The 55993-nt window shown below is 56.9% G+C and carries 59 protein-coding genes (2 of these 59 cut by a window edge); 34 read left to right on the top strand and 25 right to left on the bottom strand.

The genetic code is table 11. The features are described from left to right. The 6 genes from CWR52_RS01385 to CWR52_RS01360 all read right to left on the bottom strand — a co-directional run. Positions 1–788, bottom strand: the 5' portion of a protein-coding gene (locus CWR52_RS01385; RefSeq protein WP_104948598.1) for a cytochrome ubiquinol oxidase subunit I. Its footprint begins 616 nt before the window's first position; the window shows 788 of its 1404 coding nt (coding positions 1–788); it begins with the start codon at positions 786–788; its stop codon lies off the left edge, out of view. A gap of 67 nt (positions 789–855) precedes the next feature. Beyond that, complete coding sequence (locus CWR52_RS01380) at positions 856–1728, bottom strand: manganese catalase family protein (RefSeq protein WP_008502274.1); 873 nt, start codon at positions 1726–1728, stop codon at positions 856–858. 17 nt (positions 1729–1745) lie between these two features. Then, a complete protein-coding gene (locus CWR52_RS01375; RefSeq protein WP_104948597.1) occupies positions 1746–2252 on the bottom strand; it encodes a ferritin-like domain-containing protein in 507 nt (168 codons plus the stop codon). A gap of 25 nt (positions 2253–2277) precedes the next feature. Continuing rightward, positions 2278–2481, bottom strand: coding sequence for a hypothetical protein (locus tag CWR52_RS01370; RefSeq protein ID WP_043951627.1), 204 nt, complete (start codon positions 2479–2481; stop codon positions 2278–2280). A gap of 23 nt (positions 2482–2504) precedes the next feature. Next, the gene (locus CWR52_RS01365; RefSeq protein WP_023311678.1) at positions 2505–2999 is read right to left on the bottom strand and encodes a ferritin-like domain-containing protein; all 495 of its coding nucleotides are present in this window, start codon (positions 2997–2999) and stop codon (positions 2505–2507) included. Positions 3000–3093: 94 nt separating this feature from the next. Continuing rightward, the gene (locus CWR52_RS01360) at positions 3094–3279 is read right to left on the bottom strand and encodes a general stress protein (RefSeq protein WP_004150795.1); all 186 of its coding nucleotides are present in this window, start codon (positions 3277–3279) and stop codon (positions 3094–3096) included. Positions 3280–3808: 529 nt separating this feature from the next. On the opposite strand from CWR52_RS01360, the gene hglS reads away from it, so the two are divergent. Both hglS and CWR52_RS01350 read left to right on the top strand, forming a co-directional pair. After that, positions 3809–5152, top strand: a complete 1344-nt coding sequence (gene hglS, locus CWR52_RS01355) for a 2-oxoadipate dioxygenase/decarboxylase HglS (RefSeq protein WP_104948596.1) — start codon at positions 3809–3811, stop codon at positions 5150–5152. A 43-nt stretch (positions 5153–5195) separates the two neighbouring features. Next, positions 5196–6701, top strand: a complete 1506-nt coding sequence (locus CWR52_RS01350; RefSeq protein WP_104948595.1) for a carboxylesterase/lipase family protein — start codon at positions 5196–5198, stop codon at positions 6699–6701. Here the strand turns inward: CWR52_RS01350 and CWR52_RS01345 are convergent. Beyond that, on the bottom strand, positions 6688–7530 hold the full coding sequence (locus tag CWR52_RS01345) for a LysR family transcriptional regulator (RefSeq protein WP_104948594.1): 843 nt from the start codon (positions 7528–7530) through the stop codon (positions 6688–6690). The genes CWR52_RS01350 and CWR52_RS01345 overlap by 14 nt on opposite strands. Positions 7531–7644: 114 nt before the next feature. Between CWR52_RS01345 and CWR52_RS01340 the strand changes: the two genes are divergently transcribed. From CWR52_RS01340 to rimL, 4 genes are all read left to right on the top strand, one after another. Next, a complete protein-coding gene (locus CWR52_RS01340; RefSeq protein ID WP_104948593.1) occupies positions 7645–8814 on the top strand; it encodes a pyridoxal phosphate-dependent aminotransferase in 1170 nt (389 codons plus the stop codon). A 22-nt stretch (positions 8815–8836) separates the two neighbouring features. Further along, a complete protein-coding gene (locus CWR52_RS01335) occupies positions 8837–9610 on the top strand; it encodes a transporter substrate-binding domain-containing protein (RefSeq protein WP_104948592.1) in 774 nt (257 codons plus the stop codon). 242 nt (positions 9611–9852) lie between these two features. Beyond that, the gene (locus CWR52_RS01330) at positions 9853–11508 is read left to right on the top strand and encodes a glucan biosynthesis protein D (RefSeq protein WP_090416997.1); all 1656 of its coding nucleotides are present in this window, start codon (positions 9853–9855) and stop codon (positions 11506–11508) included. A gap of 93 nt (positions 11509–11601) precedes the next feature. After that, positions 11602–12141, top strand: a complete 540-nt coding sequence (rimL, locus tag CWR52_RS01325) for a 50S ribosomal protein L7/L12-serine acetyltransferase (protein WP_104948591.1) — start codon at positions 11602–11604, stop codon at positions 12139–12141. On the opposite strand, the gene ydcK is transcribed toward rimL, so the two are convergent. Further along, positions 12136–13116: a YdcK family protein gene (gene ydcK, locus CWR52_RS01320; RefSeq protein ID WP_104948590.1), complete on the bottom strand. Its 981-nt coding sequence runs from the start codon at positions 13114–13116 to the stop codon at positions 12136–12138. The genes rimL and ydcK overlap by 6 nt on opposite strands. Before the next feature lie 135 nt (positions 13117–13251). On the opposite strand from ydcK, the gene tehB reads away from it, so the two are divergent. Beyond that, positions 13252–13845: a tellurite resistance methyltransferase TehB gene (tehB, locus tag CWR52_RS01315; protein ID WP_104948589.1), complete on the top strand. Its 594-nt coding sequence runs from the start codon at positions 13252–13254 to the stop codon at positions 13843–13845. Here tehB and pepT read toward each other — a convergent pair. Continuing rightward, complete coding sequence (gene pepT / locus CWR52_RS01310) at positions 13842–15071, bottom strand: peptidase T (protein ID WP_104948588.1); 1230 nt, start codon at positions 15069–15071, stop codon at positions 13842–13844. The two genes, tehB and pepT, sit on opposite strands and share 4 nt — an antisense overlap. Positions 15072–15182: 111 nt before the next feature. On the opposite strand from pepT, the gene CWR52_RS01305 reads away from it, so the two are divergent. Further along, complete coding sequence (locus CWR52_RS01305; RefSeq protein WP_104948587.1) at positions 15183–16778, top strand: ABC transporter substrate-binding protein; 1596 nt, start codon at positions 15183–15185, stop codon at positions 16776–16778. A 135-nt stretch (positions 16779–16913) separates the two neighbouring features. After that, positions 16914–17588, top strand: a complete 675-nt coding sequence (locus CWR52_RS01300) for a DUF3313 domain-containing protein (protein WP_008502258.1) — start codon at positions 16914–16916, stop codon at positions 17586–17588. A 34-nt stretch (positions 17589–17622) separates the two neighbouring features. Here the strand turns inward: CWR52_RS01300 and CWR52_RS01295 are convergent, their stop codons facing one another. After that, positions 17623–18519, bottom strand: coding sequence for a DMT family transporter (locus tag CWR52_RS01295; protein ID WP_008502257.1), 897 nt, complete (start codon positions 18517–18519; stop codon positions 17623–17625). A gap of 172 nt (positions 18520–18691) precedes the next feature. Here CWR52_RS01295 and CWR52_RS01290 point away from each other — a divergent pair, with 172 nt between their 5' ends. Further along, entirely contained in the window at positions 18692–19564 is an 873-nt protein-coding gene (locus CWR52_RS01290) for a helix-turn-helix transcriptional regulator (RefSeq protein ID WP_045910521.1), read from the top strand. Here CWR52_RS01290 and CWR52_RS01285 read toward each other — a convergent pair. Beyond that, entirely contained in the window at positions 19544–20710 is a 1167-nt protein-coding gene (locus CWR52_RS01285) for a benzoate/H(+) symporter BenE family transporter (RefSeq protein ID WP_104948586.1), read from the bottom strand. The genes CWR52_RS01290 and CWR52_RS01285 overlap by 21 nt on opposite strands. Before the next feature lie 92 nt (positions 20711–20802). On the opposite strand from CWR52_RS01285, the gene CWR52_RS01280 reads away from it, so the two are divergent. Both CWR52_RS01280 and CWR52_RS01275 read left to right on the top strand, forming a co-directional pair. Then, positions 20803–21330, top strand: coding sequence for a helix-turn-helix domain-containing protein (locus CWR52_RS01280; protein ID WP_104948585.1), 528 nt, complete (start codon positions 20803–20805; stop codon positions 21328–21330). A gap of 80 nt (positions 21331–21410) precedes the next feature. Next, entirely contained in the window at positions 21411–23375 is a 1965-nt protein-coding gene (locus tag CWR52_RS01275) for a peptidase U32 family protein (protein ID WP_023618976.1), read from the top strand. Here CWR52_RS01275 and CWR52_RS01270 read toward each other — a convergent pair whose 3' ends face one another. Continuing rightward, the gene (locus CWR52_RS01270) at positions 23376–23606 is read right to left on the bottom strand and encodes a DUF2554 family protein (RefSeq protein WP_045910627.1); all 231 of its coding nucleotides are present in this window, start codon (positions 23604–23606) and stop codon (positions 23376–23378) included. It abuts the gene before it with no gap. Positions 23607–23849: 243 nt separating this feature from the next. Between CWR52_RS01270 and CWR52_RS01265 the strand changes: the two genes are divergently transcribed. Beyond that, the gene (locus tag CWR52_RS01265) at positions 23850–24212 is read left to right on the top strand and encodes a hypothetical protein (RefSeq protein WP_104948584.1); all 363 of its coding nucleotides are present in this window, start codon (positions 23850–23852) and stop codon (positions 24210–24212) included. Between the two features lie 155 nt (positions 24213–24367). Here CWR52_RS01265 and ftrA read toward each other — a convergent pair whose 3' ends face one another. Next, positions 24368–25375: a transcriptional regulator FtrA gene (ftrA, locus tag CWR52_RS01260; protein ID WP_104948583.1), complete on the bottom strand. Its 1008-nt coding sequence runs from the start codon at positions 25373–25375 to the stop codon at positions 24368–24370. Between the two features lie 73 nt (positions 25376–25448). Between ftrA and CWR52_RS01255 the strand changes: the two genes are divergently transcribed. From CWR52_RS01255 to zinT, 8 genes are all read left to right on the top strand, one after another. Beyond that, positions 25449–25862: a rhodanese-like domain-containing protein gene (locus CWR52_RS01255; RefSeq protein WP_008502248.1), complete on the top strand. Its 414-nt coding sequence runs from the start codon at positions 25449–25451 to the stop codon at positions 25860–25862. A 156-nt stretch (positions 25863–26018) separates the two neighbouring features. Then, entirely contained in the window at positions 26019–27122 is a 1104-nt protein-coding gene (locus CWR52_RS01250; protein WP_104948582.1) for a cobalamin-independent methionine synthase II family protein, read from the top strand. A 203-nt stretch (positions 27123–27325) separates the two neighbouring features. Next, a complete protein-coding gene (gene urtA / locus CWR52_RS01245; protein ID WP_023618714.1) occupies positions 27326–28597 on the top strand; it encodes an urea ABC transporter substrate-binding protein in 1272 nt (423 codons plus the stop codon). Positions 28598–28621: 24 nt separating this feature from the next. Then, positions 28622–30196 (top strand): urea ABC transporter permease subunit UrtB, encoded by a 1575-nt coding sequence (urtB, locus tag CWR52_RS01240; RefSeq protein WP_104948581.1) that lies wholly within the window; start codon positions 28622–28624, stop codon positions 30194–30196. Continuing rightward, a complete protein-coding gene (urtC, locus tag CWR52_RS01235; RefSeq protein ID WP_104948580.1) occupies positions 30196–31269 on the top strand; it encodes an urea ABC transporter permease subunit UrtC in 1074 nt (357 codons plus the stop codon). Before urtB ends, urtC begins: the two co-directional genes overlap by 1 nt. Beyond that, on the top strand, positions 31269–32066 hold the full coding sequence (urtD, locus tag CWR52_RS01230) for an urea ABC transporter ATP-binding protein UrtD (RefSeq protein ID WP_104948579.1): 798 nt from the start codon (positions 31269–31271) through the stop codon (positions 32064–32066). Before urtC ends, urtD begins: the two co-directional genes overlap by 1 nt. 9 nt (positions 32067–32075) lie before the next feature. After that, positions 32076–32774, top strand: a complete 699-nt coding sequence (gene urtE / locus CWR52_RS01225) for an urea ABC transporter ATP-binding subunit UrtE (RefSeq protein ID WP_104948578.1) — start codon at positions 32076–32078, stop codon at positions 32772–32774. Between the two features lie 52 nt (positions 32775–32826). Next, a complete protein-coding gene (gene zinT, locus CWR52_RS01220) occupies positions 32827–33468 on the top strand; it encodes a metal-binding protein ZinT (protein WP_104948577.1) in 642 nt (213 codons plus the stop codon). 43 nt (positions 33469–33511) lie between these two features. Here the strand turns inward: zinT and ydeE are convergent, their stop codons facing one another. Further along, positions 33512–34729 (bottom strand): efflux MFS transporter YdeE, encoded by a 1218-nt coding sequence (gene ydeE / locus CWR52_RS01215; RefSeq protein ID WP_104948576.1) that lies wholly within the window; start codon positions 34727–34729, stop codon positions 33512–33514. A gap of 194 nt (positions 34730–34923) precedes the next feature. Between ydeE and eamA the strand changes: the two genes are divergently transcribed. Beyond that, on the top strand, positions 34924–35829 hold the full coding sequence (eamA, locus tag CWR52_RS01210; RefSeq protein ID WP_021242508.1) for an O-acetylserine/cysteine exporter: 906 nt from the start codon (positions 34924–34926) through the stop codon (positions 35827–35829). A 32-nt stretch (positions 35830–35861) separates the two neighbouring features. Here the strand turns inward: eamA and marB are convergent, their stop codons facing one another. The 3 genes from marB to marR are packed head-to-tail and all read right to left on the bottom strand — an operon-like array spanning position 35862 to position 36950. After that, on the bottom strand, positions 35862–36080 hold the full coding sequence (marB, locus tag CWR52_RS01205) for a multiple antibiotic resistance protein MarB (RefSeq protein ID WP_104948575.1): 219 nt from the start codon (positions 36078–36080) through the stop codon (positions 35862–35864). A gap of 33 nt (positions 36081–36113) precedes the next feature. Then, positions 36114–36494, bottom strand: coding sequence for an MDR efflux pump AcrAB transcriptional activator MarA (gene marA / locus CWR52_RS01200; protein ID WP_008502237.1), 381 nt, complete (start codon positions 36492–36494; stop codon positions 36114–36116). A 21-nt stretch (positions 36495–36515) separates the two neighbouring features. Next, positions 36516–36950, bottom strand: a complete 435-nt coding sequence (gene marR / locus CWR52_RS01195) for a multiple antibiotic resistance transcriptional regulator MarR (RefSeq protein ID WP_008502236.1) — start codon at positions 36948–36950, stop codon at positions 36516–36518. A gap of 255 nt (positions 36951–37205) precedes the next feature. On the opposite strand from marR, the gene CWR52_RS01190 reads away from it, so the two are divergent. Then, positions 37206–37871 carry a MarC family NAAT transporter gene (locus tag CWR52_RS01190; protein WP_032651801.1) on the top strand — a complete coding sequence of 222 codons (666 nt, stop codon included), beginning with the start codon at positions 37206–37208 and terminating at the stop codon, positions 37869–37871. Between the two features lie 93 nt (positions 37872–37964). Here CWR52_RS01190 and CWR52_RS01180 read toward each other — a convergent pair whose 3' ends face one another. Beyond that, a complete protein-coding gene (locus CWR52_RS01180; RefSeq protein ID WP_104948574.1) occupies positions 37965–39161 on the bottom strand; it encodes a sugar transporter in 1197 nt (398 codons plus the stop codon). A 177-nt stretch (positions 39162–39338) separates the two neighbouring features. Here CWR52_RS01180 and CWR52_RS01175 point away from each other — a divergent pair, with 177 nt between their 5' ends. Together CWR52_RS01175 and CWR52_RS01170 are read left to right on the top strand one after the other, a co-directional pair. After that, a complete protein-coding gene (locus CWR52_RS01175; protein WP_104948573.1) occupies positions 39339–40127 on the top strand; it encodes a PhzF family phenazine biosynthesis protein in 789 nt (262 codons plus the stop codon). A 27-nt stretch (positions 40128–40154) separates the two neighbouring features. Next, positions 40155–40946, top strand: coding sequence for a PhzF family phenazine biosynthesis protein (locus CWR52_RS01170; RefSeq protein WP_104948572.1), 792 nt, complete (start codon positions 40155–40157; stop codon positions 40944–40946). Here the strand turns inward: CWR52_RS01170 and CWR52_RS01165 are convergent. The 6 genes from CWR52_RS01165 to CWR52_RS01140 form a co-directional block, all read right to left on the bottom strand. Beyond that, entirely contained in the window at positions 40943–41620 is a 678-nt protein-coding gene (locus tag CWR52_RS01165) for an SDR family NAD(P)-dependent oxidoreductase (protein WP_104948571.1), read from the bottom strand. The two genes, CWR52_RS01170 and CWR52_RS01165, sit on opposite strands and share 4 nt — an antisense overlap. Before the next feature lies 1 nt (position 41621). Continuing rightward, on the bottom strand, positions 41622–42092 hold the full coding sequence (locus CWR52_RS01160) for a YhcH/YjgK/YiaL family protein (protein ID WP_104948570.1): 471 nt from the start codon (positions 42090–42092) through the stop codon (positions 41622–41624). Further along, entirely contained in the window at positions 42089–43252 is a 1164-nt protein-coding gene (locus tag CWR52_RS01155; protein WP_104948569.1) for a sialidase family protein, read from the bottom strand. Before CWR52_RS01155 ends, CWR52_RS01160 begins: the two co-directional genes overlap by 4 nt. Position 43253: 1 nt before the next feature. After that, on the bottom strand, positions 43254–44666 hold the full coding sequence (locus CWR52_RS01150) for a sodium:solute symporter family protein (RefSeq protein ID WP_032640176.1): 1413 nt from the start codon (positions 44664–44666) through the stop codon (positions 43254–43256). 76 nt (positions 44667–44742) lie between these two features. Further along, complete coding sequence (locus CWR52_RS01145; protein WP_104948568.1) at positions 44743–45627, bottom strand: dihydrodipicolinate synthase family protein; 885 nt, start codon at positions 45625–45627, stop codon at positions 44743–44745. A gap of 17 nt (positions 45628–45644) precedes the next feature. Beyond that, complete coding sequence (locus tag CWR52_RS01140; protein ID WP_104948567.1) at positions 45645–46787, bottom strand: iron-containing alcohol dehydrogenase; 1143 nt, start codon at positions 46785–46787, stop codon at positions 45645–45647. Between the two features lie 173 nt (positions 46788–46960). Here CWR52_RS01140 and dtnK point away from each other — a divergent pair, with 173 nt between their 5' ends. The 4 genes from dtnK (at position 46961) to CWR52_RS01120 (ending at position 50483) form a co-directional block, all read left to right on the top strand. Then, entirely contained in the window at positions 46961–48178 is a 1218-nt protein-coding gene (gene dtnK, locus CWR52_RS01135; RefSeq protein WP_104948566.1) for a D-threonate kinase, read from the top strand. Beyond that, positions 48171–49157 (top strand): D-threonate 4-phosphate dehydrogenase, encoded by a 987-nt coding sequence (locus CWR52_RS01130; RefSeq protein ID WP_104948565.1) that lies wholly within the window; start codon positions 48171–48173, stop codon positions 49155–49157. Before dtnK ends, CWR52_RS01130 begins: the two co-directional genes overlap by 8 nt. A 1-nt stretch (position 49158) precedes the next feature. Next, complete coding sequence (locus CWR52_RS01125) at positions 49159–49920, top strand: DeoR/GlpR family DNA-binding transcription regulator (RefSeq protein ID WP_023311787.1); 762 nt, start codon at positions 49159–49161, stop codon at positions 49918–49920. Positions 49921–50000: 80 nt separating this feature from the next. Further along, positions 50001–50483: a GNAT family N-acetyltransferase gene (locus CWR52_RS01120; protein WP_104948564.1), complete on the top strand. Its 483-nt coding sequence runs from the start codon at positions 50001–50003 to the stop codon at positions 50481–50483. Here the strand turns inward: CWR52_RS01120 and ptrR are convergent. Then, entirely contained in the window at positions 50437–51315 is an 879-nt protein-coding gene (gene ptrR, locus CWR52_RS01115) for a putrescine utilization regulator PtrR (RefSeq protein WP_104948563.1), read from the bottom strand. The genes CWR52_RS01120 and ptrR overlap by 47 nt on opposite strands. A 98-nt stretch (positions 51316–51413) precedes the next feature. Between ptrR and sad the strand changes: the two genes are divergently transcribed. The 5 genes from sad to CWR52_RS01090 all read left to right on the top strand — a co-directional run. Continuing rightward, positions 51414–52802: a succinate-semialdehyde dehydrogenase gene (gene sad / locus CWR52_RS01110; RefSeq protein WP_104948562.1), complete on the top strand. Its 1389-nt coding sequence runs from the start codon at positions 51414–51416 to the stop codon at positions 52800–52802. 111 nt (positions 52803–52913) lie between these two features. Continuing rightward, positions 52914–54503, top strand: a complete 1590-nt coding sequence (locus CWR52_RS01105) for a methyl-accepting chemotaxis protein (RefSeq protein WP_104948561.1) — start codon at positions 52914–52916, stop codon at positions 54501–54503. Positions 54504–54589: 86 nt separating this feature from the next. Next, positions 54590–55492 (top strand): glutaminase B, encoded by a 903-nt coding sequence (glsB, locus tag CWR52_RS01100; RefSeq protein ID WP_414650407.1) that lies wholly within the window; start codon positions 54590–54592, stop codon positions 55490–55492. Beyond that, positions 55492–55848, top strand: coding sequence for a DUF4186 domain-containing protein (locus tag CWR52_RS01095; protein WP_069719235.1), 357 nt, complete (start codon positions 55492–55494; stop codon positions 55846–55848). Before glsB ends, CWR52_RS01095 begins: the two co-directional genes overlap by 1 nt. A gap of 113 nt (positions 55849–55961) precedes the next feature. Further along, positions 55962–55993, top strand: the start of a protein-coding gene (locus CWR52_RS01090; protein ID WP_104948559.1) for a sensor domain-containing diguanylate cyclase. Its footprint extends 1408 nt past the window's final position; only the first 32 of its 1440 coding nucleotides appear in the window; its start codon is at positions 55962–55964; the stop codon falls past the right edge of the window.

Raw genomic sequence — 55993 nt, 5'->3', positions numbered from 1 at the left:
TGATTTTCCCAGTGGCCCTCAATGGCGGCAATTTTTGCCGGCTGATGTTCAAGCGTGTTAAGGCCGTGCATATCGCCCACCACCGCCTGAATGGGCGCGACCAGCAGCGCCATCCACATCGCCATGGAAAACATGGTGCGAACGGCGGGCGTATCGTTACCGCGCAGCAGATGCCATGCGCCTGATGCCCCGACAAACAGCGCGCTGCTCAGAAACGCGGCGATAGCCATATGAATAAGACGGTAAGGGAAGGAGGGGTTAAAGACGATGGCCAGCCAGTCCTGCGGGATCACCTGGCCGTTCTCGATAGTAAAACCCTGTGGCGTGTGCATCCAGCTGTTGGAGGCGAGGATCCAGAAGGTCGACATCAGCGTGCCGAGCGCCACCATGCAGGTCGAAAAGAAGTGCAGCCCGGGGCCGACCTTATTCCAGCCGAACATCATAACGCCCAGGAATCCGGCCTCCAGGAAGAAGGCGGTTAACACTTCATAGGTCAGAAGCGGGCCGGTAATGCTGCCCGCGAACTGGGAGAACCCGCTCCAGTTGGTGCCAAACTGGTACGCCATCACCAGCCCGGAAACGACGCCCATGCCGAAGTTAACGGCAAATATCTTGAGCCAGAAGTGGTACAACGATCGCCAGACGTCGTTTTTGGTGCGCAGCCACATGCCCTCCAGCACCACAAGGTAGCTGGCGAGACCGATGGTGATCGCGGGAAACAGGATGTGGAACGAGACGGTAAAAGCGAACTGAATTCTGGCCAAATGAAACGCATCGAGTTCGAACATGGTCCGTACCTCTGAGACGATGGGGCACGCGAATTGCCGGGCAGTTCAGGCCTGCCCGGCAAACCGATTACGGTTTAGTCTTTCCGGCACCCAGCTCGGCACCGGTCAGCGGGTCGGAATGTGGATCGGATTTCGTGCGGGCAGACATCGCCTTGACCAGGGTTGCCTGCTCGGTTGTGAGCGTGACGCTGGCACTGCCATCGCCGCCATCCACCGCAGGCTGGGGGGACTCAACGTAATCGAAGTGTTTATCGCTGTTCCAGCTTCCGCGAACCTCTCCACCTTCAGACATATTGTAGTACTTGTTGGTGAATTCCTCGATTGGCGGCAGTTTTCCCGGCGGGAAATTATTACGGATGGACTGCAGCGCCTTCTCAAAGGAGAGCTGATGCGCCGCCTCACGCGTCATCAGAAACGCCAGCGCGTCCTTCACGCCGGGATCGTCAGTCACGTTGATCAGCCGTTCATAGATGATTTTCGCTCTGGCCTCGGCCGCCACGTTTGAGCGCAGGTCCGCCGTCGGCTCGCCGATGGTGTCGACGTAGGCCGCCGTCCAGGGCACGCCCGCCGAGTTGGTGAGCGGGGTTCCGCCGCCGTAGAGCAGGGAGGTGATGTGGCTGTCATTGCCGTTTTCGGTCATGGAGCGATACAGCTCGGCCTCATTTTCCACCCCTTCCGCCAGCGCGCCCTTGGCACCTTTATTCAGCATACCGACCAGGGTACCGATGATTTCGAGGTGGCTTAACTCCTCGGTCGCGATATCCATCAGCATATCCTTGCGGCCCGGATCGTCATCGCTCAACCCTTGCGTAAAGTAGCGGCAGGCGGCGGCCAGTTCACCCTGCGGTCCGCCAAATTGTTCCAGTAAAAGGTTGGCCAGGCCGGGATTCGGTTCGGCGACGCGAACCGTGTATTGCAGCTGTTTGACGTGTCGAAACATGCTCACTCTCCTGTGGATTATTTTTTCGCTTCGACACCCGATGCGTCTGAGCGCAGCAGGAACTGTTCCGTCGTTTGCGGGATATGGCGAATCAGCCAGTCGGCCATTCCGCGCTCTTCGGCGAGGATCGTCTCAATAGCGGGTATCGAAGCGGTGTCCCCGGCTTTTTTGGCCGCTGCCAGCAGGGAGGTATAGCAGGCGATTTCAAACTGTTCGAAAACATAGCCGCTGATCGAGCCCTTCACGATTTCGTCAGAAGGGAACATGCCGCCGATGGATTGCCCCAGCGCCGCCATTTTGCTCATCGAGTCTTTTAAGACCGAACGAGAAATATCATTACGGTCGAGGATTTCCTCCAGCAATGTGATTTGCCGTTTTGTCTCATTAATATGCTGTTCAATTCTGGCGCGAACATCAGGATAATTATCGATACGGCTGGCCATGGATTCCAGCATAGATTCGGCTTGCTTTTCCATCGCATGGGCATCGCGTAGCCAGTCATGGTAGTGTTCTACGTGATTCATCATTGTATCCTCATTAGGGGTTCGCTTATTTGTTCTCACTTTCAGCAGCCTGATCGGCACGTGCAGCACTGTAGCCAGATAAATGGCCGACAATATTGGCATAGATACTGATGATAATGACCCATAGCACGCTGTTCTTCCACCATATTACGGAAGGGATAGCGAGTATGAACCATATTATAGCTGCCGTTAAATGGCACCGTTTAATTGTCCTGGGACTGATGCTCATTTTATTTAACCTGTGTTATTGCGTCATTTCTGCGCTTTTTGGTTAATATTTCCAACGGCCAGGTCGGTGAGTTTAAGGTCGGTCTCTTTTTCTTCTTCCAGCGTTTCAGCAAGAAGTTTAACGGCTTTTTTATAGCCCAGTTGTTCTGCTAATGTGGCAAGGGTACCGTAGCTGGCTATTTCGTAATGCTCAACTTTTTGTGCAGCGGCAATTAATGCGGCGTCACGCACTTCATTTTTTTCCGTACTTTCGATAACTTCGTTGGCTTCTTCAATTAAGCCTTCCATCGCCACGCACTTCATGCGTTTGATCTTAATACCGTCTTCCTGCTCGACGATCTGGTCGATACGTTCAATCTGACCTTGCGTCTCTTCAAGGTGTGCGGTAAAGGCGGCGCTCAGCTTCTCGCTGGAGGCGGCGCGGGCAAGTTTGCTTAACGCTCGGGTAAGCTGCTTTTCTGCGCTGTAGGTATCCGACAGAAGATGAATAAATACATCCTCTACACTTTTCATATTCATAATTATTACGCTCCGGTAAAATAAAGAAAGGGTACTGCGAGCTTTTCAGCCCGCAGCATGCTCTCTGGTTTTATTAAAAGAGTACTAAATAAGATCAGGAGTTATCAGATTTACGGCCTCCGCCGTGACTGTTCTGTCCCCCTTTCTTACCCGCTTCAGATGCGCGTTGCGGATCGTTTTTAAAATTACCACCGCTGTGCTGGCCACCTTTACGTCCAGCTTCTGATGCTTTTTCACGGTCTTCAGCGAAATTACCGGAACCACCACGATGCTCTGCCATATTAAACCTCATAGTCATATATTGGTTATGTCAGTACGATACGAAAATATTTCCGTATCACTCGTCGTTCGAGTAATAACTCTAGTCGCTGGACGTCATCCGTCAAATGCGTTTTGCTATTTGCGGTTGCGTTATTATTAAGTATTTGTAAATTTGCGCTTCGCTTAAACTGGAAATATGGATAGGCAGGAAGGACTTGTAAACAACCATTGGGATTAATCCTAACTTTGAGCTAAAAATTTGAAAGCTGAGGATAAAAATAATGACGCACTCAAATTGGTTAATTTGCAGTCAGGGGAAAATAAAAAATACTCCTTTATAGCTAGAAAGCGAAACCCTAAATAATTATAAGGAAAATCCTGGATAAAAAGCGCCAGGCGCGAAAGGGCGATTTCGTTAAGGCTCGTTCAGATGCATGTAGCACACGGTTTGACCACTGTCGTCTTAAGATCACAAATCAGAAATCTTTCCCCCCGGAAGGAACGGGTTTCTCTACACTCCAGGTAATATTCACTGGAGGCATGACATCATGGCGAACACCATCACGGCTGATGACATTCGGGAACACTTTTCGCAGGCTATGTCGGCGATGTACCAGCAGGAAGTTCCGCAGTACGGCACCTTGCTTGAACTGGTTGCGGACGTAAACCTGGCGGTGCTGGAGAATAACCCACTATTACATGAACAACTGGCAAACGCCGATGAGCTTGCGCGCCTGAACGTGGAGCGTCACGGGGCGATCCGCGTCGGCAGTGCGCAAGAACTTTCAACCCTGCGCCGTATGTTTGCCATTATGGGCATGTACCCGGTCAGCTATTACGATCTCTCTCAGGCGGGGGTGCCGGTCCACTCAACGGCGTTTCGCCCGATCGATGATGCGGCGCTGTGCCGTAATCCGTTCCGTATCTTTACGTCGCTGCTGCGCCTTGAGCTGATTGACAACGTTGCGCTGCGCGAACGGGCGGCGGAAATCCTCTCTCACCGAAACATTTTCACCCCGCGCTGTCTGGCGCTTCTCGATCTGTATGAATCGGAAGGGCAGTTTACTGACGAACAGGCGCAAGAGTTTGTGCAGGAAGCGCTGGAAACCTTCCGCTGGCACCATCATGCGACGGTCGATCAGGAAACCTATCAGGCGCTGCATAACGAGCATCGCCTGATTGCCGACGTGGTCTGCTTCCCGGGCTGCCATATTAACCACCTGACGCCGCGTACGCTGGACATTGACCGGGTGCAGGAGCTGATGCCGAAGTACGGTATCGAGCCGAAAATTTTGATTGAAGGGCCGCCGCGTCGCGAGGTGCCCGTCCTGCTGCGTCAAACCAGCTTTAAAGCCCTGGAAGAGCCGGTGCTGTTTGCCGGGGAACATAAGGGCACCCACACCGCGCGCTTCGGTGAGATTGAACAGCGCGGCGTGGCGCTGACCCCGAAAGGCCGCGAACTGTACGACAGCCTCCTCGCCCAGGCCGGAACCGGCAAAGATAACCTGACGCACCAGCTGCATCTGCGGGAGATCTTTAGCGCCTTCCCGGACAGCGAAATGCTCATGCGCCGTCAGGAACTGGCCTATTTTCGCTATCGGCTGACGCCATCAGGGGAAGCCCATCGCCATGCGTTTCGTCCGGGCGACGATCCGCAGCCGCTGATTGAGCGCGGATGGGTGGTTGCCCAGCCGATCACCTACGAAGATTTCCTCCCGGTCAGTGCCGCGGGGATTTTCCAGTCCAATCTCGGGAACGAAACCCAGGCCCGCAGCCACGGTAACGCAAGCCGCGATGCGTTTGAAGACGCGCTGGGCTGTCCGGTGTATGACGAGTTTACGCTCTACCAGGAGGCTGAAACCCGCAGCAAACAGCGTTGCGGTTTGCTCTGAAATCGTTACTCTGCTGGGGTGTGATGGAAAAAATAAGGTCGTTATGCAAAATCCTTCCGCCCCTGTGGTTGAAACGCGCCAGGGCGCACTGTCTGGTTTAACCGATGAAAATGTCCACGTCTGGTGCGGTATTCCTTATGCCGCACCGCCCGTTGGCGAGTGGCGCTGGCGCTCACCTCGGCCGCCTGAACGCTGGGATGGCCTGCGCGAGGCTACGGCTTTCTCGCCCTCAAGCTGGCAAAGCAGCGAGTATTGTCAGGAGTTAGGCGGCGGCGATCCGGGCCAGTTTTCCGAAGATTGTCTCTACCTTAACGTCTGGTCTCCCAAAGAGCGCACCGGTCCGCTTCCGGTTATGGTCTGGCTGCACGGCGGCGGCTTTACCATCGGTGCGGGTGGCTTACCGCCCTATAACGGCAAAGCGCTGGCCACGCGCGGCGTGGTTGTGGTGACGATCAACTACCGTCTCGGTCATCTTGGCTTTTTCGCCCATCCCGCGCTGGAAGGCGAGGAAGATCGCGTGGTGCATAATTTTGCTCTGCTGGATCAGATCGCGGCCCTCGAATGGGTTAGGGAGAATATCGCCGCATTTGGTGGCGATCCTGACAATGTGACCCTGTTTGGTGAATCCGCCGGTGCGCGCAGCGTGCTTTCTCTGCTGACATCGCCCCTGGCGGCTGGCTTGTTCCACAAGGCGATTGTGCAAAGCGGGTATACCTTGCCGGACACGCCGCGAGAGCAGGCGCTGCAAAAAGGGGAGGCGCTGGCCGCCCATTTTGGCCTGGAGAAGGCGACTGCTGAGCAGCTGCGCGCCATTCCGCCGGAGGCGTTCTGGCCGCTCACCGCGCCGCTGAACGTCGCCCCGGCGCCCATCGTCGGGGACTGCGTTCTGCCCGAAGCGATGCTGGACGTCTTTTTCGCTGCCCGCCAGCATCCCGTACCGGTGATGATTGGGTCGAACAGCGATGAGGCCAGCGTGATGGCGGTGTTTGGCATCGATCTCGCCGGGCAAATCCAGAAGCTCCGCCGGGAGCGACGCTTCGGGCTGGGGCTGATTAAGCTGCTCTATCCGGGCGTCAAAGGTGATGAGGAGTTGGGCAGACAGGTGTGCCGCGACATGGCGTTTACTACCATGGGCTATGTGGTGATGCAGGCTCAGCAGCGCGTGGGCGGACTGTGCTGGCGTTACTGGTTTGACTATGTCGCGGAAGCGGAACATGCCACCTATATCAACGGCGCCTGGCACGGCAATGAAGTGCCCTATGTCTTCGATACCCTCGGCCAGGTTGAGCCTTCACGCCAGTATGTCAACGAACGGGATTTACAGTTTGCTGCGCAGGTGGCCGATTACTGGGTAAGCTTTGCGCGAGACGCAGGGCCTCGTGAGATCCTGCCAGGGCCGACGCACTGGCCCGCATGCCGAAAAGGGCGGGACGTTTTGTTACGCATTGGTGTGAATAAAAATGCAGGATTCCGGCTTGAAAACCGCTTTATGCGCGCGCGCATGAGCCTCTTCAAACGGGTGATGAAGCACCACGTCAGTCTCGATTAAGCAAACAGGCGCGAAACGCCGCCAGTCCATTTTCCTCCCCTGGCGTTTCGCGCAGCACCAGCCGGTAGCTCGCGCCGGTTTTTATGCTGGTTTCATAAGGCCGCATCAGTCTTCCCGCGCGGACATCTTCGGCCACCAGCGTTTCGTCGGCAATGGCCACGCCCAGCCCCTGAATGGCGGCCGTGATGGCGAGATCCATCGTGTCGAAGTGTTGATTTTTGTGCATGGCAAAGCCCGGACCTTCCTGTTTCGTCAGCCACAGCGACCAGTCTGTCTTATCCCTTGTGGGGTGCAGGAACGTCAGCGATCCCAGCGCTGCACCCGCCCGCACCGGGCTTATCACCGGGGTGAGCGCCTCTTCGAACAGCAGGTCGCCTGCGCTCATGTGCGTGCCGAACACGATGGCCGCGTCGTAAGATTCGGTTTTGAAATTGACGTTGTGATCGGTGGTGGTGGTCAGCGCAATTTGCAGATCCGGATGCTCGCGCTCCACCTCCAGCAGGCGCGGCACCAGCCAGCGCATGGCGCAGGTGGGAGCCTTGAGCCGGATCACGGTTTGCTGGCTGCGGGCCTGGTCGGCCACGGACAGCAGCTGCTCGAAAGCGGACTGCAGCTCCGGAAGCAGAGCGCTGCCCTGCGGTGAGAGGCGCAGTCCGCGCGCGTGGCGTTCAAAAAGCGGAAAGCCAAACCACGCCTCAAGGGAGGCAATCTTGCGGCTCACGGCCCCCTGCGTCAGACACAGTTCTGCGGCAGCATGGGTCAGATTCAGGTGACGCGCGGTGACTAAAAATGCGTCGATGGCATTGAGCGGGAGCGAACGGCGCGACATGGAAACACCTCAGCTATGCATTTTTCTCATGGCTATTATGACAACAATTCGATTGTCCCGACAACAGAGATGTTGTTTGAATAGTTATGCAATGTCCATGAGAAGGGAAAGAGGATGACTTTACGAACGCCAGTGCAAACGCGCTCTAAACTGCCCGATGTGGGCACCACCATTTTTACCGTTATCGGCCAGCTCTCGGCGCAGCATAACGCGATTAACCTTTCTCAGGGCGCACCGAATTTTTCCTGCGACCCAAAGCTTGTTGCGGGCGTTACCCGCGCAATGGAGGCGGGGCATAACCAGTATGCGTCGATGACCGGTCTGCAGCCGCTCAAAGAGCGCATTGCCGATAAAATTGCCACCCTATACGGCACGCGCTATGACCCGGCCAGCGAGGTGCTGGTGACCGCCAGCGCCAGCGAAGGGCTCTATTCGGCAATCAGCGGGCTGGTGCACCCGGGTGATGAGGTGATCTACTTTGAGCCGTCATTTGACAGCTACGCGCCGATTGTCCGTCTGCAGGGGGCAACGCCGATTGCCATCAAGCTCACCGTGCCGGATTTTGCCGTCAACTGGGACGAAGTCCGGGCTGCCATCACCCCGCGCACGCGCATGATCATCATCAATACGCCGCACAACCCGAGCGGCCAGGTTTTTTCAGCCAACGATCTGCAGCAGCTGGCGGCGCTGACGCGCAATACCGACATCATTATTTTGTCTGACGAAGTGTATGAACACGTGGTGTTTGACGGTGAGCCGCACCACGGGATGGCCACGCACCCGCAGCTGGCGGAGCGGAGCGTGATTATTTCTTCTTTCGGAAAAACCTATCACGTCACCGGCTGGCGGGTGGGTTACTGTGTTGCACCGGCGGTACTGATGGACGAGATTTGTAAAGTCCATCAATTTTTAATGTTTTCTGCCGATACGCCAATGCAGCACGCGTTTGCTGAACATATGGTCGACCCGCAAACCTGGCTGTCGCTGTCGGCGTTTTACCAGCGCAAGCGCGATCTGCTGCAGAGTCTGCTGGCCGATTCGCCGTTTACGCTGCTGCCGAGCGCCGGATCGTTCTTCATGCTGGCGGACTACAGCCAGTTCAGCAACGAGCGCGACAGCGAGCTGGTGAAACGGCTGATCGTTGAGTACGGTGTTGCCACCATTCCGCTGTCGGCGTTTTATGCGGACGGTACGGATAATAAATTGATTCGTCTCTCTTTTGCGAAAGATGAGGCGACGTTACGGGCAGGTGCTCAAGCCCTGTGTCGGGTTAAACCACGCTGAGATAGGCTCTGAGGAGTGTGAAATGAAATTACGCGCGCTAGTTGTCGGCATGGGATTGCTGTGTACCTTTTCCTCCTTCGCGGCGTCCGAGCTGCGTTACGGTCTGGAAGCCGAGTATCCGCCGTTTGAAAGCCGCAATGCGGCAGGTGAACTGGAAGGGTTTGACGTTGAGCTGGGGAATGCCATCTGCAAAGCGGCAGCGCTGAAGTGCAACTGGGTGGAAACCTCGTTTGATGCGTTGATCCCGGGGCTGGTGGCGAAGAAATTTGACGCCATCAACTCGGCGATGAATATCACCGAGCAGCGCCGCAAGAGCATCGATTTTACCCAGCCGATTTACCGTATACCGTCGCAGCTGGTCGGCAAGGCCGGCACGGCGGTTGAGGCAACCCCAGAAGGGCTGAAGGGGAAAACCATCGGCGTGCTGCAGGGATCCATTCAGGAAACCTATGCCAAAGAGCACTGGGAAAAGCAGGGTGTCACTGTGGTGTCGTATAAAGATCAGAATATGGCCTGGGGCGATCTGCTGAATGGCCGTATTGACGCCTCGCTGGTCATGTCCGCGGCCGGGCAGGCAGGTTTCCTCAGCAAGCCGCAGGGAAAAGGGTTTGGCTTCATCGGCAAACCGGTATCTGACGACACTATCCTCGGCAGTGGGATCGGTTTTGGGTTGCGTAAAGGGGACGAGGCCACCAAAAAGCAGCTTGATGCCGCAATTGATAAAGTACGTGCCGACGGCACGATCGCTAAACTCGCTGATAAGTACTTCCCGGGTATCGATGTCAGCGTAAAATAACCGCCTCATTAGCCCCGTCAGCTGATGTCCTGACGGGGCATTTTTATACACATTTTCCAGGCTTTCTTTACACCACTTTCGGGCCGTTCTGGTCGACAGAAAATATTTCTCACTTTGTTCAGATAATCACCGGCCAACAATTGGATTCTTAACCATTTTTGTTTAGGCTGTGCGTTCTTTCTTGCCGTCATTTCGCCGAGCGCGGAACACATTCACACGACCATAAGGACGTTTTTCCAGGCATGAATCGCAGACGTTTTCTAAAAGGCTCGCTGGCAGTGGCAGCCCTGAGCGGCACATCCGGCCTTGCTTCCCTGTTTTCCAAAGCGGCATACGCTGCCGACTCTGACATTGCTGACGGCCAGAGCCGTCGTTTTGACTTCTCCGTACTGCAATCCATGGCGCATGACCTGGCGAAAACCCCGTGGGGTGGCGCGCCGCGTCCGCTGCCGGAGACGCTGGCCACCATGACGCCGCAGGCGTACAACGCCATTCGCTACGACGAAAAGCAGTCTCTGTGGAACAACATTGAAGGGCGTCAGCTGGACGTGCAGTTCTTCCACATGGGAATGGGGTTCCGTCGCCGCGTGCGGATGTTCTCGCTGGACCAGTCGACCTCTATGGCGCGCGAGATCCACTTCCGTCCTGAGCTGTTCAGCTACGGTGAAACGGGCGTGGATACCAAACAGCTGGAAGGGCAAAGCGATCTCGGCTTTGCGGGCTTCCGCGCGTTTAAGGCGCCGGAGCTGGCGCGTCGCGATATCGTCTCTTTCCTGGGCGCGAGTTATTTCCGCGCGGTGGATGACACTTACCAGTACGGCCTTTCCGCCCGCGGCCTGGCGGTAGATACCTTTACCGACACGCCGGAAGAGTTCCCGGACTTTACCTCTTTCTGGTTTGAAACCGTCAAGCCCGGCGACACCACCTTTACCGTCTATACGCTGCTGGATAGCCCGAGCATCACCGGCGCCTATAAGTTCGTGATCCACTGCGAGAAGAGCCAGGTGATCATGGAGGTGGAAAACCACCTCTACGCGCGCAAGGACATCAAGCAGCTCGGTATTGCGCCGATGACCAGCATGTTCAGCTGCGGTAATAACGAACGCCGCATGTGTGACACTATTCACCCGCAAATCCATGACTCCGACCGCCTGGCGATGTGGCGCGGCAACGGGGAGTGGATCTGTCGTCCGCTGAACAACCCGCAGAAGCTGCAATTCAATGCCTATATGGACAAAAACCCGAAAGGGTTCGGTCTGTTGCAGCTCGATCGCGATTTCTCGCACTATCAGGACGTGATGGGGTGGTACAACAAGCGTCCAAGCCTGTGGGTGGAACCGCGTAACGACTGGGGTAAAGGCGCGGTTGGCCTGATGGAGATCCCGACCACCGGTGAAACGCTGGATAACGTGGTCTGCTTCTGGCAGCCGGAAAAAGCCGTCAAAGCGGGCGACGAGCTGGACTTCAAATATCGCCTCTACTGGAGCGCCATGCCGCCGGTGCGTTCTCCGCTGGCCAACGTCTTCGCCACCCGTACCGGCATGGGCGGCTTCCCGGAAGGCTGGGCGCCGGGCGAAAACTACCCGAAAGTGTGGGCCCGTCGCTTTGCCATCGACTTCGTCGGCGGTGACCTGAAGGCCGCTGCGCCAAAAGGCATCGAGCCGGTGATCACGCTCTCCAGCGGTGAAGCGAAGCAGGTGGAGATCCTCTACGTTGAGCCGTTTGACGGCTATCGCATTCTGTTTGACTGGTACCCAACGTCGGATTCGACGGAACCGGTGGATATGCGCCTGTTCCTGCGCTGCCAGGGCGACGCCATCAGCGAAACCTGGCTGTACCAGTATTTCCCACCAGCGCCGGATAAACGTCAGTATGTTGATGACAGGGTAATGCGTTAACCCTTGTGCCGGGTGGCGCTAACGCTTACCCGGCCTACGTTTCGATACTGTAGGCCCGGTAAGCGCAGCGCCACCGGGCGATGACGAGGCACCATGACATCTGAAATCATTCCCGTTTCACAACACATCGAACTGCGTTCCGTCGAAGAACATTACGCCACCGACCTGCACAATCTCGTCGTCAAAAATAGAGCCTTTCTGCAAACCGCCTTTGACTGGGCGCAGCACGTGGGCAGCGAAGAGGATACCCGCCGCAACGTGCAGAGTAACCAGATGCTGCACCAGCGCGGCTACGCCAAAATGTTTCTGATCTTCAAGGATGATGCGCTGGTTGGCGTCCTGTCGTTCAACACGATTGAACCAACCAACAAAGCCGGCTACATCGGCTATTGGCTGGATGAAGACCACCAGGGGCAGGGCATTCTCACTCAGTCACTGCAGGCGTTTATGCGCTACTACGCTGAACGCGGTGAGATCCGTCGTTTTGTGATCAAGTGTCGGGTGGCGAATCAGCACAGCAACAGCGTTGCCGTGCGCAACGGTTTTACGCTGGAAGGGTGCCTGCGGGAAGCGGAATACCTGAATGGCCGCTTTGACGATGTGAATATCTACGGCCGGATCTATACCCTATAACGCGCCCAGCAGCGGCGTGCGGGTGATGCGCTGGTCGCCGTTAATCACTTTTTCGCCGCGCAGGTGAATGCTCTCACCGGCAAACGCTTCAATGACCGCATCGTCGGTGATTTCCACCCGGTGTTCGATAAGCACATCTCCGCTGATGCGCGCGCGCCCCTGGATCACCACTTTATCATCCAGCATGATCGGCCCGCCGCGCAGCCAGGCCTGCCCGCCAATCAGAACGTGATGCTTGATGACGCAGTTGCCTTCGACCACGGCATTCTCCGCAATCTGAGAGCTGTAGCGCACCGTGGGGATGGCATCGTCGTCAAACCCGGCTATCACCCGGGCGTTACCATAGACTTTTGCGCAGTCGCACACCCAGACGTTGTTCAGATCGTTACCCTCCAGGATCGCGTTGTCGAAGACTTCGGCCCGGTGTTCAACAAAGGCAAAATTGACCATCGCCTCGCCGTAGATTTGCGCCTGGTGCACAATCCGCGACTGGCTCACCGTCGCCTTGTCGTAGATTTGCAGGATCTGTTCATGGTCCGGCGTCAGCCCTTTGGCGGCAATGACCACGCTGTGATGCAGCACACGCGCGTCGCCGTAGATATGACACTCACCCCGTACGCAGGACTGCTGAATGGTGACGTTGTCACTTATTCGCGCCCCGTGGCTGACCTCCGCGCCGTCCAGCCAGCAGCTGTCGCCGATATGCGCGTCATGGCTAATGATGCATGGAAGGGTAAGACGCGCGTTGCCGGATACGGTTGCCCCGGCGAACACCACGCTGTTTTCATCGTAGATCCAGCAGCCGCCGTCCTGTGCGAGGGCGCGCTCATCGTCAATCCAGCCGCCTCTCGTGCCGACCATTACGTCGTTAAAGTCCGCCGTGGCGATAATTTGCCGCAGCGTGGTGGCGTGGGTGGTTTCGCCGTTTTTCCATTGCCAGAGGCGGGTCTCGTCGCTAAGGCGATATTTGTTCATCTTCATGTCTCTGATAAGCGTCTTCACTAAACGTAGCAAAGTTTTCGCATTTCGAGCGGCTTGGCAACCAGACGGTAAACGCCTTAAAATGGCATGCAAAATGCACCTTCACTTTATGCGAACGCAGGAAAAATAATGACCGTCGATGAGAATTACTTCACAGAGAAATATGGCTTAACCCGTACCCATTCAGAGGTGCTGTACAGCGCGGAGATTGTTAAGCCCGGTAAAACGCTGGATCTGGGCTGCGGCAACGGCCGTAACAGCCTGTACCTTGCGGCCAACGGCTACGATGTGACCGCGTGGGACAAGAACCCGATGAGCATCGACAATATCGAGCGCATCAAGGCGGAAGAAGGGATCGCTAATCTGCATACCGCGATTAAGGATCTGAACAACCTGAGCTTTGACGGCCAGTACGATTTTATTCTCTCTACCGTGGTGATGATGTTCCTGGAGGCAAAAACCATCCCGGGCCTTATCGCCAATATGCAGCTCTGCACGACGCCGGGTGGTTACAACCTGATCGTTGCCGCCATGGATACGGCGGATTACCCGTGCACCGTCGGCTTCCCGTTTGCCTTCAGGAGCGGTGAGCTGAGCAACTACTACGAAGGCTGGGCGTTGCTCAAATACAACGAGGACGTTGGCGAACTGCACCGCACAGATGAAAACGGCAACCGCATCAAGCTGCGCTTTGCCACGATGCTGGCACGCAAGCCCGCTTAACGGGCGGCCAGCAGGCAGATCTGCAGGGCAGTCTTATAAGACGCCTCAAACGACGACAGCGGCAGGAATTCAAACTTCGAGTGGAAGTTATGCGCCCCGGTGAAGAAGTTCGGCGTGAGTAGCCCTTTTGCCGAGAGCGCCGCGCCGTCGGTGCCGCCGCGCATCGGCGTCGGTTTCGGCGTGATGCCGAGCGATTCCATCGCCTCGAACATCAGATCGATGGCGCGCCGGTCTTCGCCAATCGCATTGCTGATATTGCTGTAGGTATCTTCAATGCGATAGTCCACGCTGGCCGTCGGATATTGGGCGGCAATCAGCGCGGCCACGTCGCCAATCTGCTGCTTGCGCGCGGCAAAGCTCTCCTTGTCAAAGTCGCGGATATTGGCCTTAAGAACGGCTTCGCTTTGCCCGGCCTGAATGCCGTTAAACCAGATATAGCCTTCACGTCCCTCGGTGCACTCTGGCGTTTGCTGGCGGTCAAAATGGCTGATGTAATCAGTCGCCATCAGCAGGGGATTCACCAGCACGCCTTTGGCGGACATCGGGTGCGCCGTCACGCCGGTAAAACGGATTTCCGCGGCTGCCGCATTAAAGTTCTCGTAGACAATCTCACCCAGCTCGCAGCAGTCAATGGTCCAGGCAAAGTCGACGTCGAAGCGCTTAAGATCGAGCGCCTTGGCACCGTTCAGGCCGATCTCTTCGTCAGGCACAAACGCCACGACGATATCCCCATGCCGGTGTTCCGCCGTCAGGTTTTCCAGCACCGTCATGACCACCGTGACCGCCGATTTATTATCGGCGCCCAATACGCTGGTACCGTCGCTGAAAATAATCTCCTCGTTCGGATAAGCGAGAATTTCAGGGTGCTCCTCTACCCGCAGCCAGATGTCTTTCTCTTTATTCAGACAGAGGTCTTCACCGGTAAACGTTAATATTTGTGGATGAATATCCGGTGAAAGTCCCACGTCGACGGTATCAATATGGGTAATAAAGCCGATGCGCGGCGCACCGGACACGTTGCCTTTTTTAACCGCCGTCACCGTGGCGAATTCATCAATCACAATGTCGTCTAACCCCAGCTGTGCCAGCTCCTGCGCCAGCTCGCGCGCCATGTCATGCTGGCCCGGCGTTGAGGGCAGAGTTTTGACTTTGGGATCGCTCTGGCTGGTGAGCGCGAGATAGCGGAAAAAACGGTGCGTTAATTGTCTGGAAAGCGGCGAGCCCATAGTGATTTATTCCTTATTTATTTTTCAGGTGTTTGCCACATCACTTTAATGTTATTTATGAAATGGCAAAAGAATTAATTAGCCGTCGAATTAAAAAGACAGGAATAAATGATGACAAGCAAACTCACAACTTTCACGCTGGCGCTCGCGGCACTCACGGTCAGTTCCGCTGTCGCCGCGAAAACGCTGGTGTATTGCTCCGAAGGATCGCCGGAAAACTTTAACCCTCAGCTTTACACCTCGGGAACCAGCGTCGACGCCAGCGCCGTGCCGGTCTATAACCGTCTGGTCGATTTCAAACCCGGCACCACGGAGCTGGTGCCGAGCCTGGCGGAGCGCTGGGAGGTGAGCGACGACGGCAAGGTTTACACCTTCCATCTGCGCAAGGGCGTGAAGTTCCAGAGCAATAAATCCTTCACGCCGACCCGCGACTTTAACGCCGATGACGTGATCTTCTCGTTTATGCGGCAAAAAGACGTGAATCATCCCTACCACAACGTCTCTAACGGCAGCTATTCCAACTTCGAAAGTCTGGAGTTCGGCAGCCTGATAACCGCCATTGATAAGGTCGATGACCACACCGTGCGCTTTACCCTGGCGCACCCGGAAGCGCCGTTTGTCGCCGATCTGGCCTGGTATTTTGCCTCGATCCTTTCTGCGGAGTATGCCGACGCGATGCTGAAAGCGGGCACGCCGGAGAAGGTGGATATGGAGCCCATCGGAACCGGGCCGTTTAAGCTGGCGCAGTATCAGAAGGATTCCCGGATCCTGTTCACGGCGTTTGCCGACTACTGGCAGGGGAAATCGAAGCTGGACAGGCTGGTGTTCAGTATCACCCCGGATGCCTCCGTGCGTTTTGCCAAAATTGAGAAGAACGAATGTCAGGTGATGCCGTTCCCGAACCCGGCCGATCTGCCGCGCATGAAGGCCAACAAAGATATCAACCTGATGAGCAAAGCCGGACTGAATACCGGCTTCCTGGCATTCAATACGCAGAAGCCGCCGCTGGATAACGTGAAGGTCCGTCAGGCGCTGGCGATGGCCATTAACAAACCGGCCATTATTGATGCGGTGTTCCACGGTACCGGCACCGTGGCGAAGAATCTGCTGCCGCCGGGTGTCTGGAGTGCCGACAGCGAGCTTAAGGATTACGACTACGATCCTGAAAAAGCCAAAGTGCTGCTGAAAGAGGCCGGGTTTGCCAATGGCGTCAGCATCGATTTATGGGCGATGCCGGTCCAGCGTCCCTATAACCCGAATGCGAAACGCATGGCGGAGATGATTCAGGCGGACTGGGCGAAAATTGGCGTGCAGACCAAAATCGTTACCTACGAATGGGGCGAGTATCTGAAACGCGTGAAGGGCGGAGAGCATCAGGCCGCGCTGATGGGCTGGACGACGGCCACCGGCGATCCGGACAACTTCTTCGGCCCGCTCTTTACCTGCACCTCGGCGAACGGCGGGTCAAATTCGGCGAAATGGTGCTACAAGCCCTTTGATAGCATCATCGCCGAAGCGAAATCGATAACCGATCATGATAAACGCGTGGCGCTGTATAAAGAGGCGCAGCAGATGATGCATGACCAGATGCCCGCGGTGATGATTGCGCATTCAACGATTTTCGAACCGGTACGCAAGGAGGTGAAGGGCTATGAAATCGACCCGTTTGGCAAACATCTGTTCTGGCAAGTGGATATAAATCAGTAATTTCTCACTGCCCGGCATGCGTCCGGGCAATCTTTTTGCAATTTGTGCTCACCGCATCATTTTTTGTCACAACAAACCCGCCAGTATTTTGCTATAACTTCAAATGCATACTTGCAGATAACATGGAAAACTATCATGCGTACTCAAACTTTTTTTAAAGTTGCAGTGCTTACTGGTCTGTTGGCGTTGGCGGGTTGTTCTTCAAAAGTCGCCGCTCCAGAACAATACTCCGGCTTTTTAAAAGACTACTCAGGCTTGCAGCAAACAACGTCTGCGACGGGTAAACCAACGCTGCGTTGGGTTGACCCTTCTTATAATGAAGCCAACTACGACAGTATTCTCTGGACACCGATTACCTATTACCCAACGCCAAAACCGACCACGCAAATTGGTCAAAAAACGCTTGATGAGTTGTTGAATTACACCAATAACAAAATGAAAACGGCGATTGGTACGCGTAAGCCGGTTGTGACCACGCCGGGTAAACATAGCCTGATTTTCCGCGGCGCGATTACCGGGGTGAGTTCGCAGAAAGAGGGGCTGCAGTTCTATGAAGTGGTGCCTGTTGCGCTGGTGGTTGCCGGTACGCAGATGGCAACCGGACACCGCACCATGGATACGCATCTCTTCTTTGAAGGCGAGCTGATCGATGCGGCCACCAACAAACCGGTTATGAAGGTGGTGCGTAAAGGCGAAGGTAAAGAGCTGAATAACGAAAACACACCAATGACCTTTGCGACGCTGAAGCAGGTTGTTGATGACATGGCGACGGACGCCACCATGTTTGATGTGAAAAAAACCGCAAAATAAAATAAAACGGCCTGCGTAATGCAGGCCGTTTTATTTACGCCATCCGTAAGCGTCTGAACCAGGTTTCCGGTTTGGTAAACATCACCATATTTCCTCCCAGGATCAGCACTAATCCCACGATACCGTTGACATGCCAGACGTAGCCTTCATATACCGTGGAGATGGAGAGCGCCACCAGCGGAAAGAGCAGCGTGCTGTAGGCCGCTTTGCCCGGGCCAATACGTCCCACCAGCGTGAAGTAGGCACCAAAAGCAATCACCGAGCCAAACAGGGCCAGATACACCAGCGCGCCGAGATAGCTCACCGTCCATTCCGGCACAAAGCTATCGCCTCTGAACAGCGCAATGCATCCCATCACCAGCGTGCCATAGAGCATCGCCCAGGCGTTGGTGGTCATGGTTTCCAGGCCTCTGCGCTGATGGCGCATGCTGATCATATTGCCCAGCGAGAAGCCGTAGGTACCGAGCGCGGAAAGCCCAATGCCGGTCAGGAGTGACGCGCTCCAGCCGCTGGCCAGCAAATCGTCCCAGAAGAGGGTGACGATACCAACCAGCCCCAGTGCCGCCGCCGTCCAGAAACGCGCGGGCGGGCGCTGTCCGAAGAAAATAAAGCTGTTAATGGCGTTATAGAGCACGGCCATGGAGAAGATCACCGACTCCAGCCCGGTATTGATATGTGCCGCTGCCGTGTAAAAACACCAGAAGTTAAAGCAGAAAACGCAGCATCCCTGAAGCAGGCAAAAAAGATGATCCCGAAGCGCCAGCGTGCGCAGGCGACGCAGGGCGAGTAACACCACCATCATGGTGAGGCTGGCGACGGCGAAGCGCCAGAAAATCGACACCGGCGCCGCGACGGGGCCCTGCTGCAGGAAAATCGCAATCCAGGTGGTTCCCCAGATAATGACCACGAGTCCATATAATAATGCGTTCATAGTTGTCTCTTCTCAAACCGCGGAAGCCCGCAGTATGGCGCTGAACTGCGTAACGGGCTTTTACCTGCTTGCGGGTGACTTGCAAAATCTTGCGCTTTTTCTTCCGCGGGGACTGGCAACGGGGGACAACTCTTCTTAGACTGATATTCCGATCATTCATGCGCTAACGGTTATGTCTCACGCTTACGATACCTTTGAAACGCTTTGCCAACAGAATGCAGTCCTGCGGGAAACCGTCTCGCTGAATTCGGGTATTCAGCTGGCAGCGTGGTACAACAAGCACGACACGATAACCGTTAAAAGCAACCATCATACCCTCAGCCTGTACGTGGCGGACGGCTACGAAAGCTATCAAAAAACGCCGGGCGGCTGGAAGAACGGTGGGGGGCCGGACCGTTTCTGCCTGATGCCCAAAGAGAGCGAATCGACGTGGGACATCCGTGATGACCTGTCGTTTGTGCATCTCTACTGCACCGATGAACACCTGCGCGACGTGGGGGAAAAAATCTGGGACAAGCGACCGCTTTCGCTGACCCTGGACGAACGTATTTTTGGCAGCGATCCGAAGATCACCACGCTGTATCGCCAGTTTTTACTGGGCTGTGACTGGCAGCAGCACGCCAACCAGCTCACTCTGAGCACGGCCTCCACGCTGCTGCTGACCCATCTGCTGCAAAACTACTCAAACGTGCAGTGGAAGCTGCCGGTTGTCACGGGAGGGTTGTCGCCGTTTGTGCTGCGCAACGTCCTCGCCTTTATCGAAGAGAATCTCGGGCAGCCCCTGACGCTGGCCGAACTGGCGGCGCAGGCTGCCCTCAGCGAATACCATTTTGCTCGCATGTTCCGCCAGTCGACGGGGCTGGCGCCGCATCAGTATGTGATGCAGAGGCGAATGGATAAAGCGAAAGCCCTTGTCCAGCATACGACGACGCCGCTAACGGAGATCGCGCTTGCCTGCGGGTTTAACTCCGCCAGCCACTTCAGCAACCGCTTTCGCAGCGCGACGGGCATGACGCCTTCGCAGCTACGCGCGGCGAGCGCGTGAAAACAGGGCGTAGCATACTCCGCCCAGCACCAGTCCCCAGAATGCCGAACCGATGCCCAGGATTGTCACGCCGCTTGCGGTCATCAGAAATGTGACGATAGCCGCGTCGCGCTCCGCTTCGTGACTTAGCGCCTGATATAAACTCCCGCTGATGGTGCCCAGCAGTGCCAGACCGGCGAGCGTCTGGATCCAGCTGAGCGGCAGCGCGGCCATCAGCCCGGTAATGGAGCCACCGAAAATTCCCGCCAGCAGATAAAACCCTCCCGCAGCGATGGCCGCCAGCCAGCGTTTACCCGCATCCGGGTGTGCATCCGGGCTTTGGCAAATGGCGGCGGTAATGGCCGCAATGCAGATTGAAAAGACGCCAAACGGAGAAAACAGCAGCGCCATTCCCCCCGTAACGATAATGAGCGGTGAGACCGCCAGCGGGTAACCGGAGGCTTTCATCGTGGCGAACCCCGGCGCATTTTGCGAGGCCATGGTCACGAGGAAGAAGGGCAAGCCAATACTCACCAGGCTCGTGAAGGTGAAGGCGGGCGCAATAAACTCAGGCATCACCAGAGAAAGCGTGAGCTTATCGGTGACAACGTCACCTCCCGCCCAGGCCACAATACCGCCGACCAGCAGCGTAACGACGATGGCATAGCGCGGCGCCAGCGCTTTTGCGATCAGCCACGCCGCAATCATGCTGCCGCACAGCAGAAAGTGCCCTTCGAGATGCGCAAAAGCGTGGAGGCCAAACTGCAGCAATACTCCCGCCAGCATGGCGGCAGCAAGCGAATGGGGGATCAGCTTCATCAGACGGGCGAAAAGCCCGGTAACGCCGCAGAGCAAAATAAGCGCGTTGGCAAAGATGAACACGCCGATGGTTTCCGCTAATGTGACGCCGTGCAGGCTGGTGGCGAGCAGCGCCGCGCCGGGCGTTGACCAGGCGGTCAGCACGGGCGCTTTGTACCACCAGGAAAGCACCAGCGTGCTGATGCCCATCCCAATCCCCAGCGCGGTCATCCAGCCCGCAATCTGCTGCGCACTGGCGCCTGCCGCGGCGGCGGCCTGCCAGATGATGGCTGCCGAGCTGGCGTAACCGACCAGCACGGCGACAAATCCAGCCAGTGCGACTGGAACAAGGTGAGAGGAAGGGCGCATGAAAACTCCGTTGTGCGTTATAACGTCCGAAGTAAGGTAGCACTGTGCGCTATAGCGTACAAGTGGTATGCTGGTCGTCACCAGGAGGAAACATGGACATCACACGACATCTTGCAACCACATTGAAAACGCTGCGCCAGGCGCGCGGCTGGAGTTTGTCGAAGCTCGCGGACGAGACCGGCGTGTCAAAGGCCATGCTCGGACAAATCGAGCGCAATGAATCCAGCCCCACGGTGTCGACGCTGTGGAAAATTGCCACAGGACTGAACGTGCCGTTTTCCGCCTTCATCACGCCGGAGGCGGACCAGCAGGCGGTATTTGACCCCCAGCAGCAGGCGATGGTCGTCAAGCCGCTCTTTCCGTGGGACGAGGCGCTCCGGTTTGATTATTTCTCCATTACCCTGGCCCCCGGCGCGCTGAGTGAATCCACGCCGCATGAGGCCGGAGTGATTGAACATGTGGTGGTGGTCAGCGGCGAGCTGGAGATGAAGCTCGAGGGCAAGTGGCAGACGATTTCTGCCGATTCGGGCGTCCGCTTCGCCGGCGATAAACCGCATGCCTACCGCAACAGCAGCGACCGGACGGTGCATTTTCACTCCCTGATTCATTATCCCCGCTGAGGCTACGCAAAACTGTTTCGCTGACGCAGACTTCTGACTACAATAGCCGCCATTTTGACCATAACGGATAACGACGAAGTATGCGCCTGCAATCCCATCATCTTGAACTTTTAAGCCCGGCCCGTGACGCCGCCATTGCCCGTGAAGCGATCCTTCATGGCGCAGATGCCGTCTACATTGGTGGTCCTGGCTTCGGTGCCCGCCATAACGCCAGCAACAGCCTGAGCGATATTGCTGAACTGGTGCCGTTCGCCCACCGTTTCGGGGCGAAAGTGTTCGTGACCCTGAACACCATTCTTCATGATGATGAGCTGGAGCCTGCGCAACGTCTGATTACCGATCTCTATCAGGCCGGGGTGGATGCCCTGATTGTTCAGGATATGGGCGTGCTTGAGCTGGATATTCCGCCCATTGAACTGCATGCCAGTACCCAGTGTGATATCCGAACGGTCGAGAAGGCGAAGTTTCTCTCTGACGTCGGCTTTTCGCAGATCGTCCTGGCCCGCGAGCTGAACCTGAATCAAATCCGCGATATTCACCAGGCGACAGACGCGACGATTGAATTCTTTATCCACGGCGCGCTGTGCGTCGCCTATTCCGGCCAGTGCAACATTTCCCACGCGCAGACGGGCCGCAGCGCCAACCGCGGCGACTGCTCTCAGGCCTGCCGTCTGCCGTACACCCTGAAAGACGATCAGGGCCGCGTCGTGGCGTTTGAAAAACACCTGCTCTCGATGAAGGATAACGATCAGACCGCCAACCTGGGCGCGCTGATCGACGCGGGCGTGCGTTCCTTCAAGATTGAAGGGCGCTATAAAGATATGAGCTACGTGAAGAACATCACCGCGCACTATCGCCAGATGCTGGATGCCATTATTGAGGATCGCGGTGACCTGGCGCGCGCGTCGGCCGGTCGTACCGAGCATTTCTTTATTCCGTCGACGGACAAAACGTTCCACCGCGGCAGCACGGACTATTTTGTGAATGCCCGTAAAGGGGATATCGGCGCGTTTGACTCACCGAAGTTTATCGGTTTGCCAGTGGGTGAAGTGCTGAAAGTGGCGAAAGATCACCTTGATGTTGCGGTGACGGAACCGCTGGCGAACGGCGATGGCCTCAACGTGATGATTAAGCGTGAGGTCGTGGGCTTCCGCGCCAACACGGTCGAGAAAACCGGTGAGAACCGCTACCGCGTATGGCCGAATGAAATGCCGGCCGATCTCTACAAGGCGCGGCCGAACGCGGCGCTCAACCGTAACCTCGATCATAACTGGCAGCAGGCGCTGCTGAAAACCTCCAGCGAACGTCGTATCGCGGTGGATATTGAACTGGGCGGCTGGGAAGAGCAGCTGATTCTGACCATGACCTGTGAAGACGGCATCAGCGTGACGCATACGCTTGATGGCCTGTTCGAGGTGGCAAACAACGCAGAGAAAGCGCTCAACAGCCTGAAGGATGGCGTCGCGAAGCTGGGGCAGACGATTTACTACGCCCGCAACGTTGAGGTCAATCTGCCGGACGCGCTGTTCGTGCCGAACAGCCTGCTTAACCAGTTCCGCCGTGAAACGGCAGAGATGCTGGATGACGCGCGCCTGGCGAACTACCCGCGCGCTAGCCGTAAAGCGGAAGCCGTTCCTGCGCCCGTCTACCCGGATACGCATTTATCCTTCCTGGCCAACGTCTATAACCATAAAGCACGTGAATTCTATCATCGCCACGGCGTGCAGCTGATCGACGCGGCCTATGAAGCGCATGAGGAGAAGGGCGATGTGCCGGTGATGATCACCAAGCACTGCCTCCGTTTCGCGTTTAACCTGTGTCCTAAGCAGGCAAAAGGCAACATTAAGAGCTGGAAGGCTACCCCTATGCAGCTCGTAAACGGTGACGAAGTGCTGACCCTTAAATTTGACTGCCGTCCTTGCGAAATGCATGTGATTGGCAAGATGAAAAACCACATCTTCAAAATGCCGCAGCCCGGCAGTATTGTGGCGTCCGTCAGCCCGGACGATCTGATGAAAACCCTGCCAAAACGCAAGGGCAGCTAACTACCGAACGTGCGTGTCCGGTTTGCGCGATTTCTGCCACAGGTGGTGTTCGCGCAAACCCTCCGCCGACTCCTCCGCAGCGCTTCGCAATTCATCGCTGTCGGCTTCATGACGCAGTTGATGCTCCACATTCTTTACCCACAGATATTCATGTCCTTTGTGCCCGGCCATCAGCTGGCCTGAAAAGAGGGCACAAATAAGCATGACGAGAGATAACCCTTTTTTCACCATGGTTTCACCGCTGAATAACAATGCGGGAATAAGCATGCCGATTATTTCTTCTCGTTATTATTCAATAATTCAAAGTACGGCAAAGAAAGTGTCAAATACTGTAGGATCTGAATTCTTCTTAAGAAATATCCTAAATACGAATTGCGCGTTGTAAACTACCTGTTCTGGTACGGAAACAGACATTTACTTTAAGGATAATCCTATATAATAGAGGTTCTCTGGCTAAGGAATGAGTCTAAATAAATGAAAAAAATAATCGCACTTGCGCTCCTCGTGGCTGCCGTTGGGGCTACCGCAGGATTTCGCTATATCGGTAATGACGAACCAGAATATATTCAGTCCGCTGAAGTTCGCGTTGGTTCCTATTTAACCAGCGACTATGGACGCGTAGCCTGCAATAGTAAAAGAGTAAATGAACAGCGCTGGGAATTAGACTGCACCCATCCGGCACGGGGAAAAACATTTCAGTTTGCGGTATATCCCTCTGAAAAGGCTCCCTATGGCGTATCGCGATCGTTTTATCTCGAGGCCCTGAACGATGATGCCAGGCAGAGCGCTGAGCAGGGTCTGATGCGCTATTTGCAAATCAACACCAGCGCGAGTTAATCAGGCTGTTTAGCTTTCGTTGAGACAGCCGGTGTTAGTTTGTACGAGATCCGCTGCCCGACCATGGAGCGTCGGGGACGTAGAGACCAAAATACAAATCTATCCATGCAAGCATTTACCGCCAGATAATGGCGGTTTTTTTTGCGCTTTTGCCGCTAGCGGGCAGTATCAGAACGTGAAAATTGTTTGCGATACTGAGCTGGGGAAAGCGCAAACTGCTGACGAAAATGATGACGCAGCGTCGACGCCTGACCAAACCCGGTCTGTTCCGCGATGCTGTCGATGCTTAAACGGCTGCTCTCCAGATAATCTTTTACTCTCAGAAGGCGTTCATTAAGCAGCCAGCGAGCAGGCGTCGTTCCCGTTGCCGCTTCGAAGCGACGCAGAAACGTGCGCTGACTCATACCGACACGACGCGCCAGCGAGTCGACGCTGTGCGGCTCGGTAAGATGCGTGTGCAGAAAATCAAACAGCTGACCCAGGCGCTGGCTCTCACGCAGCTGCGCCACCGGGCGACTCAGCTGTTGCGGCTGAGAGCCATCCCGGTGAGGGGGAATGACCAGCCGACGCGCCACGCTGTTGGCGGTTTCCATCCCATAATCTCTTCGTACAACGTGAAGGCAGAGATCGATCCCCGCCGCGCTGCCTGCGGAAGTCAGTATATCGCCTTCATCCTGGTAGAGCACATCCTCGACCACGTCGATGTCAGGGAAGCGAGTTTTTAGCGTCTCAATGTAGCGCCAGTGCGTCGTGGCTTTACGTCCGTTCAGCAGCCCCGAGGCGGCCAGCACAAATACGCCCGAGCAGATTGAGAGCAACTGACAGCCTCGCGCGCTGGCCTGACGTAATGCGTTGCAGAGCGCGTCCGGAACCGGCGAGTCCAGCCCCCGCCAGCCCGGCACCACGATCAGATCGGCAGACTCAAGCAGGGAGAGATCGCCATCGGTAATGATACGGATCCCGCCTGTCGCCCGAAGCTCACCGCTGTCAACGCTTGCCACGGCAAAACGATACCAGTCGTCGCCCAGCTCGGGGCGCGGCAGGCCGAAGATTTCCACCGCCACCCCAAACTCAAAGGTACACAGACCGTCATACGCCAGCACCACCACCTTCGGGCGGGCAATCTGTCTTAACGTTGTCATCTTTTTGCTGTTTTCTGGCATAAGCGAGCGCATTCACGGGCTGAATTTGTGGATAGAGTAGTGTTAACACAAACGCCAAAAATGAGGAAGGATCATGAGCTATGTTACTGAATTTCCGGCTGCCGAGCCGCAGGAAGCCGTTACCCATTTCCTGCGCCGACTGAGCGTCGAAACCGACTGCGCCGATGTGCATCATGCCATCACGCATAATGAGCAGGACTTTGTTTTGCTGCACGTTGTGGGAAGCCCGGAGCAGTTTGCCCGTCGCCATGTGCCGGGCGCTCTGCATATGCCATGGAGCCAGATGACCGCTGAGCGCATGGCACAATGGCCTGAAGGAACGCTGTTCGTCGTCTACTGCGCAGGGCCGCACTGTAACGGCGCGGACAGAGCCGCGCTAAAGCTGGCGCGTCTCGGGCTGCCGGTCAAAATCATGCTCGGTGGGATCACCGGCTGGGAAGATGAACGCTACGCGTTTGCCAGCGAGGCGTCCGTGGCCGCGCTGTGAAGATGAATTTTTTTCAACACCCGTGAAATTTTCTCGTTTGCCGGCACCGGTGAGGTATGACATTGTTTTTGGACATTTAGACATCCAGAAGTCTAAAGATTCAAATGATGAATTATCACTGTGGGCAATTATTGCCGGCAGACTGAGGAGATTTCCATGCAACGACACCACGCCCCGTTCCGCGCCGATGTAGTCGGCAGTTTTTTACGCCCGGATGCCATCAAGCAGGCTCGCCTGAAATTTGCCAGCGGTGAGATTGATGCCGGGAAGCTTCGCGCGGTGGAGGACGAGGCCATTCGCCACGTCGTCGAGCAGCAGTGTGCGTGCGGCCTGCATGTGGTGACCGACGGTGAGTTTCGTCGTGCCTGGTGGCACTTCGACTTCTTCGACGGTCTTCAGGGCGTTGAGCGTTACGATTCGCAGCAGGGCATCCAGTTTAACGGCGTGCAAACCAAAGCCCACGGCGTGCGCGTCACCGGCAAGCTGGGCTTTGGCGAGCATCCGATGCTGGAAGACTTTCGCTATCTGAAAAGCATCAGCGGGAACGCCCAGCCGAAAATGACCATTCCCAGCCCGAGCGTGCTCCATTTCCGCGGCGGTCGCAAAGACATTGATGCGACCGTCTATCCGGACCTGAACGTCTATTTTGACGATCTGGCCACCACCTGGCGCGACGCCATTCGGGCCTTCTACGATGCGGGCTGCCGTTATCTGCAGCTGGATGACACCGTCTGGGCCTATCTCTGCTCGGACGATCAGCGTCGTCAGATCCGCGAGCGCGGCGACGACGCCGATGAGCTGGCGCGCATCTATGCCCGCGTGCTGAACAAGGCGCTGGAGGGCAAACCGGACGACCTGACCATCGGGCTGCACGTCTGTCGCGGCAATTTCCGCTCCACCTGGATTTCCGAGGGCGGCTACGAGCCGGTAGCGGAAGTGCTGTTCGGAACCGTCAACGTTGACGCCTTCTTCCTCGAATATGATAACGACCGCAGCGGGGATTTTGCGCCATTGCGCTTTGTCCGCCCGGGCAAGCAGCAGGTGGTGCTGGGTCTGATTACCACGAAAAACGGCGAGCTGGAGAACCCGGAGGGGATTAAAGCCCGTCTGGAAGAGGCGGCGAAATATGTGGCGAAAGAGCAAATTTGCCTTAGCCCGCAGTGCGGCTTTGCCTCTACCGAAGAGGGCAATAGCCTGAGCGAAACCCAGCAGTGGGACAAAGTCCGTCTGGTCACGCAGATCGCCAGCGAAGTCTGGTAAAATCGTCCTCCTCAGCGCTGCATTATAAAAGTGCAGCGCTGTGCCATTGTGAGACGTTCTCTTTACATCCGGCGTTCCCCTCCCAGAAATAGCGCTATCTCCATTCTGGCATTCTTTTTGCTCCTGCTTCGCTGACACATTTATTTCCGCGTCCACGCCGTAACGGACGTTTTCGCAGAGCGTTCTTTTTCAGGAGTGAAAATATGCACCGTCGTACTTTACTAAAAGCCTTCGCGTTGTCTGCGTCCGTCGTGGCGATGGGGATGAGTTTTGGCGCGCAGGCGGCCGATACCATCAAAGTGGGGATCATGCATTCTCTTTCCGGCACGATGGCTATCTCCGAAACCCCGCTGAAGGATGTCGCCCTGATGACGATTGATGAAATCAACGCCAAAGGCGGCGTGCTGGGTAAGAAACTGGAGCCGGTGGTGGTGGATCCGGCCTCAAACTGGCCGCTGTTTGCCGAGAAGGCCCGTCAGCTGCTGAGCCAGGATAAAGTGGCGGTGGTATTCGGCTGCTGGACCTCGGTTTCGCGAAAATCCGTACTGCCGGTTTTCGAGGAGCTGAACGGCCTGCTGTTCTATCCGGTGCAATATGAAGGCGAAGAGATGTCGCCAAACGTCTTCTATACCGGCGCGGCGCCGAACCAGCAGGCGATCCCGGCGGTGGAGTACCTGATGAGCGAAGACGGCGGCGCGGCGAAACGCTTCTTCCTGCTGGGAACCGATTACGTCTATCCGCGCACCACCAACAAGATCCTGCGCGCGTTCCTGCATTCGAAAGGGGTGGAGGATAAGGATATTGAAGAGGTGTATACCCCGTTTGGTCATAGCGACTACCAGACCATCGTCGCCAACATTAAAAAATTCTCTGCGGGCGGCAAAACCGCCGTGGTGTCGACCATCAACGGCGACTCCAACGTACCGTTCTACAAAGAGCTGGCTAACCAGGGGCTGAAAGCGACCGACGTGCCGGTGGTGGCCTTCTCTGTCGGTGAAGAAGAACTGCGCGGGATCGACACCAAACCGCTGGTGGGTAACCTGGCGGCGTGGAACTACTTTGAGTCCGTCGATAATCCGACTAACCAGGCGTTCGTGGCGGATTACAAAGCCTATGCGAAGGCGCACAAGCTGCCGAACGCCGACACCGTGGTGACCAACGACCCGATGGAAGCGACTTACGTGGGGATTCATATGTGGGCGCAGGCGGTGGAAAAAGCAGGCACTACCGATGTGGATAAAGTGCGTGCGGCGATGGCCGGTCAGTCCTTTAAGGCGCCGTCAGGCTTTACGCTCACCATGGATGCCACCAACCATCATCTGCATAAGCCGGTCATGATCGGTGAAATCGAAGGCAACGGTCAGTTTAACGTGGTGTGGCAGACCGAACAGCCGGTACGCGCCCAGCCGTGGAGTCCGTTCATCGCCGGGAATGATAAAAAACCCGACCAGCCGATGAAAACCGCCAGCAACTAAGCCATCACCGCAGGGAGAAACGTCATGAACGCCATGCGCCTGTTCATCGCTCTTGTATGGCTTTCCGGACTGCTGCCAGGGATGGTGCAGGCATCGGATGCCGATCGTTTTGTTGCCGCCAGCCGCAGCCAGCAGGCGGATTTGTTGACGCAGTGGGCCGCCGGGCCGGATGCGTCAAGACTGCCGCTCCTTGAGGCGCTGCAAAAAGAAAACCTCTACGTCGATACGCAAAAGCACGCCTTTGCACAACGCGATGGCAACGTCATCCCGCTGGGGGAAAGTCAGACGGCAGAGGGCCCAACCAAAGCCGTTCGACTGACGAACCGGCTGCGCGTGCTGGCCGCGACCGCCATCGCCACGCATCAGCTGGTGAGTGACAGTGTCACCGAAAGGCGGGCGGCGGCGCGTCAGCTGCAGCGCGATGCCCGGCCCGATATGCTCGCTTTTCTGGAAAACAGAGTGAGCGATGAAACGGATGCCGTGGCGCGTCAGGCGCTGCTGCTGGCGGTCGCGAATCTCCAGCTGGCAAGCCCGCAGGCCGAGGTGCGCCGCAAGGCCGTGGCGTTGTTAGGCCAGTCCGACGATCCGGACGTACAGTCCAGACTCACCCCGTTTACCCAGCCACAGACGGAGCCGGATAGCGGCGTTCGCGCGGCCGCAGAAGAGAGTCTTAGCCAGATCCAGCACCGACTGATGTGGGGCGATCTGCTGGGCCAGGCGTTTATGGGGCTGTCCCTCGGATCGGTACTGCTGCTGGCCGCGCTGGGGCTGGCTATCACCTACGGCCTGCTGGGCGTGATTAACATGGCCCACGGCGAGATGCTGATGCTGGGGGCATATGCCACATGGATGGTGCAGCAGGCGATGGCCGGGCTAGCGCCCCAGTGGCTGGCGCTCTATCCCGTTATCGCCTTGCCGGTCGCGTTCTGCCTGACGGCGGGCATCGGAATGGTGCTGGAGCGCACGGTGATCCGTCATTTGTACGGTCGTCCGCTGGAAACGCTGCTGGCGACGTGGGGCATCAGCCTGATGCTTATCCAGCTGGTGCGCATGACCTTTGGCGCCCAGAACCTCGAGGTGGCGAACCCGGCATGGCTCTCCGGCGGGGTGCAGGTTTTTGCCAACCTGACGCTGCCGTGGAACCGCATTGTGGTGCTGGGCTTCGTGCTGCTGGTGTTGTTCTTCACCTGGCTCATTCTGAATAAAACCCGTCTGGGGCTCAACGTGCGGGCGGTGACGCAAAACCGCAGCATGGCCGCCTGCTGCGGGGTACCGACAGGGCGCGTCGATATGCTGGCGTTTGGGCTTGGCTCCGGGATTGCGGGGTTAGGCGGCGTGGCGTTATCGCAGCTCGGTAACGTCGGACCGGAGCTGGGACAGGGCTATATTATCGACTCCTTCCTTGTGGTGGTGCTCGGAGGCGTAGGCCAGCTGGCAGGCAGCGTGGCCGCGGCGTTTGGTCTGGGGATCGTTAATAAAATCCTTGAACCGCAGATGGGGGCGGTGTTGGGCAAAATCGTGATTCTGGTGGCGATCGTGCTGTTTATTCAGAAACGCCCTCAGGGACTGTTTGCGCTGAAAGGGAGGGTAATTGACTGATGAGCCAGCCGCTGACCTTAACGCTGGCGCGCAAAGCGCCACGCACAACGAAACTTGCAGGCAGCCTGCTGGTGGTGTGTCTGCTGATATTGCCGTTTTTCGCCTTACTGCCTGCGACGCATCCGCTGGCGCTGTCGACCTGGATGCTGACGCTGATTGGCAAGATCCTCTGCTATGCCATCGTTGCGGTGGCGCTGGATCTGGTGTGGGGCTATGCCGGTATGCTGTCGCTTGGGCACGGGATCTTCTTCGCGCTGGGCGGCTACGCGATGGGCATGTACCTGATGCGCCAGGCTGCAGGTGACGGTCTGCCTGCGTTTATGTCGTTTCTCTCCTGGAGCGAACTGCCGTGGTTCTGGTGGGGCACCCAGCATTTTGCCTGGGCGCTGGTGCTGATTGTGCTGGTGCCGGGGCTGCTGGCGCTGGTATTTGGCTGGTTTGCCTTCCGCTCGAAGATCAAAGGGGTCTATTTCTCGATTATGACCCAGGCGCTGACCTATGCCGGGATGCTGCTGTTCTTTCGCAACGAAACCGGCTTTGGCGGCAATAACGGCTTTACCGGCTTCACCACGCTGCTCGGGTTTTCAGTAACGGAAACGACGACCCGTATCGCGCTGTTTCTGGCCACCGTGCTGTTGCTGCTCCTGGCACTGGGCACAGGGTTTGCGCTGGCGAAGAGCAAGTTTGGCCGCATTCTGACCGCCGTTCGCGACGCCGAAAACCGCCTGACGTTTTGCGGCTACGATCCGCGCGGGTTCAAGCTGCTGGTGTGGACGCTCTCTGCCGTACTGTGCGGTCTGGCGGGGGCGCTCTATGTGCCGCAGGTGGGCATTATCAACCCGGGCGAAATGTCGCCGACAAACTCGATAGAGGCCGCCATCTGGGTGGCGCTGGGTGGGCGCGGCACGCTGGTGGGGCCGGTGATTGGCGCGGCGCTGGTGAACGGGGCGAAAAGTTTCTTCACCGTCGCGATGCCGGAATACTGGCAGCTGTTTCTGGGGCTGATTTTTATCGCCGTTACGCTGTTTTTACCGCGCGGCGTCTACGGACTGTTTCGTAAGGGAGAAAAATAATGCAGCCAGCCGAAGGGTTATTCACCCGCCAGCTACCCGGCGATCGTTACCGCGAGCAGACCGACCCGGTCCTGCAGCTTGAGGCGATTAACGTCAATTTTGATGGCTTTCAGGCCCTGACCGATCTCTCGCTGAATATCGGCGTGGGCGAGCTGCGCTGCGTGATCGGTCCCAACGGGGCCGGTAAAACCACGCTGATGGACGTCATCACCGGCAAAACGCGGCCAAAGAGCGGCAGGGCGATTTACGATCAGTCCATCGACCTGACCGCGCTGGAGCCTGCGGCCATTGCCCGCCGGGGCATCGGGCGTAAATTCCAGAAGCCCACGGTGTTTGAGGCGCTGACGGTGTGGGAAAACCTGGAGATCGCGATGAAAACGGATAAATCGGTCTGGGCCAGCCTGCGGGCAACGCTCAGCGGCGAGCAGCGCGACCGGATCGACGAGATGCTGGTTTTACTCCGGCTGACCGTCGAGCGCGATCGCCGCGCCGGGCTGCTTTCCCACGGACAAAAGCAGTTTCTGGAGATCGGCATGCTGCTGGTGCAGGACCCACACCTGCTGCTGCTGGATGAACCCGCCGCCGGGATGACCGATGCGGAAACGGAATACACCGCCGAGCTGTTCAAAACGCTGGCGGGCAAACACTCCCTGATGGTGGTGGAGCACGATATGGGCTTTGTTGAAACCATCGCCGACCATGTGACCGTGCTGCATCAGGGGCGGGTGCTGGCGGAAGGGTCGCTTCGCGAAGTTCAGGCCAACGAGCAGGTGATTGAGGTCTATCTGGGACGTTAAGGAGAGGGAATGTTACAGGTCAACGAACTGAATCAGTATTACGGCGGCAGCCATATCCTGCGCGGCGTGAGCTTTGAGGCCGTCACCGGCGAAGTCACCTGTCTGCTGGGTCGCAACGGCGTGGGGAAAACCACGCTGCTAAAGTGTCTGATGGGGCTGATCCCGGCGAAAACCGGGGAGGTCATCTGGCAGGGAAAAACGATCACCCACAGTAAACCGCACCAGCGGGTGCAGTCTGGTGTGGCGTATGTCCCGCAGGGACGGGAGATTTTCCCGCGCCTGACCGTGGAGGAGAACCTCCAGATGGGACTGTCGCGATTTTCTGCCCGCGAGGCGAAGCAGGTGCCGGAGGAGATCTGGCAGCTGTTCCCGGTGCTCAAAGAGATGAAGCATCGTCGCGGGGGCGATCTCTCCGGCGGGCAGCAGCAGCAGCTGGCGATTGGGCGCGCGCTGTCGAGCCGTCCGCAGCTGCTGATCCTGGATGAACCGACCGAAGGCATACAGCCTTCCGTTATTAAAGAGATCGGCCACGTGATCCGCACCCTGGCAAACAGAGGTGACATGGCGATCCTGCTGGTGGAGCAGTTTTACGACTTTGCCGCCGAGCTGGCCGACAGCTATCTGCTGATGTCCCGCGGCACCATTATTCAGCGCGGGCGGGGCGAAAATATGGAGCAGGAGGGCGTGCGCGGCCTGGTTGCGATTTGAAATGTTATAATATAACATCCTCATTCTTATAAAACGGAATGAGGGCGTTACTTTGGCTGCACATATTGGAAAATTTGCCATGACTCTGGGGGCGCTGCTGGTCAGCGGCCAGCTGTTTGCTCACTCGCACGGCCATCAGATGACCGAAGCGGAACAGAAGGCGGCGAACGGCGTGTTTGAGGATAAAGACGTGAAGGACAGAGCGCTGTCTGACTGGGACGGCACCTGGCAGTCGGTCTATCCGTTCCTGCTCGATGGTTCGCTGGATCCGGTCTTTAAACAGAAAGCGCAGAAGGATAAAAGCAAATCCTTTGATGAGGTGAAAGCCTACTACCGCACGGGATATGCGACGGATGTGGATGCCATCGGCATCGAAAATAACGTGATGGAATTCCATCAGGGCAAAGCGGTAAGCCGCTGTCAGTATGATTACAGCGGCTACAAAATTCTGACCTACGCGTCGGGTAAAAAAGGCGTTCGCTACCTGTTTGAGTGTAAGGACGCCGCTAGCAAGGCACCGAAGTTTGTGCAGTTCAGCGACCACACCATCGCGCCGAAGGCCTCGTCTCACTTCCATATCTTCATGGGCAACACGTCTCAGGAGGCGCTGCTGAAAGAGATGGACAACTGGCCGACCTATTACCCGAACGAGATGTATAAAGAGCAGGTGGTGGAGGAGATGTTGCACCACTGATGCTTTATTGCCGGGTGGCGGCGTCGCCTTACCCGTCCTACGATTAGGGCTTTGTAGGTCGGGTAAGCGCAGCGCCACCCGACACGCTATCTTCACTTTTCACGCTCATCCCGCGCAAAATCATCAGCCACGCCACAATAATCGCGGCCATCATAATCACAAACAGCGACCAGTGCGGCAGGTTAGTCAGGATGATACCGGTGATCATCGGGTTTGCCGCCGCGCCGAGCCAGCCCAGCGCCTGCGCGGAGAAATAGCTCGCCTTCATGCCCGGTGGCGCAATGTTGTCGATCAGCATGTATTCACCTGGCGCATAGATAATCTCACCCAGCGTGAAAATGGCGGCAGCGATGCCCCAGTGAACCAGATTTTCGCCGGAGAGCATAAAGCCGCCCAGTCCCACGATAAAAAACAGGGTGGCGAGGGTCATCAGCGGGCGGATATTGCTGGCTGAGATTTTGCGGCCCAGCGCATATTGCAGCGTCACCACCACGGCGGCGTTGACCGGGAGCACCACGGCCACCACCTTTTCGGCGAAATCACTGTCCGCATGCGCGGCCAGAACGTATTGTGAAATACAGCTCGCGAACGACCCACCCACGTAGGACGCCAGCAGGCCAGAGAGCGTGTACCAGAACAGCGCACGGTCTTTCAGTAAGACCGACGGCTGCCAGGGCGTCTTCTCCTCTGCGGTATCTAACGCCACGCTTTTTTGCACAAAGAAATGGATAAAGCCCAGCGGCAGGGCGGCACAGAAGGCTGCCAGCCAGAACGGCAGCTGCAGGCTGTACATCACCAGCAGGGTGCCAATCGGCGGGCCGACCGTCCAGCCAATGTTCAGGAAGCTGTAGTTCAGCGAGAAGACCCGCGCCTTCTGGCTGGAGGTCAGTACGTCGGAGAACCAGGCTTTCAGCACCGTCGAAAAGACGGAGTAGGCACAGTTGATCAGCGCAAAGAACAGCACCACCAGCGTGACGTTATTGACCAGCGGGATCGCCATAAAGCCGGCGATAAACGCCACAATCGCGATCAGCATGTAGCGTTTTTTATCAAACTTATCGGCCAGAATGCCAAATCCCAGGCTGAATACCACGCCAATGGTCAGCGCCACGGTCAGGGCATAACCAATATTCTCGACGCTCATGCTGTAGACGCGCGTGAGATAGATGGTCATGAACGGCAGCGTTGCCCCTCTACCGATGGTTAACAACAATGACGATGCCAGCAGCGCTGCGGTTGAGCGCCTGAGAGATGGTTTCATATTCCTGCCCGACAGTTGCTTATGCTTTTATTAGATGTGTGTTAACAGGATTACCATGACATAAGGGGCTTGTATAGCACCTGATTTATCCCTAAGTGCTTCAGCTGCCTGCCAGAAATAATGATCTTCTCGTGACGTACTTTTTTCTGTTACCTTGAAGTGTTAACAAATTATTAATAATTCAGGGGCGGGATATGACGCGGAAAGACGGGCTGCTGGCATTGCTGGTGGTCGTAGTATGGGGGCTCAATTTTGTGGTCATTAAGCTGGGGCTGCATAACATGCCGCCGCTGATGCTGGCCGGTTTACGCTTTATGCTGGTCGCTTTCCCGGCCATCTTCTTTGTGGCACGTCCAAAGATCCCCTTTAAACTGCTGCTGGGCTACGGACTGACCATTAGCTTTGGCCAGTTCGCGTTTCTCTTTTGCGCCATCAAGTTCGGTATGCCGGCGGGTCTTGCCTCGCTGGTGTTACAGGCGCAGGCGTTCTTTACCATTATTCTCGGGGCGTTCGTGTTTGGCGAGCGTCTGCAGGGCAAACAGCTGGCGGGGATAACCCTGGCGGTATTTGGCGTGCTGGTGCTGATCGAGGCCAGCCTGAATGGTCAGCATGTGGCGCTGCTCGGGTTTATGTTGACGCTGGCGGCGGGGCTGAGCTGGGCCTGCGGGAATATCTTCAACAAGCTGATTATGCAGCATGAGGCGCGCCCGGCGGTGATGTCGCTGGTGGTGTGGAGCGCACTGATCCCGGTTATTCCGTTTCTGCTGGCGTCGAGTATTCTGGACGGTCCGGCGGTGATGCTAAACAGTCTGGTCGACATTGATATGACTACGATCCTGTCTCTCGTCTATCTGGCCTTTGTCGCCACCATTGTGGGCTACGGAATCTGGGGATCGCTGCTGGGGCGGTATGAAACCTGGCGAGTCGCGCCGTTATCTCTGCTGGTGCCGGTGGTAGGGCTTGCCAGTGCGGCGATATTGCTGGATGAAACGCTGAGCGCGCTGCAGCTGTTGGGCGCCGTGCTGATCATGGCCGGGCTGTACATTAACGTGTTTGGTCTGCGGGTGCGTCGGACGACGCGGGTAAGCGAAAAGGCATAAAAAAAGCCCCGCATCTGCGGGGCAAAAACGAATCAGAGGCCGTGCTGATTATAATAAGGCACGCCTAATTCGTCGGATTTGTCGCTACCAGCACCCATGTGGTTGAAATCATAAGGCGACTGGTCATGTGCTGACGGCAAAATCATCGTATCAGGATTATTTTGCTGCGTTGCACCTGGGGTTTGCTCCGCGAAGGTCTGGCTGGAGAACAACACCAGCAAGGCGAGGGCGGCGGAGGCGATAACTTTCATGATTTCCTCGGTTACGTCTGTTACAGGCGATGATTAACTGCAGTGTTTTAACGGATACAGGTATCGGGATTCGCCCGGCACGCTGGTGATTCGGTACTTATGAGGCGGCACGTCAAAATAGTTCTTGAACGTACGCGTCAGGGTTTGCTGCGATTCAAATCCGTAACGCTCCGCCAGATAAAGGATCGGCTCATTGCTTTCTTTCAGTTTCTGGGCAATTTCCGTCAGCTTGCGGCTGCGAATATATTGACCTAATGAATGACCGGTCTCTTTTTTGAACATCCGTTGCAGGTGCCATTTGGAGTAACCCGAACGCTCTGACACTTTTTCAAGGGAGAGCGGCGATTCCAGGTTATCCTCGATCCAGTCCAAAATGCTATGAATGGTGATAGCGTCAGTATTGCGTCTGGACATCGTCATACCTCTTTTTTCTGTTTACGGCAGGATTTTCTTCAGCAGAAGCTCAAGGGTTGCCACTTCATCTGCCGTTAAGTTTTTTGTTAGTTCCTGATGCAGTGTTTGTCCTACTAATTGATGACATTGCTCGCACATGGCCGCGCCATCGCTGGTCAGCTTCACCAGTACGCCGCGTTTGTCATTCGGGTTAGGGCTTCGTTCTATCCATCCTTTGCAGACGAGACGATCGAGCATGCGGGTTAACGCACCCAGATCGACAGAGAGCACCTTTTTCAGCTCAACCGGCGTGATACACACTTCGCAGCGAATGGAACACAGCACTTTGAACTGTGTTGCGGTGATATCCAGCGGTGACAGATAGTCATTGAGCAGGCGATCTTTTTTCTGATTGACCATATGAATAAGACGACCCAGCGGAACAACGTCGTTAAAGATATCACTGGTGCTTTTCACAATGGTTGCCCTGGCAAGTAATTAGTCACGGCAGATATTATTGCTCAGGCAAGTATAAGTCAACTGAATGAATCAGCCGATGCCACGAATTGCTAAAACGTTTCATGAACTTTTTTTGAGGTCTTTCAAATCATAGAGATAACTGACAGTTATCTTTTCTGAAGGAAAATAATCGTTACGTTGCGCCCATGGCTGAATGTCACACTTTCCCCCTATAATTGCTGTGTTAAATATGGATAAGGACGACAACGCACTATGTTGGATTTAATTAAAGCAATCAGCCTTGGGCTGGTGGTCTTGCTGCCGTTGGCTAACCCGTTAACGACGGTGGCGCTTTTCCTCGGGCTGGCAGGGAACATGAACAGCGCAGAGCGCAACCATCAGTCGATGATGGCCTCGGTGTATGTGTTTGCCATCATGATGGTGGCTTATTACGCCGGACAGGTGGTGATGAATACCTTCGGGATTTCCATCCCGGGTCTGCGTATCGCCGGGGGGCTGATTGTGGCCTTTATTGGTTTCCGCATGTTGTTCCCGGCGCAAAAAGCGCATGAGTCGCCGGAAGCGACCAGCAAATCGGAAGAGCTGGAAACCGAACCGAGTGCGAATATCGCCTTTGTGCCGATTGCCATGCCGAGCACGGCGGGGCCGGGGACTATCGCGATGATCATCAGCTCCGCGTCAACGGTGCGTGACAGCGCAACTTTCCCGGACTGGGTACTGACGGTGGCACCGCCGCTGATTTTTGCGATTATCGGTCTTATCGTGTGGGTGTCGCTGCGCAGCTCCGGCGCCATCATGCGCTGGGTAGGCAAGGGCGGTATCGAGGCAATTTCCCGTCTGATGGGCTTCTTACTGGTCTGTATGGGCGTGCAGTTTATTATTAACGGCGTGCTGGAGATTATTAAGACCTATCATTAAGTTCATTGCCGGGTGGCGCTGCGCTTACCCGGCCTACAAATCGTAATAACGTAGGCCGGGTAAGGCGAAGCCGCCACCCGGCACCAACAACCCTCACCCGTGCTGCCCCTGTTCCTCCAGCGCCACCGGCCACTTACGGAAGATGAGTACCGACCAGATCAGCGCCACCAGGGCCGGAATGGCACCCAGGTAGCCAATGGCCGACATCGACACGTGCAGTATGACCTGGTTTCCCACCAGCGCACCCGCGCCAATCCCCAGATTGAAAATTCCCGAGAACAGCGACATGGCGACGTCCGTCGCATCCGGCGCCAGGGCCAGCACCTTCACCTGCATGCCCAGGCCAATAATCATGATCGCCACGCCCCAGAACAGGCTGAGGACCGCCAGATGGCTTTCACTGCCTGCGGCAGGCATCAGCAACAGCAGACAGGCCAGCAGCAGGCCGATGGCGCTGCTCACCAGCAAGGAGGCGTGCCGGTTACCCAGCTTGCCAAACAGCACGCTGCCGATAATGCCCGCGCCGCCGAGGATCAGCAGTAAGACGGTGGCAAAGTTGGCGCTAAAGCCCGCCACCACCTGTACAAACGGTTCAATATAGCTGTACGCCGTGTAGTGTGCCGTCACGACGATGGCGGTCAGCAGGTAGATGCTCAGCAGCGCAGGGCGACGCATCAGCAGCGGCAGGCTTTTCAGCGAGCCGGAATGTTCGCTTGGCAGCGCGGGCAGCAGTTTAATCAGGCATACCAGCGTCGCCAGCGCACCCATACCGATGGCGAAGAAGGTCGTGCGCCAGCCGAAGTATTGCCCCACGATGCGGCCAATCGGCAGCCCCAGCACCATCGCCAGTGCGGTACCGGTAGCAATCAGGCTCAGCGCCTGGGCGCGTTTACCTGCCGGCGCCAGGCGAATCGCCAGCGACGCGGTAATCGACCAGAACACCGCATGGGCAAAGGCGATGCCGATTCGGCTCATGACCAGCACCGTAAAATTCCACGCCATAAACGACAGCACGTGGCTCGCAATGAACAAGACAAACAGACCGATCAGCAGCCTGCGCCGCTCCATCTGGCTGGTCAGCAGCATAAACGGCAAAGACATCAGCGCCACCACCCAGGCGTAGATGGTCAACATAATGCCCACCTGCGCCGTTTCCATCTGGAAACTGTCAGCAATGTCAGACAACAGCCCAACCGGCACAAATTCTGTGGTATTAAAAATAAACGCGGCAACTGCCAGCGTGACCACGCGTAGCCACGCGACCCTGCGGGAAACTGTGTTCGTTGTCATAGGGATGTCTGAGATTCGTTGCTGAAAAGAAGAGGAGACGATCTTAAAACGTCGAACGGCGTAAACTCAACCATTATGTGACGCAGATCTCAATATTTACCTTATGAAAGCGGTAGCCGGGGACGCTGTTTTCATTGAATATAAAAGAACAACACAATAAAAACAGGCGGTAAGACAATGCAGGAGATTGATTTTTATCTGGTCGATGCGTTCAGCGATACCACGTTTGGCGGTAATCCGGCCGCCGTGTGCCCGCTGAAAGCATGGTTACCCGATGAGATCTTGCTGAAGATGGCGCAGCAGCATAATCAGTCGGAAACGGCGTTTTTCGTCTGCAGCAAAGGGGGCATTGAGCTACGCTGGTTTACCACGCTTAGTGAAGTCAATCTCTGCGGTCACGCTACGCTGGCGGCGGCGCACGTTCTGTTTACCGAACTGGACTATCCGGACGCGCGGATCCACTTTGATACCGCCTCTGGCCGCCTGACGGTCACCCGGGAGAGGGACTGGATGACGCTGGACTTCCCGGCATGTCCAACCCATGAAGAGACGCCCCCGCCGGAAATGCTTTCGGCGCTGGGTATCAGCCGCTACGTTGAAGCCCGGAAAGGGCGCGCCTGGCTGATCGTGCTGGAAAATCGCCAGCAGGTCGAGGCCCTCGCGCCACACTTTTCGGCGATGACGCCAGGCGAGCATAAGGTGAGCGTGACGGCGCGCGGTGAGGGGGAATACGATTTTGTCAGCCGCTTTTTCTCCCCCGGCGTTTCCTTACCGGAAGATCCGGTCACCGGCTCCGCGCACACCATGCTAATTCCCTGGTGGAGCGAAAAATTGGGGAAAACAGCCATGCTTGCCCGTCAGGTTTCCGCGCGCGGCGGCGACGTGCGCTGTGAACTGAAAGGCTCGCGCGTGCTCATGAGCGGACAGGCTTCACTTTATCTGAAAGGCACAGTTTTTCTGCGCTAAATACCCATAACAAGAGAGGAAGAGACAATGCAGGAAATTGATTTTTATCTGGTGGATGCCTTCAGCGACAAAACCTTTGGCGGCAACGCGGCAGCGGTCTGTCCTCTGGAAGCGTGGCTGCCGGACGAGACGCTGCTCAAAATGGCGCAGCAGCATAACCAGTCTGAGACCGCCTTTTTCGTCCGTACCGACGGTGGGTTTGAGCTGCGCTGGTTTACCACGCTGGATGAAATTAATCTGTGCGGCCATGCCACGCTTGCCGCATCGCACGTTATTTTCGAATACCTTGACTATCCGCACACTGAAATCACCTTCACCACGCGCTTCGTGGGCGAGCTGACGGTTAAACGCAGCGGTGACTGGCTGACGCTGAACTTCCCCGCGTGGTCAACGGAGGTGGTCGAGAACCCACCTGCGCTGCTGTTTAGCGCGCTGGGCATCACGGAGGCAAAAGAGGTGCGCGTTGGACGTGATTACCTGGTAGTGCTGGAGAGCCAGCAGCAGGTGGAAGCGTTAACGCCGGATATTGGGGCCATGCTTCCGCTGGATAAAATGGTCTGCGTGACGGCGCCGGGAGAAGAATATGACTTCGTCAGCCGCTTCTTCTGCCCGGGCGAAGGGGTGCCGGAAGATCCGGTCACCGGATCCGCCCACAGCATGCTGATCCCTTACTGGAGCGAAAAGCTGGGTAAAACGTCACTCAATGCCCGCCAGGTGTCACACCGTGGCGGGGATCTGCGCTGCGAATTGAAGGGCGACCGCGTACTGATCGGCGGTCAGGCCACCCTGTATCTGAAAGGGCGTGTTTTCCTGCGCTAGCCGAGTGAGGCGCCGCCGCATATCACCATCTCCTGACCGGTGATAGCGGCGGCTTCATTGCTAAGTAAGAAATTCACCAGTCCCGCCACCTCCTCTGGGGCGATCAGACGTCCGATTGGCGGACACTTCGGCGGCGAGGTTTCTCTCCCCGGTGCGCTGAGCATCGGCGTTTGGGTAGCCCCTGGCGCGACCACGTTAGCGGTGATCCCGCGCGGGGCCAGCTCCGCCGCCCAGCTTCTGACCATCCCTACCATTGCTGCTTTGGTGGAAACGTACTGCGATCGTCCTGCTGCACCGCGAGAGGTTCTGCTGCCAATCGCCACAAACCGTCCACCTGCGGCCATTGCGGGCGCAAAATGGTTAAACAACGCCTCACAGGCCCGGACGTGGAGTTGCCACAGTGAGGTGCTCACATCGCTTTCGAGCTGGCCCAGGGGCGCAGCGGCCATCATCCCTGCAGCATGGATCACCGCCTGGGGCGTCGCGATGGTTTGCAGGGCGCTGCACAGCGCAGCAGGATCGCTGATATCCACGCGCAGGCTCGTGAAGCCAGGGGCATTCAGCATCACTGCCCGGCGGCTGAGCCCGGTGACCTGCCAGCCTTCCGCCAGTAAACGCTTGACGATGGCCTCACCAATTCCGGAGCTGGCCCCGGTGACGACGGCGTGACGCATGTCAGACCTCCAGCATCGCTCGGGGAATTTTAAATACCGCTTTGCGAACGGTCAGCGGCGCCTCTGCGGCGCACAGCGCCTGGTGGGGTTCTCCCGGACAAAAGATCGCAAAGTCTCCTGCGGCAAGACGGATCCTCACGCTGTGTTCAGTAGGTGAAGTAATAAAGAGATCCGGCTTACGCTCTTCGTCCTCCGGCTTGCCAGTGGGGCGTGCGCCAGCATAAATATGTTCTTCTCCTGCCAGCACAACCTGAATATCGGCCCACTGGCGATGGTACTCCGTATGCCGAGCTGCACGTGGCTGCGTCTGCGCCGGACCAATCTGGCAAAACCAGGGTGCATTTTCCGGCTGCCAGCGCCCGTCATCGCGTTCGCTGAGCGCCTGCAGCGTGCAGTCCGGACGGGATAGCAGGGCGTACAACGCCGACGGAAGCCCTGCCAGCGGCAGGGCGTTGAGATGACCGATAATCATATGGACTCCTTAACCCATTCCGGGGTCACCCGCACATATTTGATGGCCTGGCGGAAGTAGGTGTACGCGATATGAAGCGCGCCATCGGGCCCCTGTTTGATGCTGGGATAGGAGAATTCGCGGTTCAGCTTTTCCAGAGAGTTGTTGGTCATGCAGTAACCATCCCCCTCGTCCAGATGACGCTGCCACGGCCAGGTTTTTCCGCCGTCAGGCGAAATGGCGACGGTCATCGGCGCCCGCGGTGCGCCCCAGAAGGCCGCCCGACCGTGGGTAACAACCGGCTCCTTGCGGTCATCACCATCGTCAATTTCATCGTATAACGAGGCGCGACGTTCCCGCGCCCCGGCGGCGCTCATGGGGTTAAAGACCAGCGCGAGTTCACCGCCCGCAAGCGTGGTCACCTGGATAGAGGAGTTATTATTAGGGAGCTCCGTAGGCTCCGGTACGGACCAGCTTTCGCCGTTATCCGTTGACTGGCTGTAATAGATATTGTCTGCCCAGCGGCTGCGGAACAGGGCGACCAGGGTGCCGTTGTGCAGGCAGGTAATATTCATATGTACGCAGCCGAGGCTTTCCGGTACCTCAATATCGCGCCACGTTTTGCCGCCGTCCCCGGATATTTTTACCGCGCTGATATCGTCGTTGCCGACCCATTTCTCACCTGGTTGGGTACGGCAATAAAACACTGGGAGCAGCCAGTTACCGTTATCCACCACGACAATCGGCTGACGGATAAACGTGCCCGGTTTATCGAGCAGGGTAGCGATCTCCCCCCAGGTTTTCCCCAGATCCCGGGACTGGCGATAGCGAACGATAGCCGTATCCTGATTACCTGAGATCTGCGCGGTCCACAGCAGCCACAGGACGTTGTCCGGGGCCAGGAACAGAACCGGGTTCTGTTCGGAACGCGTGGCATCGTCCGACAGTTTTGCCGCATCACTCCACTGCTGGCTGCCCGGTGCCAGGCGTGATCCCCACACGGAGATATCGGCAATGCCTTCCTGGGTGCCGCCAAACCAGACGCACATCAGCGAGCCATCCGGCAGCGGCAGCAGATTCGCCGCGTGGTTTTGTGGGCAAGAGGAGGGCAGCATGGCTGTTTGCACGTGCGCATCCTGTTGTAGTCGAACAATCCCGTCGCGGGTTACGGTTACAGACATATCAGACTCCATTATTTTGAGCGGGGGTTGGCGCTTTACCCTGCGCTTTTCCCGGAATGAGGCGATCGATCGCCATGATGACGGCAGGGGTCAGCAAGGCAATGTACATATTGTTGATGCCGAAAGGGTCGCCCAGCAGATACCAGACGGAGGTGACGACGCAGGCGCCAATCAGGCCCGCATTGGCACCGCGGGTGCTGCGGAAGAACGGCGCGTAAAACGCAATAACGGCCACCACGGAAATCGACAGGCGAATGGCGCGGGTAAAGAACGAGAGCTTCAGGACTTCAGGTACCAGCAGAACAAAAATCAGCGGCAGGAAACCAATCAGCAGGGAGATCCAGCGGGTGGCCTTAAACTCCTGATCGGGCGTTGGGTTGCGCATCGGCACGTAAAAGTCTTTTACCACCAGGGAGGCGATAGCCAGTGCCACGGTACTAACGCTGACGAAAATAGACGCCACCAGAGAGGTGGTGACCAGGCCGGCCAGCCACGGGTTCATGTCCTGCAGGAAAATCGGCATTGCATACAGGCTGTTAATTTCCGGGTGCAGGTATTTTGCCGCCACCCCAATCACCGCAATGGCCAGCGCAATCGGCAGGCAGAAGAAGAAGGCGACCCAGGTAGAGCGTTTGGCCGATTTCACGTCTTTGGTGGAGGAGATTGCCTGGATTACAAACTGGGTACAGAAGATAGAGCCGATGGTGCCGATGAGCCACGCGAAAATGGTCGACGCACCGATGTTACCGTCCCAGGTCCAGTAGAAGGCCGGCATGTTTTCAATCATTGGCGTAAAGCCGCCGGTTTTGGAGAGCGCAAAGCCCATGATAGCGAGGATACCAAAGTATTTCAGCGCGCTGTGCAGTACGGTCACCCAGGCTACCCCCTTCATGCCGCCAAAGGCGAAGTAGAAGGTACTGACGATGGCCGTAATGAAGGCGGCAACGGGCAGGTTGACTTTCAGTACGGTGGAAATAGCCGCTGCGCCGCTGACGTAATTCCCCACGTTAACCAGCAGCAGGGCGTAAATCATGATGACAGAGATAATGTTTTTGGTGCTGTTACCGTATTTTTCAGCAATCGCACCAGAGATAGTGATTTTCCCGGTGTTGTAGATGCGTTTTACCAGCAACAGGCCAAAGAGCGGGAAGCCAATCGCGGCCCCGATGACCGACCATGACGCGGCAAAGCCGTCTTCAAACGCCGCCTGTGCGGTGCCGATGGTGGATTTAGCGCCGATATACTCGGACATCAGCAGGATCCCGACAATAAATGCCGGCATCGCACGGGAGCCTTCCATAAAATCGCCGGAATTTTTACTGCGGATCCGGAAGGTCAGCCAGGTGGTGAAAAGGATGTAAGCAATAACAATGCCCACAATGATTAGGGTATCTTCAGCGGTAAAATTATTCATCTTTGCCTCTCTTCAGGGCGAGTGAATCCTGGGCACCTCAGGTACCCGGTATTCTTATTGACGAAACCAACGCCGTTTAGTTAAGTGACGTTGTCACTATTCGGCGTATCTGTTGGCACTGCTGCTCGCTAAATGCCACGGCATATCGACTCTCACCGACGTCTTCCCCCATGATCTGCAGCGCTTTTTTGACTGCGGCAGGGGAAAACGCAACGTTGTAGAGCTCGGTGCGCAGTTGGGTGACGCTCTCCTGCGCAAGGCGGGAACCGTCAATATCCCCCGCGTTAAAGCGTGACCAGATAGCGTTGATGGCCGTCGGCGCCACGTTTGCCAGCCCGGAAATGCAGGCCGAACATCCGTCGACGAAGCCCCGGTGGATAAGCGAATCTGGGCCATTGAGCACGTCGAATCCATCCATGTCCCTCACCGCATTAAGGAATCCACGCAGGCTTTCATAGCTCCCGGCACTGTCTTTAATACCGACGATGTTGGGATGTTCGGCCAGCGCGCGTGCGGTAGCGGGTTCAATGGTATTGCCGGTACGCGCTGGAATGTTGTACAGAAATACCGGTACGGCTAGCGCGTCGGCGATAGCGGTGTAGTGCGCGACCAGTTCAGACTGTTTCAGCGGAACGAAGTAAGGGGTAATGACGGAAACGGCATCGACGCCCAGCGAGGCGATCTGTTTCCCCAGACGGATGGTTTCGCGGGTCGAAATTTCCCCAATGTGCGCCACGACCGGTGCGCGCCCGGCCACCGTTTCCACGCAGGTGCGGGTGACGGCGATTTTTTCTTCTTCGTTAAGCACGAAGAACTCGCCGTTTGTGCCGCCGCAGAAGATGCCGTTGCCAGCACTGAGTTGACGATCGATCTGTCGTTTCAGGCCCGACAGGTTCAGCGCGCCTTCCATGTCAAAGGGGGTTACAACGGCCGTTAGCACGCCCCTGATGTTGTTACGCATTACACACTCCTTGGCTATTAATGTTGGGGAAACAGTGTCCGGTAAATCGCCTGCACCTCGTCGTGATTAACCTGACAGGGTGCATTGTTCATGAGCCGCTTAACGTTAAGGGCCGCATCACTGAGGGAGGCGATATCTTCACGCGGTACGCCCAGTGTCTCCAGGTTATCCGGCAGGTTGAGTCTGCGAACCAGCGCGGCAAAGTACTCCACCAGCGCGTGGGATTTTTCTTCGTCTGACAGCGACGTATCCGCGCCGGGCACCAAATCCCAGACTTGCGCAAATTTCGTCACGCAGTGGGGACGAACCACGCGCATGCAGGGCGCCAGCAGAATCGCGTTGGCCACCCCGTGAGGCAGGTGATATTTGCCGCCGAGCGGGTAGGACAGGGCGTGAACCAGGTGCGTGCCAGCATGTGCAATGGCGACCCCGCCGTAGTAAGACGCCCACAGCATCTCCAGTTTCGCCAGCAGATTGCCCGGTTCGGCGCAGGCCGTTTCAATGTTGTTGAGCAGCTTAGACAGGCCCATCAGCGCGGCGTTATCGCTAACCGGATTAGCGACCGTTGAGGTGAAACACTCAATCAGATGGCACAGGGCATCAATCCCGGTGGATGAGGCAATGTGTGCGGGCATGCTGGTCGTCAGCTCCGGCAGCAGGGCGACGTAATCGGGCAGCAGGACGGGGGAGATGATGCCCACTTTCGTGCTTTGCTCCGGTATGGCCAGAATGGCATTCGGCGTTGCTTCCGATCCGGTTCCTGCAGTGGCCGGGATCAGCAGTGACGCGATGCGTGCCACCGGTTTTATGCCCGCGAGCAGGTTGTCCAGCCCTGGAGAAAGCGGGTGACAAAGTACTGAAAGCAGTTTGGCTACATCCAGTACGCTACCGCCGCCGAGCCCGACGACCAGCCCAAACGTTCCCTTTAACGTCGAGAGCAGTTGGTTAACGTCGTGATGGGTGGGTTCAGGCGGGACATTGTCGATAATTGTGACGCCGCGCTGGTCCTCTTCTAGGATCGCGCGGATCTGCTTTGCTGCCTCCAGACGCGCAATATTGCCGTCCGTCACCAGCAGGATCTGCGTTTTATCAGTAAGTAATGGCCTGATGGCGGCGATGGCATTCGCCCCGCTAATCAGGGTGCTGTTGATCGTAACCACGTTTTTCTCCTGTCTCTGTATCCATGATTGATTTCGCTCAAGCAAGACGCTTCATGGTCATCGTGTGGCTAAATTTATAATTTATTCGCAAACTGATTAACTTGATCTTGCTCACATATAATCAATCATGATTGAATATAATCATTAACGGGAAAGACTAACCCGAAGTGGGGATGAAAGTGAGCAATGTGAACAGAGAGGTCGTGGTCGTCGCCGATGACTTTACCGGCGCAAATGATGCCGGTGTCAGCCTGGTGCTGTGCGGCAAAAAAGTCAGCGTGGCGTTTCATACACCGTTTACCCAGGCGAGCGATGTGCTGATCGTTAACACCGATTCCCGGGCGCTGAAGGCATCGGAGGCGGCCGAAAGGGTGGCCGCACTCGGGGCTGAAATCGCGGATGCCCGCTGGCTCATTAAAAAGATGGATTCCACTCTGCGTGGCAATGCAGGAGCCGAATCTCAGGTTCTTAAGGCATTAAGCGGCAGGCGGCAGGTGATCGTGGCGCCGGCATACCCGTCAGCAGGGCGGATCACGCGGTACGGCAGGTGTCTGGTAAACGGCGTTCCGGTGAATGAAACCGAATTTGCCAGCGATCCCAAAACGCCTGTCCCGTCTGCCGCTATTGCTGATCTGTTTACCGGGGTGAGCGCTAAAAGCGTGACCGTGAAAACGCTCACTGCCGAACTTGCCCGAGGAACGGAATGGCTCATCGTGGATGCGCACACTGATGAGGAGATGGACGCCATTATCGATGCCGCGTTGGCCTGCGCGCAGATGCCGCTGCTGGTGGGCTCTGCCGGACTATGCGATGCGCTGGCCCGTCATCTGGCCCCGGTCCGGCGTAAACAACTGCTGGCCGTCGTCGGCTCGATGAGTGAGATCGCGCAACGACAGATTGCACTGGCGGTAAGCCAGGCGGACGTCTCGTCGGTACTCATTGATGTGAATGACGCGCTGCGCGGAGACACGTCCCGGTATCTCGAACAGATTGCGCAGGTAATTCAGTCTGGCCATCACTGCATTGTGCATACCTGTGCGGGCCACGAGGCCCGGCATCAGGTCGAGCAACTCTGCCAGCAGTATCGCGTCACCCGCGCAGGCCTGGGCGAAAAAATTTGTACGTTTTTAGGCGAACTGACCCGACAGGTGCTGGCGGCGCAGACGCCTGACGCGCTGTACGTCTCCGGTGGCGACGTGGCGATGGCTGTCGCGAGGGCACTGGACGCTCGGGGGTTTGAGATTACCGGGTGCGTCGCACAGTGCGTGCCAGTCGGAAAATTTCTGGGTTGTGGCTGGCAGCAGCCGGTAATGACCAAAGCAGGGGGCTTCGGAAACGAAGAGACGCTGCTTGAGGTGTTGCATTTTATCGAGGAGAGACTGAGTGACTAAAATTATTGCTGTAACCATGGGTGACCCGGCTGGCATTGGCCCGGAAATCATCATCAAATCCCTCACCGAGGGTGAGTTGTCAGGGGCGCCTGTGGTGGTTGTTGGCTGCGCCAGAACGCTGCAGCGGGTGCTTGAGAAAGGAATCACCGGGCAGGCGGATATCCGCACTATCGACACGGTCAGCGGCGCGCGCTTTGCCGCTGGCGTGATTAACGTGCTTGATGAACCGCTGGCCGATCCTGATGCACTGAAGCCGGGTATCGTTCAGGCTGAGGCCGGGGATCTGGCTTATCGCTGCGTGAAGCGTGCTACCGAACTGGCGATAGCGGGTGAGGTGAAGGCGATTGCAACGGCTCCCCTGAATAAAGAGGCGCTGCACCTGGCCGGGCATCTCTATCCGGGTCATACCGAGCTGCTGGCGCATCTGACCGACAGCAAAGATTACGCCATGGTGCTGTATACGGACAAACTGAAGGTGATTCACATCACGACCCACATTGCGTTGCGCAAATTCCTTGATACGCTCAATCAGGATCGGGTAAAAACCGTGATTGGGATTGCGGATAGATTCCTGAAACGCGTCGGCTTTCAACAACCGCGCATTGCGGTTGCCGGCGTTAACCCGCATGCGGGTGAAAACGGCCTGTTTGGCGATGAAGAGATCAAGATTGTCGGCCCGGCTATCGACGCGATGAAAGCGCAGGGGTTAAACGTCACCGGACCGTGTCCACCGGATACGGTATTTATGCAATGCCACGAAGGAATGTATGACATGGTCGTTGCGATGTATCACGATCAGGGGCATATTCCGCTAAAATTACTCGGCTTTTATGACGGGGTGAATATCACCGCCGGCTTGCCGTTTATCCGTACCTCTGCGGACCACGGTACCGCATTCGATATTGCCTGGACCGGCAAAGCGAAGTCTGAGAGCATGACGGTGTCTATCCAGTTGGCTATGCAAATTACACGGGAATGATATGAAGGGATATAACCGGTTAGAGCAGATAATGGATTACCTGAAAGGGCACAATCTGGTGACGGTGGATCAGCTGGTGGCAATTACCGATGCCTCTCCGGCGACGATCCGCAGGGATTTGATAAAGCTCGATCAGGAAGGTGTCATTAGCCGCACCCATGGCGGTGTTACCCTTAACCGGTTTATTCCTTCCCAGCCCACAACGCATGAAAAAATGCAGCGCAGTCTGGCAGAAAAACACGCCATCGCCAGCGCGGCGGCAAGCTTTGTTAAAGCGGGCGACGCCATTGTTCTTGATGCTGGCACCACGATGATTGAACTCGCTCGCCAACTTACGCATCTGCCGCTTCGCGTCATCACCAGCGACTTGCACATCGCGCTGTTTCTCTCGGAATTCCGTCAGATTGAAGTGACGATAATTGGCGGGCGTATTGATGATTCAAGTCAGTCCTGCATCGGTGAGCACGGGCGTCGCTTGCTGCAGAACGTGTGGCCAGATGTGGCTTTCGTTAGCTGTAACGGATGGGATATCACCCGCGGCATTACCTCACCAACGGAAGAGAAGGCTGCCTTAAAGCGGGATCTGATTGCCAATGCTAAACGTCGCGTGCTGCTGGCGGACAGTTCCAAGTACGGAGCCTGGTCGTTGTTTAACGTGGCGCATCTTAATACCCTGACGGATATCGTCACGGACAGCAGGCTGGACGAAGCGACACAGGCCGGGTTGAGGGCGTTAGATGTCCAGTTGACGCTGGCGTCATGACATAAGTTAATACTATGAAGCACCCTGGCAGGCCTGCGCTATGTTGAAATTTAGCCTCATAAAAAAGCAAGGAGCCTGCCATGTATTCCATTACCTCTGAATCTGCATGTCACCCGGACATTCTAAGCCTGATCGCGGCGCTTGACCGCTATCAGAGCGAACTCTATCCCGCTGAAAGTAATCATCTGCTCGATCTGGCTTCGCTGCCGGAAGCCTCGTTGATCCTGATGATCATTCGCGACCAGCAGCTTCAGGCCGTTGGCTGCGGCGCCATCGTGCTCAACGGCGACGGAACGGGCGAGATGAAGCGGGTCTATATTGACCCGGCCCATCGTGGCCAGCATCTGGGAGAGATGCTGCTGGCCGCCCTGGAAGATGAAGCTCTGAGCCGTCATTGCCACACGGTACGGCTGGAGACGGGTATTAAACAACGCGCCGCGGTGCGTCTGTACGAGCAGTGCGGGTACGATTTGCGTCCGGCGTTTGCCCCGTACGTTGACGACCCGCTCAGCCTGTTTATGGAGAAGGCGCTGGTTGAAGACGTTCGTTTAGCAGCGCTATAAAGGCCTCCAGCTGGCGGGTCATCGCCCCGCGTCGCCACACCAGCCAGGTGGTGAGCCAGCGCCAGTTTTCTGCCAGCGGCCAGGCTTCCACCTGATGATGCCCAGGCATACTCTCCAGCATCGAGCGCGGCATCAGCGCGATGCCCGCGCCCGCAATAACGCAGGCGAGCATGCCGTGATAGGACTCCATCTCATGAATGCGGCCGGGCGCGGCGCGGTCAGCGTGAAACCAGCTCTCCAGGTGTCGGCGATACGAGCAGTTGGCGCGAAAGGCATAAACGTCGCTGCCGCTGACCTGCGTGGCGCGCGTCACCTCCGCATGCCCGGCAGGCGTGACCAGCATCATCTCTTCCCGGTAGACCGGCATGCCTTCCAGCTCCGGGTGCGAAAGCGGCCCGTCGACGAAGGCGGCGCTCAGGGTTCCCTCCAGTACGCCATCAATCATCGTCCCGGAAGGCCCGGTCGAAAGGGCAAACTGAATGCGTGGATAGCGCTGGTTAAACTGTGCCAGCGTTTCAGGAATACGCACGGCAGCAGTACTTTCCAGCGCGCCGAGGGCAAATAAGCCCTGCGGCTCATCCCCCGCGACAACCATGCGCGCTTCATCCACCAGCGCGAGGATCTGCTTGCTGTAGCGCAGGAAGTTATGGCCAGCCGGGGATAAACGCAAACGCTGGTTCTCACGAATAAACAGCTCAACGCCCAGATCGGCTTCCAGCTGGCGAATGCGGGTCGTCAGGTTAGACGGCACGCGATGCACCTTTTGCGCCGCCTGGGTGATACTGCCCGTCAGCGCGACGGCGTTAAACATTTCAAGCTGGGTTAAATCCATAATATTCTCGTTTCGTGAATAAGGTGGTTAGTATTATTCATTTTTAAGAAATAGCAGAGTGGGCCACAATTAATCAACCGAAAAACGTGGAGAACACCATGACTTATTCCTCTGCAACACATGCCTTCTCTGTCAACCCGGCCACGGGTGAAACCCTCGCCGCGTATCCGTGGGCGACGCCGGAACAGGTTGAACGCGCGATTTCTCAGTCCGACGCGGGCTATCGCCAGTGGCGTCGCGAAAGCGTCTCCCACCGGGCGCAAAAGCTGCGCGATCTTGGTGCCGCGCTGCGTCATCGCACTGAAGAGATGGCGCAGACGATCTCCCGTGAAATGGGCAAACCCATTCAGCAGGCGCGGGCAGAAGTGGCGAAATCCGCTGGCCTGTGCGAGTGGTACGCCGAGCACGGCCCGGTGATGCTGCGTGCGGAACCCACGCAGGTGGAAAACCAGAACGCGGTTATTGAATACCGTCCGCTGGGGCCGATCCTCGCGGTAATGCCGTGGAACTTCCCGCTCTGGCAGGTGCTGCGTGGCGCGGTGCCGATTCTGCTGGCAGGGAACAGCTATCTGCTCAAACATGCGCCCAACGTGCTCGGCTCGGCGGATCTTATCGCGCAGATTTTTGCGGATGCGGGTTTCCCTGAAGGCGTGTTTGGCTGGGTGAACGCCACCAACGACGGCGTCAGCCAGGCAATTAACGATCGTCGTATTGCGGCGGTGACCGTCACCGGCAGCGTGCGTGCCGGGGCTGCCATTGGCGCTCAGGCGGGGGCCGCGCTGAAAAAATGTGTTCTTGAACTGGGCGGCTCTGACCCGTTCATCGTTCTCAACGATGCCGACCTGGATCTTGCCGTGAAGGCGGCGGTAGCAGGCCGCTACCAGAATACCGGGCAGGTGTGTGCGGCGGCCAAACGCTTCATTGTGGAGGAGGGCATTGCGGACGCCTTTACCCAACGCTTTGTCGATGCGGTTGGGGCCCTGAAGCTGGGCGCGCCGGATCAGGAAGAAAACTATCTGGGCCCGATGGCGCGTTTTGATCTGCGCGATGAACTGCATCAGCAGGTACAGGCGACGCTGGCAGAAGGGGCAACGCTGCTGCTGGGCGGTGAGAAAATCAGCGGCGAGGGGAATTATTATGCGCCAACCGTGCTGGCGAATGTCACCCCGGCGATGACGGCGTTCCGTCAGGAGCTGTTTGGTCCGGTCGCGGCCATTACGGTCGCGAAAGACGCGGAGCACGCCCTGATGCTGGCCAACGACAGCGATTTTGGTCTGTCAGCCACGGTCTTTACCGCTGACGCAGCGCTTGCGGATAAATTCTCCCGCGAGCTGGAGTGCGGCGGGGTGTTTATCAACGGCTTTAGCGCCAGCGATGCGCGTGTAGCCTTTGGCGGCGTGAAGAAAAGCGGCTTTGGCCGCGAGCTCTCCCACTTTGGCTTGCAGGAGTTCTGTAACGTGCAGACGGTGTGGAAGGATCGCGTGTAATCCTTAATTTCGGCCCTCCTCACGAGGGCCGTTGTCACTATTCTGCAATGGTTCTGTCATTTTCATTTCGTAGACTCGCTCGCGTCTAACGCCTTGTAAATGAAGCTAATTATGAACCTAACGCAAATTTTCCGCCGTATTGCGCAGCGTCTCACCCCTCGTCACTTTGGCCTGCTGACGGGTATCTTTTGCATCATTGGCCTTTTCTCCGCGCTGCAGCTCTCCTCGTCACTCCTGCTTAACGCCTCCCTGAACGAAGCCCAGCGCAACGAGCAGCACAACCTGCTGGCCTGGCAGCAGCAGAGCAAGCTGGATTTGGCTCGCGTCTCTCTGCTGGCCGCAAGCGATCTCCTTAACCGCTCCGGCGTCTGGTTTATGCAGGATAAAGAGACCGGTTCCGACGGAAGCTGGCATAGCCTGATGGATGACGCGCAAAAGGCGCTGAAGGTTTCGCAGCAGGCATGGAAGGCCTGGCTGGCGCTGAATCCGCCGAAAGACGACGCGCTGGTGAACAGCTATCAACTTTTCTACGGTGCGATCAAAGAGCAGGCGGAAGGTCTGGTCAAAACCAACACCATCGACGCTTTTTTTGCCGTCCCGGCGCAGGCGTTTCAGACGGATTTTAACGACAACTATGCGCGCTATCAGCAGGCAAGCGAGAAGCAGGCGATGCAGGGGCGTCAGAGCCTCATGGCGCAGCTCTCCGACCTGCAAACGTTATTCCTGTTTGCCCCGGTGCTGTTAGTCGCCATCGCCGCTGTCGTCTGGTTCGGTATGTCCCGATGGGTGATTACGCCGCTGCGTCGGCTTATCGCGCATATCAACCGGCTGGCAGCAGGGGATCTCTCCGGCACGCCGCCGAACGTTATGCGCTTCAATCGCGAGATTGGGCAGCTTAGCGACAGTATTGCCACGATGCAGCTCGGTTTGCAGCAACTGGTGACGCAGGTCAGCCATGCCACGGCGACCATGGTGGAGAACATTGATGCCCTGGCACAGGGTAACCAGAAGCTGTATCAGCAGTCGGCACGTCAGGCGAAAGAGCTTGAGGATGTGACGGCGCATATCGCGGCGCTGGAAAGCCACGTTGAAGGCAATACCGGGTATGCCAGACTCGCCAGCGCCCGGGCCGATGAAGCGCGCCAGGCAGCCGTGGGGGGAGACCAGATGATGTCGACCGTGAACGCGTCCATGCAGGCGATCGTCGACCGATCGTCAGAGATGCGCGGGATCGTGGCGATGATCGACAGCGTGGCGTTTCAGACGAACATCCTGGCGCTGAATGCCGCCATTGAGGCGGCCCATGCCGGAAATCAGGGGCGAGGGTTTGCCGTCGTTGCACGGGAGGTTGGGCTGCTGGCCAGAAAGAGCAGCCACTCGACGCAGACCATTCAGGAGCTGATCAACCGTTCGGTGCAGGGGATTGAAGACGGTTCTCGTGCCGTCACCCTGATGGAAGAGAATCTACAGCAGGTCACCGGTCTGGTGGGCAATTTAAGCAGTTTGCTTAATGAGATCTCCACCGCCACGCTCAGCCAGGGAGACAGTATTCACCAGATGACGCGTCAGCTTCAGGCGCTGAACCAGGTCTCCCGTCAGACGGATTTGCTGGTCTCTGACGCCTCGGACGCTTCTGAACGTCTGCAAAAGCAATCCGATCTTTTATTGCAGGCCGTTTCGCGTTTTCGTCTTAGCGCCTGACGCAATACATAAGCCTCTGTTATACTCGCAGCCCGTTTTAGCCTGAGGGCAAGGAGCAAAGTGTGGCTGCGGTCATCCATAATGAGATGTTGGACGAGATTCTGGCGCAAGTTCGTCCGTTAATTGGAAAGGGGAAGGTTGCCGACTATATTCCGGCCCTTGCCTCGGTCAGCGGGAATAAGCTGGGCATTGCTATCTGTACCATCGACGGACAGCGATACCAGGCAGGGGATGCAACGGAACGTTTTTCCATTCAGTCCATTTCGAAAGTGCTCAGTCTGGTTGCGTCGATGCGCCAGTATGAAGAAGACGAGATCTGGCAGCGGGTGGGCAAAGATCCGTCCGGCCAGCCTTTTAACTCGCTGCTTCAGCTCGAGATAGAACAGGGTAAACCGCGAAATCCCTTTATCAACGCCGGGGCGCTGGTGGTCTGCGATATGCTGCAAAGCCGCCTCAGCGCACCGCGTCAGCGAATGCTGGAGATCGTGCGGCAGCTTTCGGGCGTCGACGACATTGCCTACGATCCAGTGGTGGCCCGCTCGGAATTCGAACACTCCGCCCGCAACGCGGCCATCGCGTGGCTGATGAAATCCTTCGGCAATTTCCATAACGACGTGGCGACTGTGCTGCAAAACTACTTCCATTACTGCGCCCTGAAGATGAGCTGCGTTGAGCTGGCTCAGACGTTTCTGTTCCTGGCGCATCAGGGGCACGCGCCGCATCTCGATCAGGAGGTGGTTTCACCTCTGCAGGCTCGCCAGGTTAACGCGCTGATGGCGACCAGCGGGATGTATCAAAACGCCGGCGAGTTTGCCTGGCGCGTTGGTCTCCCGGCTAAATCGGGCGTCGGTGGCGGAGTCGTGGCTATTGTGCCGCATGAAATGGCGATTGCGGTCTGGAGCCCGGAGCTGGATGAAACCGGAAATTCGCTTGCCGGTGTGGCGGTTCTGGAGAAACTGACCCAGCGTATGGGACGTTCAGTCTACTGATGTCTGACCTGGATCCTCTTTTTTCCCGTCTGGCGCGATCGACGTTTCGCTCGCGCTTTCGCTTAGGCGATAAGGAACGGCAGTACTGCTGGGACAAAGGCCCGGATACCATTGACCAGCATGCCGCGGATTTTGTCGAAAAGCGTCTTGCCCCTGCACAACCTGCAAACGACGGGAAACAGACGCCCATGCGCGGTCACCCGGTGTTTATCGCCCAGCATGCTACCGCCACCTGTTGTCGGGGCTGCCTGGCAAAATGGCATAATATTCCACCCGGTGTTCAGCTCACCGCGCAGCAGCAGCAATATATCGTCAGCGTCATTCACCACTGGCTGGTACTGCAGATGAACGCCTAAATTTGACGAGTTATGATCCCGCTGTATTTGTGTTATAGATGCATCTTAAGTGAGCTCCGATCGTGCTGACGACCGCAATAACTGCCATAAGCTTTCATATGGAATGATATTTAATGCGTTCTGCTCTTACCGCTTTCAGGCCGTT

This window comes from Enterobacter sp. SGAir0187 (assembly GCF_002952735.2).
GTDB classification, from domain to species: domain Bacteria; phylum Pseudomonadota; class Gammaproteobacteria; order Enterobacterales; family Enterobacteriaceae; genus Enterobacter; species Enterobacter quasiroggenkampii.
Note: the sequence above shows the minus strand (reverse complement) of the source record. Positions and strands in the feature narration are given on the sequence as shown.

Bases quoted from the DNA above. Each gene is read 5' to 3' on its own strand.
- CWR52_RS01150 (WP_032640176.1), bottom strand. From the start codon at position 44,666: ATGAATAATTTTACCGCTGAAGATACCCTAATCATTGTGGGCATTGTT.
- CWR52_RS01105 (WP_104948561.1), top strand. From the start codon at position 52,914: ATGAACCTAACGCAAATTTTCCGCCGTATTGCGCAGCGTCTCACCCCT.
- CWR52_RS01255 (WP_008502248.1), top strand. From the start codon at position 25,449: ATGAGCTATGTTACTGAATTTCCGGCTGCCGAGCCGCAGGAAGCCGTT.
- ftrA (WP_104948583.1), bottom strand. From the start codon at position 25,375: ATGCCAGAAAACAGCAAAAAGATGACAACGTTAAGACAGATTGCCCGC.
- CWR52_RS01360 (WP_004150795.1), bottom strand. From the start codon at position 3,279: ATGGCAGAGCATCGTGGTGGTTCCGGTAATTTCGCTGAAGACCGTGAA.
- CWR52_RS01365 (WP_023311678.1), bottom strand. From the start codon at position 2,999: ATGAATATGAAAAGTGTAGAGGATGTATTTATTCATCTTCTGTCGGAT.
- CWR52_RS01300 (WP_008502258.1), top strand. From the start codon at position 16,914: ATGCGTACTCAAACTTTTTTTAAAGTTGCAGTGCTTACTGGTCTGTTG.
- CWR52_RS01285 (WP_104948586.1), bottom strand. From the start codon at position 20,710: ATGCGCCCTTCCTCTCACCTTGTTCCAGTCGCACTGGCTGGATTTGTC.
- ydcK (WP_104948590.1), bottom strand. From the start codon at position 13,116: ATGAACAAATATCGCCTTAGCGACGAGACCCGCCTCTGGCAATGGAAA.
- CWR52_RS01340 (WP_104948593.1), top strand. From the start codon at position 7,645: ATGACTTTACGAACGCCAGTGCAAACGCGCTCTAAACTGCCCGATGTG.
- CWR52_RS01330 (WP_090416997.1), top strand. From the start codon at position 9,853: ATGAATCGCAGACGTTTTCTAAAAGGCTCGCTGGCAGTGGCAGCCCTG.
- CWR52_RS01375 (WP_104948597.1), bottom strand. From the start codon at position 2,252: ATGAATCACGTAGAACACTACCATGACTGGCTACGCGATGCCCATGCG.
- CWR52_RS01250 (WP_104948582.1), top strand. From the start codon at position 26,019: ATGCAACGACACCACGCCCCGTTCCGCGCCGATGTAGTCGGCAGTTTT.
- rimL (WP_104948591.1), top strand. From the start codon at position 11,602: ATGACATCTGAAATCATTCCCGTTTCACAACACATCGAACTGCGTTCC.
- hglS (WP_104948596.1), top strand. From the start codon at position 3,809: ATGGCGAACACCATCACGGCTGATGACATTCGGGAACACTTTTCGCAG.
- CWR52_RS01370 (WP_043951627.1), bottom strand. From the start codon at position 2,481: ATGAGCATCAGTCCCAGGACAATTAAACGGTGCCATTTAACGGCAGCT.
- CWR52_RS01170 (WP_104948572.1), top strand. From the start codon at position 40,155: ATGCAGGAAATTGATTTTTATCTGGTGGATGCCTTCAGCGACAAAACC.
- CWR52_RS01145 (WP_104948568.1), bottom strand. From the start codon at position 45,627: ATGCGTAACAACATCAGGGGCGTGCTAACGGCCGTTGTAACCCCCTTT.
- CWR52_RS01275 (WP_023618976.1), top strand. From the start codon at position 21,411: ATGCGCCTGCAATCCCATCATCTTGAACTTTTAAGCCCGGCCCGTGAC.
- urtC (WP_104948580.1), top strand. From the start codon at position 30,196: ATGAGCCAGCCGCTGACCTTAACGCTGGCGCGCAAAGCGCCACGCACA.
- eamA (WP_021242508.1), top strand. From the start codon at position 34,924: ATGACGCGGAAAGACGGGCTGCTGGCATTGCTGGTGGTCGTAGTATGG.
- CWR52_RS01380 (WP_008502274.1), bottom strand. From the start codon at position 1,728: ATGTTTCGACACGTCAAACAGCTGCAATACACGGTTCGCGTCGCCGAA.
- CWR52_RS01095 (WP_069719235.1), top strand. From the start codon at position 55,492: ATGTCTGACCTGGATCCTCTTTTTTCCCGTCTGGCGCGATCGACGTTT.
- CWR52_RS01165 (WP_104948571.1), bottom strand. From the start codon at position 41,620: ATGCGTCACGCCGTCGTCACCGGGGCCAGCTCCGGAATTGGTGAGGCC.
- CWR52_RS01350 (WP_104948595.1), top strand. From the start codon at position 5,196: ATGCAAAATCCTTCCGCCCCTGTGGTTGAAACGCGCCAGGGCGCACTG.
- CWR52_RS01120 (WP_104948564.1), top strand. From the start codon at position 50,001: ATGTATTCCATTACCTCTGAATCTGCATGTCACCCGGACATTCTAAGC.
- pepT (WP_104948588.1), bottom strand. From the start codon at position 15,071: ATGGGCTCGCCGCTTTCCAGACAATTAACGCACCGTTTTTTCCGCTAT.
- CWR52_RS01125 (WP_023311787.1), top strand. From the start codon at position 49,159: ATGAAGGGATATAACCGGTTAGAGCAGATAATGGATTACCTGAAAGGG.
- urtB (WP_104948581.1), top strand. From the start codon at position 28,622: ATGAACGCCATGCGCCTGTTCATCGCTCTTGTATGGCTTTCCGGACTG.
- ptrR (WP_104948563.1), bottom strand. From the start codon at position 51,315: ATGGATTTAACCCAGCTTGAAATGTTTAACGCCGTCGCGCTGACGGGC.
- tehB (WP_104948589.1), top strand. From the start codon at position 13,252: ATGACCGTCGATGAGAATTACTTCACAGAGAAATATGGCTTAACCCGT.
- CWR52_RS01265 (WP_104948584.1), top strand. From the start codon at position 23,850: ATGAAAAAAATAATCGCACTTGCGCTCCTCGTGGCTGCCGTTGGGGCT.
- glsB (WP_414650407.1), top strand. From the start codon at position 54,590: ATGTTGGACGAGATTCTGGCGCAAGTTCGTCCGTTAATTGGAAAGGGG.
- urtE (WP_104948578.1), top strand. From the start codon at position 32,076: ATGTTACAGGTCAACGAACTGAATCAGTATTACGGCGGCAGCCATATC.
- CWR52_RS01155 (WP_104948569.1), bottom strand. From the start codon at position 43,252: ATGTCTGTAACCGTAACCCGCGACGGGATTGTTCGACTACAACAGGAT.
- CWR52_RS01345 (WP_104948594.1), bottom strand. From the start codon at position 7,530: ATGTCGCGCCGTTCGCTCCCGCTCAATGCCATCGACGCATTTTTAGTC.
- CWR52_RS01280 (WP_104948585.1), top strand. From the start codon at position 20,803: ATGGACATCACACGACATCTTGCAACCACATTGAAAACGCTGCGCCAG.
- marB (WP_104948575.1), bottom strand. From the start codon at position 36,080: ATGAAAGTTATCGCCTCCGCCGCCCTCGCCTTGCTGGTGTTGTTCTCC.
- urtD (WP_104948579.1), top strand. From the start codon at position 31,269: ATGCAGCCAGCCGAAGGGTTATTCACCCGCCAGCTACCCGGCGATCGT.
- dtnK (WP_104948566.1), top strand. From the start codon at position 46,961: ATGAAAGTGAGCAATGTGAACAGAGAGGTCGTGGTCGTCGCCGATGAC.
- CWR52_RS01270 (WP_045910627.1), bottom strand. From the start codon at position 23,606: ATGGTGAAAAAAGGGTTATCTCTCGTCATGCTTATTTGTGCCCTCTTT.
- CWR52_RS01290 (WP_045910521.1), top strand. From the start codon at position 18,692: ATGTCTCACGCTTACGATACCTTTGAAACGCTTTGCCAACAGAATGCA.
- CWR52_RS01295 (WP_008502257.1), bottom strand. From the start codon at position 18,519: ATGAACGCATTATTATATGGACTCGTGGTCATTATCTGGGGAACCACC.
- sad (WP_104948562.1), top strand. From the start codon at position 51,414: ATGACTTATTCCTCTGCAACACATGCCTTCTCTGTCAACCCGGCCACG.
- CWR52_RS01335 (WP_104948592.1), top strand. From the start codon at position 8,837: ATGAAATTACGCGCGCTAGTTGTCGGCATGGGATTGCTGTGTACCTTT.
- urtA (WP_023618714.1), top strand. From the start codon at position 27,326: ATGCACCGTCGTACTTTACTAAAAGCCTTCGCGTTGTCTGCGTCCGTC.
- CWR52_RS01160 (WP_104948570.1), bottom strand. From the start codon at position 42,092: ATGATTATCGGTCATCTCAACGCCCTGCCGCTGGCAGGGCTTCCGTCG.
- CWR52_RS01305 (WP_104948587.1), top strand. From the start codon at position 15,183: ATGACAAGCAAACTCACAACTTTCACGCTGGCGCTCGCGGCACTCACG.
- CWR52_RS01175 (WP_104948573.1), top strand. From the start codon at position 39,339: ATGCAGGAGATTGATTTTTATCTGGTCGATGCGTTCAGCGATACCACG.
- marA (WP_008502237.1), bottom strand. From the start codon at position 36,494: ATGTCCAGACGCAATACTGACGCTATCACCATTCATAGCATTTTGGAC.
- CWR52_RS01190 (WP_032651801.1), top strand. From the start codon at position 37,206: ATGTTGGATTTAATTAAAGCAATCAGCCTTGGGCTGGTGGTCTTGCTG.
- CWR52_RS01180 (WP_104948574.1), bottom strand. From the start codon at position 39,161: ATGACAACGAACACAGTTTCCCGCAGGGTCGCGTGGCTACGCGTGGTC.
- ydeE (WP_104948576.1), bottom strand. From the start codon at position 34,729: ATGAAACCATCTCTCAGGCGCTCAACCGCAGCGCTGCTGGCATCGTCA.